This is a genomic window from Paenibacillus sp. 276b (assembly GCF_900107875.1).
GTDB classification, from domain to species: Bacteria; Bacillota; Bacilli; order Paenibacillales; family Paenibacillaceae; genus Paenibacillus; species Paenibacillus marchantiae.
Genome location: NZ_FNRR01000013.1, coordinates 1 through 57,671, shown reverse-complemented (window position 1 = coordinate 57,671; position 57,671 = coordinate 1). Strand labels below are relative to the sequence as shown.

The window sequence follows — 57,671 nt, the reverse complement described above, 5'->3', positions numbered from 1 at the left end:
CCTGCACTGTACGTACCGCCTGCTCAAAGTCCTCTTGAGGAAAGGAGGTGTGCCATCCTTCCGTTTCCCGCTCCGAATCCGCTGATTGCGCAGTGAGATGAATGTGGCTATGGCGATGCTCCAATGCCTGCTGCTGCTCTTCCGCCTGGGCAAAGCCCAGAATATGCAGCCATCGCTGCTGCATGGCTGCTGCTCGCTCTTCTGCTTCTGCGTACAGCTTGCGAAGCTGAGCTTCATCCTGATCCGGCTGTACAGTCAGATGAACCATGCAGAACAGCGCCTGCTGTTCATGATCATACGCCCATATTTCTTCAAAACGCATCCACCAATAATCCGGAAGTGCCGGGTTGTCTTCTGCCAAGGTTGGCAGCTTTTCCAGGGATCTGGCTACGTCATAGCTTAGATAGCCTGCACATCCACCACCAAAGTCTGGAGCCCCGCTCACCTTTGGTGCCTTGTATGGCGCAGCCCACCTTTTTAATACTTCAAGTGGTTTACCACCGTCCGTTCGGGTACCTCCTTGAATAAGATCATGAATAACAGCTTCGTTGCCCTTGCCGGAGATAACGGATACCGGGTTTAATCCCAGAAAGGTATACCTTCCGCCTTTACCATTCTCCAACACCATTGCATAGGGTGACGCCTGCTGCCAGGCTGCTTCCCACGTTAACGGTAAACCGCCATGATACGGTCCCTTATCCGACTTAATCATATACGGCATCATGGTCCAACCTTTTCCGGCCCACTCTGTCCAGTCGGCGTATGTTGTCATCAGGTGTGTCATTGCGGTTTGCCGCCCTCCATCTGTCACTAGTTCTATTGTCTGATAGTATACTAAAGCGCCGCTGCTTTTAAAAGCATTCAGCAAAAAATCCTCCACACCCGGCATGCGGGCAAGGAGGATTTGTTTCATCACTTGTTAGGCTTAAGCTTCGAAGTTGTAAAGTGGTGTACTGAGGTAACGTTCGCCGTTACTTGGCACGATCACGACAACGCGTTTGCCTGCACCCAACTGTTTAGCCACTTGCAGACCTGCGCGGATGGCTGCACCGGAAGAAATACCGGATAGAATACCTTCTTCCTTCGCTACCTGACGAGCCGTCTCGAACGCATCATCATTCTCGATGTGAATGATCTCGTCATAGATTTCCTGATCAAGAATCTCAGGAATAAAGTTAGCACCGATCCCTTGAATTTTGTGAGGACCCGGTTTGCCACCTGCCAAGATTGGCGAAGCTGCTGGTTCAACGGCAACGATTTTAATCCCAGGGTATGATTCCTTCAATACTTCACCTGTACCTGTAATCGTTCCGCCTGTACCGATTCCTGCAACGAAAGCATCCAACGTACCGCCTACAGATTGAATAGCTTCAACAATCTCAGGGCCAGTCGTTTCACGGTGGATCTTCACGTTAGCTTTATTTTTAAATTGCTCAGCCATGAAATAAGATGGATTTTCCTTAAGCAATTCCTCAGCTTTTTTAACTGCACCATTCATACCTTCGGCTCCCGGTGTGAGCACAAGCTCAGCTCCATAGGCGCGAAGCAGGTTACGACGCTCCATGCTCATCGTTTCCGGCATAACAATAACAGACTTATAGCCTTTGGCTGCAGCCACCATAGCCAGTCCAATTCCTGTGTTACCACTTGTTGCTTCGATAATGGTATCACCCGGTTTCAGCTTGCCTTCTTTTTCCGCTTCTTCCACGATGCTAATCGCGATACGGTCTTTGACGCTTGAACCTGGATTCTGGTATTCCAGTTTCACGAATACTTCAGCACTGCCTTCAGGTACGATACGGTTCAGACGAACAAGCGGAGTACCTCCGATAAGTTCTGTTACGTTATTAACTACTTTAGCCATATGAATGCCCTCCTTAGTGGGATGAATACTACTTAAGTCCTGTTGCCATATACATGTGTGGCCGAGCAGCCTCTAGATGTTATAGAAGAACTTCGGAAATCCGCCTGAGTTCATTCCGTCTGCAATAAATCGGACAGAACCTGGGTTTTCGAAGATTTCTTTGTTCATATAAATGGTTTTATTCCGAGTAAATGAGTAGGTTTTTGATTATTTTTATCTTATCAACGTTACACCCTATTGTCAATATGAGTACTCAAAAAAATACTCCGCCCTGGGCCCTAAGGCCGTAGACAGAGTATTTTTATCAAGATGCAGTAGGACATTCGTTTGCAGGATAATCAGGATGCCGGAATTTCAGCGATGATGACAGCTTCATACTTGCTCCGCAGCCTTTCCTCCACCTGGGGCAGGGGATCAGCCTGGCTGAGAGCAAGCTGCATCCGAATTTCTTCGCGAACCTCTTCTGCAGGTTGCACCTGACGCTGTTGTTTGTCATTCATTTTAATGATGGCGTATCCTTCTTCCACCTTCACCGGCCCTGCAATATCGCCAACGTCCAGTTGAGCTGCAAGTTTGAGGATCGCTTCGGACTGAAACGGATCGTTCTGCTCAACCCATCCCAGACGACCACCCGCATCACGGGAGTAAGTGTCCGTCGATTCATTACGCGCGGTTTCTTCAAAGTCTGCTCCCTTGTCGAGCGCATCCAGGACTGATTCAGCCTGTTCCTCTTCCTTCAATACAATGATAGACAGATCATATTTTTCTGGGGAAACATAGTCTTCATGGTGTTCGTTCCAATAATGCTCAATATCTGCATCCTTGATCTGTATACCGCTCGTCGCGATTTTCTCAAGCAGAAGTCGGTATCCTGCCTCCAACTCAAGATCTTGCCTGGATAAACCCAGTTGGGACTGCATCTCGTCAAAATATGCCTTCTCCGAATCATATCCATCCATGGCCGCGGCAAGTTCCTTCGCAATTTCTTTGGGAGTCACCGTCAGATTACGATCGAGCGCTTCTGCATATACAGCTTTACGATTGAGCATCTGGAGCAGCAATTCACTGCCATAGCGCCGTTTCAATGCCTCGGTCCATTCCTTGTCGGTGATGACCTCCCCATTGATCGTTGCTACCGCATTTCCCTCTTCTTGATTGGTATCCTGAGGCGAATCTGCTCCTTCACGTCCATTTCGTAAGCCTTGCACAACCATAACCGAACCCATCACCAGCATTCCAAGCGTCAAGACAATTACAGCCGCCCATAACCCTTTTTCCTGTCTTGTCATTCCGCGTCCCGTCCCCGCATAAAATCAGTTCTTGGCTTGCTCTAGGATGGTTTCAAGTTGTTCCTTGTTGAAATCGTAAGCCTCATTGCAGAATTGGCAGACCACTTCAGCCTGGCCTTCTTCCTCAATCAATTGTTCCATTTCGGATTGACCCAGACTGATCAACGTTTTCTCTACCCGCTCACGTGAACACTCACAGTGGAAATGAATATCCATTTCGTCCATGACCTGTACATCAGGCAGTACGCGACGAAGCAGTGCTTCCAGTTCAAGCCCCTCAGCCAACAGAGACGTCACTGGCGGCATTGTACCAATGGCATTTTCAATCACCGTAATCTCATCATCCATCAAACCTGGAAGCAACTGTACAATGAATCCACCGGCTACAATAACCGAATTATCGGTATCCACTAGTACACCAACGCCTACAGCAGAAGGCGTCTGCTCCGATTTGGCAAAATAGTACGTAAAGTCTTCGCCAAGTTCCCCTGAAATAATCGGCACACTGCCGCGATAAGGCTCTTTCAGCCCCAAATCCTTCGTTACGTTCACGAATCCCTCTGTTCCGACTGCGCCAGCAACGTCCAGTTTGCCCATACTGTTGCTCGGCAGATGTACATGCGGATTGCTTACATAGCCACGAACTTCACCCTTCGCATTAGCATCGGCAACAATCTGTCCAATGGGGCCGTCGCCTTTGACTTGAATTGTCAGCTTCTCTTCTCCCTTAAGCATAGCCCCCATAATGGATGCTGCTGTAACCGTACGCCCCATAGCTGCTGTAGCCGTGGGAAACGTATCATGTCTTCTGCGCAATTCCTCAACCAGTTCCGTCGTTTGAACAGCAAAGGCCCTAACCCGTCCGTTCATTGCTGTACCGCGAATTAACCGGTCTTGTTTGTTGTTGTTTTCCAAGTCATTCAGCCTCCTTTGGCGTAATCGCCAGTTATAGAAAAAACGGCATAACATATAAGACTGTAACCTCAGCCCGCTGTTTGCCGTCTCTGTTCTTACCTTTCCCGGTTCCGCTCATAAACGATACGCAGCCCTTCAAGCGTAAGCAGCGGATCCACTTCATCGATGCTGCGTGTTTCTTCTGCAATCAGCTTGGCAAGGCCTCCGGTTGCAATGACTCTAGGCTTGGCTCCCATTTCCTCGCGAATACGCTCCACAATGCCGTCCACCTGTCCTGCATAACCAAATATAATGCCGGCCTGCATCGCATGAATGGTGTTGCGACCAATGACTTTCTTGGGCTTCTCCAATTCAATACGAGGTAGCTTGGACGCTCGTTCATAGAGTGCTTCGGTTGCAATATGGATGCCGGGTACGATAGCCCCACCCAGATAATTTCCTTTCTCGTCAATACAGTCAAATGTAGTCGCTGTACCAAAATCGACCACAACGAGAGGGCCGCCATACTTCTCAACGGCTGCTACTGCATTAACAATGCGATCCGCGCCAACTTCACGAGGATTCTCATACCGCAGGTTCAGGCCGGTTCGAATACCAGGCCCAACGAGTAGCGGTTTTTTGCCTACGTATTTCTCACACATGGCTTCAATCACATTCACCAGTGGTGGAACCACGGATGAGATGATCACACCTTCAATGTCGCGTGTTGAAATCCCCGACATATGAAATAAATTATAAATCAATACGCCGTATTCATCCACTGTCGACTGACGGGATGTACTCAGGCGAAAATGGTGGAGCAACTCCCGGCCTTGATACACGCCGAGTACGATATTGCTGTTGCCCACGTCTACCACAAGAATCAAAGAGGTTCACCCCTCTTTCTTTTCGTTTAAATCCAGGCTGATATCCAGGCTCTCAAAAGAGTAGGTTAACCTGCCAACTGAAATTACATCCACTCCGCTCTCTGCAATACCACGAATGGTATTTAGCGAGACGTTGCCCGATGCCTCAACTTTCACATGCGGAGCCTGCTCACGAATAAGAGCGACGGCCTCACGCATCCGATCTGGGTGCATGTTATCCAGCATAATGATATCTGACCCAGCCTGCAAGGCTTCTCTGACCTGTTCCATGTTTTCGGTCTCTACTTCAATGGTCATTGTATGCGGAATGACGGCTCGCGCACGCTGTACCGCTTCAGTGATCCCGCCTGCGCCCTTGATGTGGTTATCCTTAATCATGACGGCATCATAGAGACCGAACCGATGATTTGCTCCGCCACCAACCCGCACTGCATATTTTTCAAGCAAGCGGTGTCCCGGTGTTGTTTTACGAGTATCGACCAGTCGTGTAGAAAGGCCTTCCAGCGCGTCAACATAAGTACGTGTACGGGTAGCGATACCAGACATGCGCTGAAGCAGGTTAAGAGCCAGACGCTCTCCTGTCAGCAAGCTATGTGTGCTTCCTTCTACCTCAGCCAGAATCGTACCATGTGTAACTGCATCACCGTCTTTTACCATTGGTGTGAACGCAAGACCAGGATCCACTACCTGAAACACGAGTTCTGCTACCGTAATTCCTGCAATGATTCCATTGTCTTTGGCATGTATAACGGCCTTGGACTGACTGCCAGCGGGAATCGTCACATTTGTTGTGACATCCCCTGCACCAACATCCTCACGAAGCCAGTTTTTGATTGATTCGATGAGTCCTTCATTATATCCGTTCAGTATCATGACATCAATTCCTCCACAATCGCTTGTTCTCGCTGCTGCAGACTATGCTTCTGCCATACGGCTTCGTCACGCTGCGGGAAATCCTCACGGTAGTGGGCTCCCCGACTTTCCTCGCGGTGTAATGCTCCAGTGGTAACCAACCAGGCACAGGTCAAAAGGTTGGCATATTCCATCTCTTCTTTGTGAGTAAACTTCTGATCAAAAAATTGCAGTTCTTGTTGCAGTTTCTCTATTGCTGCTTGCAGGTTAGCGCCATTCCGGCGCAGCCCCACTTGACGCACCATCATTTTTTGCAGACGCAAGCGTCTTTCGGACACCGGCTTCTGCTCTTCCTTTATGATCCTGCGAATAGTTGTTAATGTGGGAATATTTGTCTGGAGTGAAGCAAGCGGAGGAAGGGATTGAATACGATCCACGATTCTCCGGCCAAATACGATTGCTTCAGACAGAGAGTTGCTCGCCAGGCGATTGGCTCCATGTACTCCAGTAGAAGATACCTCACCGCAGGCAAATAACCGGCCAATGCTGCTCTCCCCACTGAGATCCGTCTTCACTCCGCCCATCATGTAATGTGCAGCAGGAGCAACCGGAATCCAGTCTGTGGTCATATCCAGTCCGTATCGCATACAGGTCTCATAAATAGTAGGAAACCGATGCTTAATCATCTCCGCCGGTTCATGAGTGATATCCAAATATACAAAGGTGCTGTTTGTCGATTCCATCTCACTGACAATTGCCCGCGCGACGATATCACGTGGTGCCAGTTCAAGCTGTGCATGATACCGTTCCATGAAGCGCTCGCCTTTCACATTGCGCAAATAGGCTCCTTCGCCACGTACCGCCTCGGACACCAGGAAACGTGGTGCTCCCGGATAACAAAGGGAGGTCGGGTGAAATTGAATAAACTCCATGTCCCGGACAACTGCCCCGGCACGATAGGCCATCGCCACACCATCTGCTGTAGCCACTTCCGGATTAGTCGTATATCGATACAATTGTCCAGCTCCGCCAGAGCATAGTACGGTTGCCTCTGCCTTCACAAATACTTGTGAGCCGTCAGCCTTCTGAACCAGCGCACCTACACATTCTCCCTGCTCTGTAATCAGGTCAATGACAAAATGCTCATCCCACACTTCAATCCCCGGATGTTCATTCGCCTGTGCAGCCAGTGCACGCACAATCTCATATCCCGTTGCATCCCCATTGGCATGCAAAATACGGCGGTGGCTGTGCGCACCTTCCTGCGTCAACGCCAACTCGCCGTTCTCCAGATCAAACAAAGTACCCAGTCGAATCAGTTCTTTCACTCCGTCCGGGCCCTCGTTCACCAATGCTTCGACTGCTTCGGAGCGGCATAATCCCGCTCCTGCAACAAGTGTATCCTGCAAATGGTAGGCAGGTGAATCATCCTCAGCAATAACCGCAGCGATTCCTCCCTGCGCATACCGGGTGTTACTATCCAGTAACGACTTCTTCGTGATCATCAACACACTGCGTTGTTCACTCGCCTTGATCGCAGTAAACAAACCAGCAATGCCCGAACCAATAACCAGCACATCCGTCTCCACCATCGGCAGCGCGGACAGATCAAAATCCACTAAATATTGCGGTATCATGTTATTTCACCTGTCTTGGAGCAAGAGTAGCGCATGCTACTTCACCAGTAACATGCGCTCTAGTGATTCTCTGGCTTTGTCGGCAACCGCTGGCGGTACGTAAATTTGCGGCTTCATCGTTTCCAGACATTTAACCAGCTTTTTCAAGTTGTTGACCTTCATGTTCGGGCATACGAGGAACTTGGTAGCAAAGTGGAATTGTTTATCCGGGCTATCGAGACGCAGTTGGTATCCTGTACCATCCTCGGTACCTACGATAAATTCTTTAGCGGACGAATTCTTACAATATTCCAGAATGGCGGTTGTGCTACCTACGAAGTCACCCATCTCTACAACCTCAGGACGACATTCCGGGTGAACAACGAACTCGGCATTTGGATGCTTCGCTCTCATCTCAACCACGTCTTTGACCGTCAGCATATCATGGGTATTGCAGTAACCTTCCCAGATAATCATTTTCTTGTCTGTATGTTGTTGCACATAATGTCCCAGATTTTTATCCGGTACCCAGATGATTTCATCGGAATCAACAGATTGAATGACTCTGACAGCATTGGCCGATGTACAACAGATGTCGGTCTCTGCCTTGATCTCAGCTGAAGAATTGATGTACGTTACAACTTTGGCATTCGGGTGCTGTGCTTTCAATTTACGTAAGCCTTCAACGTTCACCATGTCTGCCATTGGGCAGCCTGCACGCTCGTCGGGGATGATAACCGTTTTGTTAGGGGCAAGAATTTTAGCGCTTTCACCCATAAAATGAACCCCGCAGAAAACGATAACATCCGCATCGGTTTGTGCCGCCTTCTGGGCCAGCAAAAACGAATCTCCCCGGAAATCAGCGACCTCCTGTACCTCGTCACGTTGATAATAATGGGCAAGAATAATGGCATTACGTTCCTTCTTCAACTCCATCAGCCGCTCGCGCAGCTCCCGGTTCATCTCAGCCTTGCGCTCTAAAGCCAGAGCTTCCACCTGTGATCCTCTCCTTATCGGGACAGCCTTATACGCTGTTTCATATGGCAAATCCAAGTCGTTATTTTCGCTTGAGAAACGAATCACAAGCGGTTTAACACCTAATGTACACAACGTTCACGACTCTGTCAATAAATGAAAACGCCCCAGAACAAGGGCATAACCGCCCATTTCCTACGTGGTTCGCCCTATAGCTCCCCGTTATCATTATCTATACAATTTAAAGGAATATATAAAAAAAGAGAGCCCGAAGGCTCTCTTTGTTCATCTGCCACTATAAACAGATGGTTGTTATAAATTAAGACGTTGGCTTCGTTCCACCATCATCCGGGTCATTGCTGTTTCCTTTGTCCAGATTCGGAGCTTCGTTAGGAATATCTCCGGCTGGTGGCTCAGGCGTTTCATCTTTGCCTTGGATACGGACGCGTACATCACCGATGTTGTCGATGATCGCCTCTCCGCTTTCGCTAGGCGTGCCTTCTCCATCATTGCTGTTCTCACTTTTTGGAGTCAGGGAACCTGTCTCAATCAATTCCTTGATCTGATCCATTTCCAATGTCTCCACTTCGAGCAATGTTTGTGCGATCAGATGCATCTCTTTCGAATGTTTTACGAGCAAGTCCTTACATTTCTCGTAACAATCGTTAATGAAGCGTTGCATTTCCTGATCAATCTCATATGCGATGGAATCCGAGTAATTCTGTTCATGACCAATATCACGGCCCAGGAATACCTGTCCCTGTGAACTTCCGAATTGCATAGGACCCAATTTCTCACTCATACCGTACTCCATAACCATACTTCGAACAATACCTGTCGCTTGCTGGAAGTCACTGTATGCGCCAGTACCAATTTCACCAATGAACAATTCTTCTGCAACACGGCCCCCAAGGAGTCCCGTTATTTTGTCCAACAGCTCCTGCTTGGTTACAAGCATACGATCTTCTTTTGGCAACATGATTACATATCCACCCGCGCGTCCACGCGGAATAATGGTAACTTTATGTACCATATCGGCATGTTCCAGGAAGTAACCTACAATGGTGTGACCTGCTTCGTGGTAAGCAATGATACGTTTCTCACGATCACTGATGACACGGCTTTTCTTCTCCGTACCTACGATAACACGGTCAATCGCCTCGTCTACCTCACGCATGGAAATATCTCTGCGATTACGACGTGCCGCAAGCAATGCCGCTTCATTCAAGAGATTTTCCAAATCTGCACCGGAGAATCCGGTAGTACGCTTCGCAATAATGTCCAGCTTCACATCTTTGGTGAGTGGTTTGTTGCGTGAGTGTACTTTCAGAACCGCTTCACGACCTCTCACGTCAGGGCGATCAACCGTGATTTGACGGTCAAAACGTCCTGGACGCAGCAAGGCAGGGTCCAGAATATCAGCACGGTTCGTTGCAGCAACGATGATAATACCTTCATTGGCTCCGAATCCGTCCATTTCAACAAGCAACTGGTTGAGTGTTTGTTCACGTTCGTCGTGACCACCACCAAGACCAGCACCACGCTGACGTCCTACAGCATCGATCTCATCGATAAAGATGATACATGGGGCGTTTTTCTTCGCATTTTCAAACAAGTCACGTACACGAGATGCACCGACACCGACAAACATTTCAACGAAGTCAGAACCGGAAATACTGAAGAATGGTACACCCGCTTCACCGGCAACAGCACGAGCGAGCAAGGTTTTACCTGTACCCGGAGGACCTACAAGCAATACGCCTTTAGGAATCCGCGCACCTACTGCTGCGAATTTACGAGGGTCCTTGAGGAAGTCCACGACTTCAACCAGTTCCTGTTTCTCTTCGTCAGCACCCGCAACATCTTCAAACGTAACCCGTTTCTTCTCTTCGTTATAGAGACGAGCACGGCTTTTACCAAAGTTCATTACTTTACCGCCGCCGCCTTGAGCCTGATTAAACAGGAAGAAGAACAGCAGGAACATAATGATCAAAGGAATAAAGGAAGTCAGCAACGTCAACCAGATGCTGTCACCTTTCATAGGTTCCTGATGATATTCAAAATTGTTCGTTTCGCTTGCAGCTACAAGCTCACTAATCGCCTCATCCGTAGGAGGAATATACGTTGAGAAATTTTCTGATTTGGCCCCGTCAGGTATCTTTCTGTATTGACCGGTCACGAGGTACGTCTGACCGTTGAATTGAACCGTCAATTCAGAGACGTTGTTGGCCTTGATTGCCGTGCGCAACTGATCATATCTAGGATTATCGGTGGCTTCGCCGCCATTGCTGACGAACTGGACTATCCCCACCACAACTAAAAAAAGAATCAAATAAAAACCAGAATTCCGGATGAACCGATTCATCCCCTACCTCCTCTCGAGACACTTTAATTATTTTAACATAGCCCGACATGGCTTCTCAACAGAAGCCACCAACAGATATGGGCTTGGAACTAGCTTAAGCATTAGTTGCTGTAAACTTCCGGTTTCAGAATCCCGATGTAAGGGAGGTTCCGGTACTTCTCGGCATAATCCAAACCATAGCCAACGATGAATGCGTCAGGAATGTCAAAGCCGGTGTAATGAGCTTCAAGTTCGACTTTGCGACCTGAAGGCTTGTCAAATAGCGTAACCACACGGACGGATTCAGCACCGCGGTTCTGCAAGAGTTCGATCAGATAACTGAGCGTGAGTCCACTATCAATAATGTCCTCTACAATCAGAACCTCGCGTCCCTCGACGGATTCATCCAGATCCTTAATGATTTTAACAACGCCTGATGATTTGGTGGAAGCGCCATAACTCGATACTGCCATGAAATCCATCTCAACAGGTACCGTAATGTTCTTAACCAAATCAGCCATAAATATAAACGCACCCTTGAGCACACAAATGACCAAAGGATTGCGATTTGCATATTCGGCACTTATTGTTGCGCCTAATTCCTTGATTTTACTCTGAATTTCTTCTTCACTGATCAATACTTCCTGAATGTCGTTCTGCAACTGTGCGAACCTCCTAAGTTATACATATGAAAGCCTTACCTGAACCATAACCACTACCCCTGAATCGCTGAATCGCCTACAGTCATGTACAGGATTGCGGAAGTATCCTCCCTGACAGGAGCTACACTAGACCGGCGAACACCCGGTAACCAGATGACATTGCCTGCTCCATCACATACCACGGGAACCCGTGAACGGACAGATGGGGGAATTTTCTCATCGATGAAAATATTTTTCACCTTTTTGCTTCCGTTTAATCCCATCACTTTCATGGTATCTCCAGGTAACCTTGAACGCACAACCAGCGGCATAAGCAGTTGATCCGCATCAAATGCGGCATGATCCGCCGATTCCGGTACATGATAGTCCTCGGGACTCATCGGAACGATCCGAACATGCCGGTCGATTTCCGCGAGAGAAAGCTCATAAGTTCCGCTCCATTGAGCAAGACGATATTCGTAAGATTGATCCTGTACGTCAGTCCGTATGCCGAAAGAGATCAGATCATACTCCCGGGTGCAGGCGAGTGTCTGTCCTATATCCAGGCTCCAGGTCGTCGCGTCAGGCTGAATTACCTTGCGGCGAATGGTCTCAATACGGGTAAAGTCGACAAAATCACTGTCCAAAGGCAGATAATTCAATATTAGTTTAATCAACCTTCGTTGTAAAGCGACATGTAACTTCAAAAAGGAAGGCACCTCAAAGGTTTGCCTTCCGCCGTTCGCCTGCACTAGACACCTGTATGCGTCATATGCACCTTGTTCCATGAAATCGTCTTCATCGCCTACAATTTCGGCAAGTCGATTCAAAGACGGCGTCAACTGTCCATTATATTGCCCCAAAAAAGGAAGCACATCCAAGCGAATGGCATTACGCCGATATTTACGCAGGGAATTGCTTTCATCATTAAAATACAGAAAACCCTGGGTATTACAAGCTTCTACAAGGTCTGTCTTGTTTATACGAAGGCATGGACGAATAAGTTCCACATTTTTTTCTCGCCGTTTAAACTTCATTCCTGCGAGTCCGGAAAGACCACTTCCTCGCAGCAAATGGAGCATAACCGTCTCTGCCTGATCGTCGGCATGATGGGCCAGTGCAATGCTCGCCGCATCGTATTTGACAGCCACTTCATGCAAAAACTCATATCTTTTGTTGCGCGCAGCTTCCTGAGAGCCTTGACCGGTAAGCTTCATATAAGAAGGTACGTCGGCCTTAACCCATTCAAATGCAATGCCAAGTCGGTGCGCAAGTTCCTTCATCATCTCGGCTTCATGATCGGATTCAATCCGAAAACCATGGTGTACATGGGCGCAGATCAATTCCAGCGGGACATGCCTGGTACTGATCTCATGCATGATATGCAAAAAAGCTACCGAGTCCGGTCCGCCCGATACTGCGACGACAATCCGATCCCCGGGAACCCATAACTGATGCTCTTCCGCTGCATCCAGCACGTTATTCACCAGCTTGTTCCAGCGTAAAGCTTCCATACCTGTTCCTCATTCCTTACGTTATGTATATGCACTCTCACAGGTCAGAATCGCAGTGCATAGATGAGTACCCCAATAAGTAATATAACGGAGACGGCAAATGCATTTTTGAGCCAACGCGGAGTTGTACTCTTGGAACGGCGACGAAGAGGAGAAGGGCGTGCCATCATCTCTTTCCAGACCTTAGCCGCGTGTCCGGCATCCTGAAATTGACCTCGTAATGCCTGAATAGTCCAGTTTCGAAAAGGGCGGAGACGTTCGCTGCGCTCCACGAGAGCTGTGAGCTGATTTACACTTCGCAGTTGAGGTAATCCCTCTGCAGCTAGCGCTTTGAGTGCATCAGCTTCAAGTACATGAATCAATAATAGCGCAAAAGCAAACACATCATAGGTACCGTCTGCTGTTCGACTGCCTGCATTCCAGAATCCGCGATCATACCATTCAGTGAACTGCTTGACGCTCCGGCCGATAGAAGTCACTCCGCCATAGTCGATAAGTTCTACCTGCCCATAATCCGATACCAGTACATTTTGAGGTTTGAGATCGCCAAACACCCATCCAGCCTGATGCAATTGAGCCAGCTTTTGCAATAGTCTGAGTCCAACCAGAAGTGTCCAGTCCGTTCCCTGACGCCGAATGAAGTGGTGCAAAGACTCCCCCCGAACGTAACGCATCACATAAAAGGGAATATCACGACCACGAATAGCGTAGTCATCCACATCTTTCAGATAAGAAGGAATGCCACTCTGCCGAAGGGCCTCATGATTACGCTGTAATTGAAAAGATTTGAGCACATTAATTTCCGATTGCAGATCTACTGGGTCAAATCCCATTTTAAGCGCATAATGTTTGCCATTCTCACCCCGCTGGACAAGAAAAACGATGCCGTTGGCTCCTTTGCCCAGCAGCTTCCGAATCGTATAACGGCTGCGATTCCATTTCCCTGTGATGACTGTTCCTGGCGGGAAAGAGGCGTCAGACAACGTTGTCACCGAGCATCCCTTCTCTTTCAATGCGATAGTTCCCTTCTATTTCCTGCTGTCCCTCCAGTGTACCATAACGGTAAAAATCAATCACCCTTTGAATCGCAGGACCTGTCGGCGTCGCTCCCTTCATTTGCAAACGTCCAAATAGTGAACGAACACGGCTCGGGTCAACTGTCCAGTCGATATCCATGACAGCTTCTTCTCCGCTATGGCGCCCAGGAAAATGAAAGACGGAAAGATGGCTCTGACCCATACGTGCCTGCAAGCTAAGCATTAAATCGCGAATCCCTTCCTCCACCGCAGCAAGCTTCGGCTTCATACTGGCACTTACGTCAATGAGAAGCACGACCTGAAGTGGTGTTGTCTCGGCCATATCATCCATCACTTCAACGACCTGCGCACGTTTTGCCGGTTCAAGGTCTGTTACCGTTTTCGGCTCGTGCTCTCCCAGAATTTGTGTTAACTCTCTATTAACCGCCTGTTGAATGGTCTGAACCACCGTTTTTCTTGTCATCATCTGCATCGTATGGGCAAGCTGTCTTGTGCCTACGATCTGACTAATTCCACCTCCGGCTTTGGCAATATCCTCGATCTCCCGACTACCCAACTCACCAATGGTTCCATAATCAATAACGCCGACCACGTTGACCGTAATTCCTTCTTCTCGCGCTTCCGCCGCAGCCAGCACTGGACTTGGGCCTACATTGGAACAACCGTCGGTGATCAACAAGATTTGTTTCATCCGATATCCCTCCGTTTTGGGTTACTCTCCAACTCTATGACTAGCATTGCCAGAATGAAGAGACTTCAAACAGAGGAATATGCAATTAACTGACAGTGCGCGGACGCTCCATCCGGCTTATTCCGGGTACTCTCAATGTGGCCCACTCCGGGCGATAATGTTCTATTTTGCCTACAATTACAGTCATATCATCATAGATCTCATGTTGCTGATAACGTATAACACTTTCAAGCAGACAGTCTGCTACCTCCTGAGGATCATCACTATCAATTTCCTGAATGAGCCGCTTCATCCATAGTTCTTTATTGACGGCATACCCCGGTGCATCATAGATACCATCTGTCATCATAATTAAAACATCCCCTGGCTGAAGCTGTACGGTTACCAGATCCACCTCAATATCTTTGATAATGCCAATCGGCAGATTGCTTGCCGAAACCTGAATAACCTCCTGCCCTCGTTTAATAAAACTTGGAGTCGAGCCGATTTTCATAAACGTGGTCTCTGCCGTATATTCATCGATCAGAGCCATATCCACTGTTGCATACATTTCTTCAGGAGAACGCAGCATCAGAACGGAATTCACCGATTTGATCGCCAGTTTCTCATCCATGCCCGACTGTAACAACTGCTCCAGTATGTTTAGAGCAGCACTGCTCTCCATGCGTGCCCGTTCGCCATTGCCCATGCCATCGCTAAGCGCAACTGCAAAGGTCCCATTACCCAGTTCAACCGTGCTGAAACTGTCCCCGGACATCACATCTCCCCCTTTGGCGGCAGCAGCAACACCGGTTGTTATCTCAAACGTTTTGGCAGAGCCAAATGTGACTGTCGCCAGCCCTTGGCGAGGATCGAGCATGGTCTCATTCAAGACGGCAATATGCTCGTCCAGTACATCCGAAATCAGCGGAGCGATCATTTTCCGGCACTCGTCAAATCCGCGTGTATAGGCATGAACAATCTCTATTTCCACATTCCCCGCTTCCAGATTAATGATTTCAATAGAATGTATGGACAGACCCAACGACTCAAGCGCATCCCGAATCTGCTCCTCCTGTTGTACCATCTCCTCACTTTCCCGTTGAATTTCTTTCGCCAGGTCCTCCATCACCTGGGATACCCCTGATAATTGCTCTGCAACCAGCTGTCGACTATCTATAATCTGACGTTTCCATTGCATGTTATGTTGATGCAGACCATACTGGGCACGCATCACTTCAAGTACGTCCTCCGGTTTCGCACATACCCTGTTCCATTCCACCGGAATCTGCTTGCCTGACATCTCCGGGTTGGCTTCAATGGAACTCATCACGTCCGTCATGTATTTATAGGTTTGAATAAACTTCGCATCCCAACATTGATCCTTCTTAAAGCAACCCGAACATGTGCCTTCGGCTACGGCATTCATGAAGTGTTCCATCCCGCCTTCGTTCTGTACCGGCTCCCCCGCACCGGACATCTGATCGAAGCTGCGTGACAACTGACGGAATACCTGAGAGAAGCGGGTAACCCGTTCTGCGGTGACATCCCGAATTCTCTTCGCATATTCATGTTGCGATTTCGTGTGATCCTGAGTGCCAGGAACATATTTGGAGATGGCCGTCAGCATACTTTTTGGCGTTAACATAAACAGAACAATGGCTGCGCATGTCTCCCATAAGGAGTTCATGACATCTCCCGGTCCACCCAGGTATATGGATAGAATAGAGGAACCGAGCAGCATGCCCAGAGCAACCGCCGCACGTTTTCCTTCCCGGAGCATACCCGCCAGCATGCCAGCAAAAGCAAGCAGACTCATCTGATATACCGCCGACATATCGGCCAAACTCAGAATGAGACCAGTAATGACCCCAACCGATGCTCCGAGGGGGGCTCCGCCCACCAGCGCGAAGATTAGAATGAGATAACGAGAGAGCATATGCTCTACAGACAGGGACTGGATCGTCCAGCCCACCGCCCCCGTCATTACGGAAGCCAGCAAGATGATCAGACAGAGGATCTCCTCGTTCTTTAGGTTGAATTTTTTTTTGCGATACGTGAAAATCGGTATGGCCTGTATGAAAACTAAGGTAAGCACAAAGCTGAGTACGGAATCCATCGTGAGCATTAGCATGGCGTACCAGCTGAAAGACGGCCCAATAACGACGGCGAATAACTTGACCATAAAAGTAGTCGTAAACACCATCGTTGGCGCATAAGATAATTCAGCGCGGTCATAAGACTCCAGTCCTCTGAACAACAGATAGAAGATAGCGAGCTCCGAAGCAACAATCAGAGGTACCGGAAACGGGGCGAAGAGACTTCCTGCCAGCAACGCAGCTCCTACCGGAATAATATAATCCCTGCGCATGAAGGCGATAACCGCAAAGTAAGCAATCGCAAAGGGTGATAATTCATTCAGAATCATGGCCTTACCTAGCAAAAATCCCATAAAGGTAAGAAGCAGCACCCATTTACGTGCTGCAACGATCTGGACGGCCTTGCGGGAGCTAATCCACTGTTTGAGACGTACCGACAGCTCCTCCCGAGCTTCTGTACCTCCTTTACCAGCTTTCATTCCCGGAAATTGAATGACATTCCACTTTTCCATCATCCTCAAGGCACCCCATTCGATTAATTTAATTTTCGTGTTTCGTTCTCGATGGTTCTGATTATAGATAGAATAGAAGACGTAGTTTGTCACAATTGGTGGGTAGGGTCCAAAAACTTTACGACAAAAGAAACAGACGCGGCGCGGTGGTGCGAAACCCCCGGCCTTATTGTGGTTTCATACATTTGCCATAACCCTTGCCGACAAGGCACTTGTCTGATTTTGAACCGGACGCGCTTCGTCCTCGCCACGATTTGAGCAGGATACCTGTGGAATGCCACGGAAACCTGTCGGTAAAAAATGGTAGACGACAAATGTTCTTATGTACTTTTTTTCTTGTGCAGAAAAACTGGGGATATGGAGCTTCACTTTACAAAAACGGCTATGAATCCAGTTAATTGTCTATATCTGAACGGTTAAACTCCAAAATTAAAAACAAACGCAAAAAAACCGTCAGCCCCAAGGCTAACGGTTTTTCTTATATTTTAAATCAGGTTGAACCAGATTACACGCGTTTGGCTCCACGGCCACCACGTTTGCCTTCTGTGTTCTTCTTCAGCGAAGAGATTCGTTCTTCGCTATCTTTCAGGAAGCGTGACATTTTATCCTCAAATGAAGGTTTGCCTGCTGCGGGCTTGAAAGAACGGCCTCCGCGGTCACGGTTAAAACCACCACCACCGCCACCGCCTCCACGGCCTTGGCCACCACTTGGGCCTCCACCGCTGAATCGTTCGCGATCTCCTCCACTGCGTTCCGGTCTAGGAGCTCTTGGGGGTCTGGACTGTGTTTGTTGCTCAACCGGTTTGTCAACAGCTTGCTTAATGGAAAGCCCAATCTTGCCATCCTTGTCAACGTTGATGACCTTAACGGTAACGAGGTCATTAAGCTTCAGGTGGTCGTTGACATCTTTGACATAATTGTCGGCGATTTCCGAGATGTGAACGAGACCCGTGACACCTCCTGACAGATCCACAAATGCTCCAAAATGCGTGATGCCTGTCACCTTGCCCTCTAACTTGGTGCCCACTTCAATTGCCATAGAATAAAATGATCCTCCCTTAAAAATATACAACCCGATTTTTTTGAATGCCAAAATCAATGCTGTGCTAATTTAATTATACCTTATGCCGCAAACCAAGGTCAACTGAGCACTACCCCTTAAGGTAGCCTATTTTTTCCGGTATAACGGCTTCAGACATATAGATAACAATCCTTGCTCGATAATGAGCCAAATTACATCAGTTCCCTGACTCTTCAACCTGAATTGGTGTTTCCTCAGGCAGATAGTATCCTTTTTTCCGAGCCAGCTGTCCTATGTATTCGGGATCCTTCAACCGACTGACTTCGTACTTCAATTGATCCAGCTTCTTCAACGTCTCTTCCTTTGAAGATTGCTGGGCAGCCAGATGAGAACTCTTGTCCGAAATTTGCGCAGTCTGCACAAGGAACGTATATCCTGCCCAAATGATAAACACAACCATAAAGGTCATCCATAGCATGAGACGCCTTTTGGCACCTGCAGATTTTCCTTGGCCTGCTGGAGCTTTTGATTTGTTCATAGGTGTTTTACCCATTATCGGACCTCCTTAAAACCAGCGTTTCCACATCGCTGCGATACTTGAACCCGCACGGATCAGGAAGTGTGGCGTAACCCAATGTTTCAGGATTGGCCTAAACATCCAGCGGAACAACTTGCCGAAAGGTACCAAACATTGCAGCACCAGCTTACCCAGGAATAACAGTATGGCGAGTACGAAACCAAATAATACACGCACTAGCTTGTAAAGTCCTTTAGCGGGCATAACGATCAGGATGTTAAGGATATGTCCACACCAATGAATCAGCGTTCTTGCGAGTTTAATTAACATTACCACAAAACGCTGGGTTGTAACACTTAAAAGCCAAAAATAGAAGCAAACCCCTATAATCAGCCCCAAAAAGACATAAAACCGCAGCTGTCCGTGGTTTCCGGCGTACAGCATCCGGAAGACGAACAGCGCGGAAGCGACCCAATACAACAGATCTAGCGTATGGACGCTCCATCTCGGGAACCGTAGCTGACCGGACAGTACCCGGTAACTGTCGTAGGCCATCCCCATCACGGCTCCCGACATCAGCATCCACATCAATGTGATCCATTGAGTATCCGGACTCATCGGAACATCTTGCCGAACAGGCCTTTACCGTTTTTGGACTGAGAACCGGGGTCCAGATATTGAAGAGAACTGACAGTGCCCTCGATGGATAACAAACCGTCCTCCAGGCTCAGGTTTTTGATATGTAAATTGTGCCCCCGGATGGTCAGATGCCCAAGTTCAGTTTGCAGCAAAAATTCCTCACTGTCGAAGCTCTCCACATTGGAGACACCCGTCAGATCCAGCAGTTTCCGATTCTGCATGCTCAGATGATGCTGTTTCGTCTTACTTTGCTCAACCATGGCATGTACCCCTCCTTCTTAACCCTAGCTTATGGACCAGAAGTGCAGAATAGAACCAAGGTTGGATGAAAGCAAATGTCCGGATAACGGTTGAGCACAAAAACGCCCTTCCCTATACGGGAAAGGCGTTTCTTTTCATTTTGCAATGAATGTGTATAAAAGTATATCAGGCATCCCTGTTACCAGTTCAGACCGTTATCCTTGGCGATCGGCTCTTCCTTAACCAAGGTGTAGAGGCTGCTCGCCTCATCCTTCTTGGTACTCTCGGCAAGACGTTCCACCTTCACGGTGACCAGCTTTTGACCGAACTGAACCGTAAGCTCATCGCCCACTTTGACAGCGGCGCTTGGCTTCGCTTCACGTCCGTTCACCAGCACACGTCCCTGTTCGGAAACGTCCTTGGCTACGGTGCGGCGTTTGATCAGCCGGGAGACCTTCAGGAATTTATCAAGACGCATTATTTTACGGCTTCTTTAAGTTTGTTGCCTGCTTTAAACGCAGGAACGGTGGACTCAGGAATCACGATTTCATTCCCTGTTTGCGGGTTACGTCCGGTACGACCGGAACGTTTGCGGGTCTCAAAAGTGCCAAAGCCGATCAGTTGTACTTTGTCTCCGCTGGCAAGTGCATCTGTAATTTCTCCCAAAAAGCCGTTCAATACGGACTCAACGTCTTTTTTAGTCAAACCGCTTTTGGTGGAAATGTTGTTAATCAGATCTGTTTTGTTCATTTTTAAAAGCCTCCCAAATTGAAAAAAAAGTATCTGCGAATCCGTGACAACAGATCTGCTGCTGCTGCTGGCTCCGCGCAAGGTTACTACACATGTATTCTGGCTTGGCATCTGAAATCCTGCCTCGGTCTTCGACTTTTTTCACTTTTTGTCGGTCCTGCCCAAGAACAGTCTAAGTCCAGTACCCGAAACGCCTCTGCATTAATCACACGGTTTCTCGTGCAACCCCACCCGAGATGCTTCGACGACACGATACGTATGATGCAACTAATGATATCGGATCAGCGCCCAAAATGCCAGAACCCTTTACAATCCAGCCTTCTTCGCTGCCTGCCAGTATTGCTCCATTTCATCGACATTGCTGTCTGATGGAGTTCTTCCCTGTTCACGCAGACGCTCCTCAATATACTGGAAACGCTGAATGAATTTCCTATTGGTGGCGGCAAGCGCCTCCTCTGGATCGGTATCAATAAATCTCGCTACATTGGCAGCTGCAAACAGTAAATCGCCCAGTTCCAGCTTCCGTTCTTCCGCAGACTGGTTATGCTGCACTGCTTCTTTTAGCTCTGCCAGCTCTTCCTCAATCTTGGCAAAGACACCTTCCACGTCATCCCAATCGAAGCCAACTTTAGCCGCTTTTTTCTGTAATTTGTACCCTTTCATCAAGGCAGGCAAGTCGCGGGGAATACCGTCTAGCACAGAAGTCTGCTGTAGATCCTGTCCCTTGCGCTTTTTCTCCTCTGCCTTCATCTGTTCCCAGTTTTGCAACGCTTCATTCGCATTCTCTGCCTGTTGTTCACCGAATACGTGCGGATGACGGAAAATTAGCTTGTCGTTCAACCCTTCGATAACGTCGTACACGTTAAATGTGCCAACCTCTTCTTCCATCTGGGAGTGCAGCAAAATCTGCAACAGGAGGTCGCCCAGCTCTTCCTTCATGTGATCAGGGTCATCTTCATCAATCGTTTCAATGACTTCATAGGTTTCCTCAATCAGGTTTTTACGAATCGACTGGTGGGTCTGCTCCTGATCCCATGGACAGCCACCTGGACTGCGAAGGATATTCACGATTTCATGCAGTCGTGCGAAGGAGCGCCGACGAAGCGCGTCATCCGTATTCTTGGGCACATATATCAATGAGAGATTACCGTACCCTTCAATCCGATCCAGATCATGCAGCGGCACCTTGTGTATGATCTCCTGTCCCTGTACACCCAAGGCATGTCCGACAAATACCGGATAATCGTCAGGGTAAACGTCCATCAGGCACAGTTTTACGTCGGAAGCGGTAAACACATCATATACTTGTCCAATCAAGGTATGAAGCTGTGGCTGCACCAGTTCCGTATTCAGACTGCTGGCATCGAGAAGCTGGAAACCTTCAATCGGATCGAATCCAAGACGAATAAACGCTTCATCCAGAAAGCTTTCCCCACCCATAACGCGCAGCGAAATGCCCATTTCTGGGCAGCGCTCCTTCAACAGGCGTACACTCGCTTCAGCGACCATGGGATGCCCTGGCACGGCATAAACGATCTCGGTACCCGGCTCACCCTTGCGTGCGGCCTCAATCAGTCGATCTGAAATTTCGTCGTACACTTCCGGAAAAGAATCCTTCGCCTCATAGATGGCATCGAAGGATGTCATCTCCAACCCTTCCTGCTTGAGATCATTCAACACGGGATGATCCAGTGTGCGTACATACAGCGTCGCTGCATGTTTCATTTTTTTGATGATTCCTACCGTTAGCTGATCTGCATCTCCAGATCCAAGACCGACTACTGTCAAAGCTGCACTCATCTTTATAAGCCTCCATCCGAACTATCCCGTTCCGACTCCCCATCCTTGGTCAACCAATCTTGGATGGGTTATACATAGTACAGAACAGGGCTCTATAATTAAACGTATTATACCAGAATTAGACGTTATCCTATAATTGCATTTGCATATGACACGGTGTGACTCATTCAATCACTTTTGCTCCGCTTTAATGTGGGAGCCGGGTTGAATGGCTGACGTAGCGCTAACTGTAGCAGCGCAACGCGAGGGTTAGCGCAGCACACGCAGTCTGCGCAGCAGCTTCGCCAGCAGCGGCCCCAGCTTAGGCACGGCCGCCAGCTCTGCGGCGCTCAGCAGCCCCGTCCGGGCCGCGGCCAGCAAGAACACGGCCGAGCCTGCGGCTATGCCAAGCAGGCTCACGCCCATCGCGGCCAGCCTACGATCGGCCGCGATACCGATGCCGCCGAGCACTGCTTCGGCGGCCCAGGCCGTGCCTGCCGCCGCCAGGCTCACGGCGGCGATCACCAGCGCCGGCTTCGCCAGAACGGCGCCCGGGGCCGGGCGCATGGCGACAAGTCGCGCCAGCAGCGCCACATTCAGGCCAGCCGCCAGCATGTAGGCGACTGCGCCTGCCAGGGCCGCGCCGCTGATGCCCAGCGCCGGCACAAGCAAGACGTTCAGCAGCGCCTTGACGCCTGCGGCGGCCAGCATGCTGAACGCGGGTGCGCGCACGGCGCCGAGGCCTTGCAGCAGCGCCGCCGCGATAATGCTGACGGTGCTGCCCGCAGCCGTCAGCGCCATGTACCGCAGAGCTTCGGTGCCTGCGGCATCGCCGTACAGCATGCGGTTAATCGGCTCTGCCAGCACCGCTAAACCTGCGGATGCCGCCAGGCCGATCAACCAGAACCAGCGCAGCGCAAGGCCTGCTTGTTGCCTCACGGCTTCTGGCCCGCCTTTCAGCCGGGCTTCGGCCATCGCCGGAATAAAGAGCACAGACAGCGACGTGGCAAGCATCGTCACCAACTGAACCAGCGGCAAGCCCCGGTTGTAAATCCCGAAGGACACCATAGATTGGAGCTCATCCAACCCTTCTCGTCTTAGCAGTCGGGGTACCGTAAAGGTATCCACCAAATTCATCAATGGCACAGCCAGTGATCCGAGACAAACCGGAATGGCATAGATCAGTAGCGTCCGCATCCACTCACCGTTGGATCGCCGCTCCTCAGACAGAAGGCTGCTCCCCCCGCTTCGGTGTTCTTTGGTTTTCTCCATTTGCCCAGCTGTCTCAGTACTTTTCATAACAGCGAGCCTTTCCCCATTTTTCCGTCGATGATGGTACACATATCCAAGCATCGTAACTAACCCGGCAAACCCTCCTGCCACTGAACCAATCATGGCTCCAGCTGCAATGGTCTCCAATGAAGCGTCCTGTCCCATGAGCCACAACAACAGAACAATCATCACCGTGACCCGAACAGTTTGCTCTACCACCTGGGATACCGCCGTAGGCACCATTTGCTGCAACCCCTGAAAATATCCGCGCAAGCCTGTCATCACCGGTACAAACAACAATGCCATTGAAGCTGTGCGAATGGATGGTACGACACTTCCGTTTCCAATCAGATCTCCAATAAGCGGTGCACCTATGTACATCAACAAGGCCAGCGCTAGTCCAATTCCACCGAGCAGCATCGAGGACAAGCGTATAACCCGTCTGCCCTCCTCCGGTCGACCAAGAGCATTCTGCTCGGCTACGAATTTGGATACAGCCACAGGCAGCCCTGCAGCAGCAAGGGTAATGATGAGCATATAGAACGGGTACACCGTATTGTAGATGCCAAAAACACCGTCTCCCCCCAGATTCTGTAGCGGAATCTTCTGAAAAGCACCAATGATTTTGGATATAATGGCGGCAAGCCCAAGCACAAATGCGCCCTGAAGCAATCTTGAGCCTGTAGACAACTGTTTCATATGTCCCTCCTGCGTATGTCCGTGCATTCATTCCTTCAAAGTATACCTAGCTATTATACCTGTCCCAAGGCGCACAGACTAACCCTTCAAGACACCATGCACTTCAGGACATCATCCACACTATCTACAGCTTCCCTAAAATGCAAAAACTCCTGGTTGCCCTCTGGGCACCAGGAGTTGATCTGCTATTTATTGCTCCATCTGTTTGCCAAGGAACCCGGCAGCTGTCTCGGACATTTTAATTTCCATCTGAGACATCTTCACCGATTCATCCTTGTTGAAAAGGATAACCGTTCCGATGGGGTCACCACCTGAAATGATCGGGGCAATAACAAAAGACGATAACGTCTCGTCATGATCTTTGCTAAGCTCATAAGAACCATTGTTGGTCTCCAAAATCGTCTTCCGGTTTTCCATACAACTCTCTAGCAAAGGACCTACCTGCTTGTCCAGATACTCTTTCTTGGAGCCACCTGCCACGGTAATAATCGTATCACGATCAGAGATCATCGTTACATGGCCTGTACTTTCATACAGCGATTCTGCATATTCTTTGGCAAAATCACCAAGTTCGCCAATCGGCGAGTATTTTTTAAGAATAACCTCTCCATCGCGGTCCACAAAAATCTCAAGTGGATCGCCTTCACGGATACGTAACGTACGGCGGATTTCTTTCGGAATGACCACTCGACCGAGGTCATCTATACGGCGGACAATACCAGTAGCTTTCATTTCACATGTTGCCCCACTTTCTCGAGAAGATTTTTCAACTACTGTTCCTTAATGGGTAGAGGAAAGTCCCAGAACGTTTAGTGTGATATCTTGACCATAGTATTCATCTGTTCCCATTTCCTTATACATACTTTGGAGAATATAGTTGTGTAAACTTCCACAGAAGGCGACCATGTACCCACTTTGCTTCATAGATACAAGGAAAAGCAAGAGGGAGGCCTTAAGTCCCCCCCTTGCTTTTCTGTATGGTTGTCCATATTAGAAGCGTTCAGTGTATCATCCAGACAAACGTATGTGCTGAATGTATGCACTCGCTATCTTACTTACCGCTTGTATCTGTACCTTCACCTGTTGTTGTATCTTTGTCGGTTCCAGTTGTTCCTTGATCCGTTTTGGTATCCGTACCCGCATCGGTTTTTTCACCCTCAGTACCTTTTTCCGTTCCTGTACCGGTTGTGCCTTCAGTTGTGCCTTCTTCAGCTTTGTCTGTTTTCGGCAGTTTTACTTCTTTAACGATTTTGTCCAGTTCACTGGTCATGAATGTGTCGATCTCAGCAGCGGCCAATTGACTTTTCAGTGTTTCTTTTTGTTCAGCAGTCAATTTCGTGTAGTCCGCTTCTGTACGTTTTTCTACTTTCATGATGTGATAACCATATTCAGTCTCTACTGGATCACTGATTTTGTTCAATGGCAGTGTTTTGGCCGCTTCTTTGAACGCATCTACCCAGCTGGCTACAGGTGTATCTTCATACAAGCCGCCTTTTTCTGCAGAACCTGTATCTTCGGAGTATTTCTTCGCGATTTCAGCAAAGTCTGCTCCGCCGTCCAATTTCGCTTTCACTTCTTTCGCAAGTTTCAGAGCATCTTCCTTTTTACGCTCTTTTTGCGTTTTTGGATCAGTGAAATTGATCAGTACATGACGAACAGACGCCGTTGTGAACTGATCTTTATTTTTCTCAAATTCAGCTTTAATCGCATCTTCAGTAACGCCAGTTTCTTTATCCTTAATTACCGTCATGATGCGAGTCATGTAATCCTTAATGTTCTGGTCTGTCAGATTCTGAGCTTTCAGCATCTCAGTCCATTGGTCAGCTTGAACAGAAGCTTTCATTTTGTCGAATTGCTCTGTCGCTGTTTTGGCACCCTCGGTTTTGGCTGCATCACTTGCTTTTCCACTCAAATATTCATAAGCAACTTCCTGTTTTACCAGGTACTCCTTGAAATCATCCATATCCATCATTTGTGCATATTCCGGATAGAGGAATTTCATGACCCGTTGCTCCATGTCGAATTCATTGGCTGTAATTGTACCGCCATCATACGTAGCGACTACAGCACTTGTATCCTTCGGTTCTGTTTTCGCTTCTTCCTTCTTGCCACAAGCAGCAAGCAGTGATAAGGACAGTACTGCTACCATACTCACAGACAGTACTTTCCCTACTTTTTTATACTTTGCTAACATCCTTTAGTTCCCCCTTTGATTTAAAAGCACTTTTCATGGACTCCAGAAATTTCTCTACCAGCTCCATTAGTTGCTTGTCCCCAAGCCCTTTGCCCTTGACATGAATAAGCATATGGGGTCCTTGTTCAAATTGTACACGTCTTTCGAACTGATTTCCAATGTGTGCGATTTTTGAGAGCTCAAATGCATGTTCTCGACCTTCGTAGAACTTCACTGTAAGATCATCTCCGCGTTGGGAGATTGATTCAATACCGTAGATCTTGCCATAGACTTTCATTCTGGCTACCGCCAGCAGATTGATCACGGCTTCCGGCAGATCTCCGAATCGGTCAACCAATTCGTCTTCCAGTTCCATTGCATCGTCGAAGGAGGCAATAACCGCCACTTTTTTATAAATTTCAATCTTCTGAATACTGTCATAAATATAATCAGACGGCAAGTACGCATCGATACTGAGATCCAGTGTTGTGTTCCACTGATCGGATGGCACCGGCTCTTCGCCGAGCATCGTAACTTTGCGTTTGTTAATTTCCTCTGCCAGCATCTGAGAATATAGATCGAATCCGACAGACGCAATAAAGCCGTGCTGTTCAGCTCCGAGCAGATTACCCGCGCCGCGGATCGACAAATCACGCATCGCGATCTTGAATCCCGAACCCAGTTCGGTGAATTCCTTAATCGATTGCAGACGTTTCTCAGCAACTTCGGTCAGCACTTTGTCCCGTTGGTACGTGAAATAGGCATACGCGATCCGGTTGGAACGTCCCACCCGTCCACGAAGCTGGTACAGCTGGGAGAGCCCCATTTTGTCCGCGTCATGCACGATCAGAGTATTTACGTTAGGAATATCTACCCCAGTCTCGATGATGCTAGTGCTAACGAGTACGTCGTACTCACCATCCAGGAAGTCCAAAATAGTCTTCTCTAGCTCCGTTTCCGACATCTGGCCATGTCCCACACCAACCTTGGCCTCAGGCACCAATTCGGAAATTTCCGCAGCCATCTCCTGAATTCCCTGAACACGGTTATACAAGTAGTAGACCTGACCGCCACGAGCCAATTCACGTTCAATCGCTTCACGAACAAGTGCCTGACTGTGTTCAACGACATACGTCTGTACCGGAAAACGGTTTTCTGGCGGAGTCTCAATAACCGACAGATCCCGAACGCCCAGCATGGACATGTGAAGGGTACGCGGAATCGGCGTTGCTGTCAGTGTCAGCACGTCCACGTTTGTTTTCAGCTTTTTCAGTTTTTCCTTGTGCGTTACACCGAAGCGCTGCTCTTCATCTACAATTAACAGGCCAAGATCCTTGAAGACTAGATCCTGTGACAACAACCGATGGGTACCGATGACGATATCGACGGTGCCTGCCTTAATGCCTTTGGCCGTCTCGTTCTGTTCTTTACGTGAACGGAATCGGCTAAGTACATGAATGTTGAATGGATAACCGGAGAAACGCTCACGGAACGTTTCATAATGCTGCTGCGCCAAAATGGTTGTAGGGACTAATACAGCAACCTGTTTCCCCTCAATGGCAGCTTTAAATGCAGCACGGATAGCGACCTCGGTTTTGCCGTAACCGACATCCCCACACAATAAACGGTCCATCGGACGATTTTGTTCCATATCCTTCTTAATTTCTTCGATGGCACGCACCTGATCACGTGTCTCATCATAAGGGAACATATCCTCGAACTCCTGCTGTTCCGCAGAGTCTTTGTCGAAGCCAAAACCTTTTGACGTCTGACGTTCCGCATAAAGCTTGATTAGATCATCAGCAATATCCTGTACAGATGTGCGGACTTTATTTTTAACCCGTGTCCACTCATTGCCGCCCAGCTTATATATTTTCGGCTCTTTCTCTTCCGAACCGACATATTTCTGAATTAGATCAATCTGCTCAATCGGTACAGACAGTTTGTCTCCACCTGCATAGAGAATATGCATGTAGTCCTTGTGAATACCGCCAACCTCAAGTGTGCCGATCCCGAGATACTTACCAATCCCGTGATTCTGGTGAACGACATAATCGCCCACTTTCAGCTCACTATAGGATTTAATTCGTTCAGCATTGTCCACATTGCGAATCGGTTTGCGTACTTTGCGCTGCTTCTGTGAGAACATCTCGCCTTCGGTGACGACAGCCAGATGAATAGAAGGCATTTCAAAACCCGTTTGCAAGTTGCCAATAAGCATCTCCGGCTCAGGGATATCATAGTCCATGAGTACCCGGCGCATCCGATCAAGTCTTTCCTCACCGTTAGCCAGCATGAGCACCTGAACTCCGGCTTTCTGCCAGCGCTCCATCTCTGCTTTGAGCACGTTCATCTGACCATGGAAGTCCTGCATTCCACGGCTGATAAAGTTGAGAATATTCTGCGGCTGGGTATGAGGAACCTGACGCAAAAAGATGGACATAAACAGCGTCTGGAATGGACGTTCATATATCAGATCATCCCCATCGGCCGACAGATGCAGGTCTGGAAGGGTCTTCCCGTTTTGCATCAAATGCAGATTCCACTCCGACTCATCTCGGTCAAGCTGTTTCGACGTCTCCGCGAGCCTTGCTGGCTCGTCGAGTACAAGCAACGTATCTTCTGGCATGTAGTCGTAGATCGTCTTGTTCTCCGGATAGAGCGGTGAAATATATTTATACATTTCGGAGAAATACACATGCTCCCGCAGAAGTTCGATCTCGCGATGAATTTCTTCTCGCAGACGCAGCTTCGCCTGCCGGTCCGTCATTTTCTCCAACTGTTGGTCAAGCAAAATAACGGCCGCATCCGCAGCCTTCTCCATACGTTCACGATCTGCAATTAACTCTTTGCACGGCAGAACCGTTACTTCGTCAATTCGTTCAATGGAACGCTGATCTGCAGGATCAAATGTACGAATGGAATCGATCTCATCATCGAACAATTCCACACGATACGCAATGGACGATGTGACTGGATAGAAATCAATAATTCCTCCACGCACGCTCATCTCGCCGCGTGATTCTACACGCTCTACACGTTCATATCCGAGCTTCACCATCTCCAGCAGGAATGCATCCAACTCGAGCGTATTGCCTTGTTTAATTGTAATCTGAGCATTAGCCATCACTTCTGGGAGCGGAACATAGCGCCGTACCCCGGAAAACGGGATAACAACAACGCCCCTAAATCCCTGGGCGCAACGGACCAACACGTCAATACGCTGACCCAATGTTTCCGGACTGGAAACAGCAGCTTCAGCGGCAACAAGTTCGTTGGCAGGATAGAGCAACACCTGATCAGGTGAAAGCGCTTCCTGTAAATCTTCTGCGATTTTTTGAGCGGAAAACATATTGTGTGTCACAACGAGCAGGGGTCTGTTCATTTCCTGATGTAGAGCAGCCAGCATAATCTGACGCGCCGAACCGGATAAGCCCGAAACCAATTGCTCTTTCATGCCGGATGTAATCCCGGCCGTAATGGACCCGAAGTCCGGATCTTTGGAAAAAGCCTGTATAAGTGCTTGTAACAAAAGGGGCACCTCTCTTATAACTTACTTGAGTATCTCACGCATGCGCGCAGGTTCACCACATTAAAAATTGGATACAAATTCCTTTTTGTCCTGTTTCATCATAAAGGATTAATCGCTACTTTGCCACATCCGTTTGATGTGGCTGGGGGCTAATTTGGATATAGTCTGGTTTCATCCCAACTGAAAAGAAGCCTCAGCAGGCTGCCAAGGCTATAAAGGTGGAGCGGTATTCCGCAGCCGCCATCATCTGTCATAAGTTCTTGCTGCGGGCGAGTTAATTATTGAAGCGGACTCGCAAGCAGGCTCAGCTCAGGATTGAACTCCAGAGCTTCTTTGCAATAATCACATGTAATCCGAACGGTTATATCGCCACCGGAATTATACGCTATTATATCCCTCCGCTCGTCGGGGGTCAAGAAATGAAAGCCCAATTGCGCTTCCGTTATCCGGGCAGAATCGATTCGTCCAATAAAAGTACGGCAATGCCTACACACATAATTCACTGACATGTTTATGCCTCCTGAACATGGTTTATACGTCCAGTATGCCCATTAAGACCGAATCGAACCCGAATCTTGATCATTTTTCCAGTGTCACTTGCAGCGGTTCATCCGTTGAACTTGGCCATCGTCTGCTCAAACGTATGATCCAGACTATATTCCAACGCATCACAGGTCTGTTCGATCGTTTGATCGAGCGCTTCCTTTTCGTTCTTCATAAACTTCGACAGTACGTAGTCTACAATGGCATGTCCCGGTTCTGGTCGGGATATTCCCATCCGTACCCGGTTAAACTGCTGTGTACCGGTATGCTGGATAATGGATTTGATTCCATTGTGACCACCTGCACTGCCCTGGTAACGCAATCTGACTTTGCCTGTTTCTGTGTCCATGTCGTCGTAGACAACAATCAGGTCTTCCAGACTAACTTTATAAAAGTCCATATAAGCCCTTACCGACTCACCGGACAGGTTCATAAACGTCATTGGTTTAATCAGCACCGTTTTGACGCCACCAATTACACCTTCTCCAATCAGCGCCTTGCATTTGCTATGCGTTATGGAAATATTATGGCGCTCTGCAAGTCGATCAAGTGCCATAAAGCCAATATTATGACGGGTTTTAGCGTAGTTCGGGCCTGGATTTCCGAGGCCGACAATCCACTTCATCTTGTTCCCTCCTTCGGATCAGCCTAAGGTGAAGCATAGACTTCGAATGTTATATTTCATATAATATCAACAAAGTGAGATTCGAATTGGTTATATAATTTGAACGATAATTACACCTAATCACTCCGATAGCAGTACCATCTTTCGATCGCTCTTATCCCCAGATTTTATTTATTCTCTTGATCCAAGGGAAAAATCCGGTGATAGCCTATGCTTCCGAAGTAGCATTCTTGCAGAAAGCTTTCAGGCGCACGCTCCGCCTCTTCAGACTGGTTCTGCACTCTCCGTTTTGGTGTAAACGTCAGTTCAACTTATATTATTTTTACAGCTTTTATTCATCAACCCAGGAAGGTGAGCGGGTTTTGCGCGAAGACAACGGACAACTGACTCAACATAGCGATTTTATCTATCATCTGGAATATCATATACCTGTACAGGTATATGACCGCGACACCCATATTGAGATCGGACTAATCACACGTTTCGATAATCAATTTGTCGAAATTGCCGACACTCTTTTTCATCGGCGCCGGTTCCGTTTTATCTCCCGCCCCGGATACTAGAAATCCGGCAGGCAACTGCTTCACTTCCAATATAACGGAACGCCGACAGGGGTTACATTTTCCATTGATCCGGAAAACGTAACCCCTCTACTACATTATGCAGACATCCTTATTCAATTTCAAACAGCTTGCTGATTGACAATTCCTCATGAACCCGGATAATGGCTTCTCCGAGCAAAGGTGCTACAGACAACACTTTAAGTTTGCTTGTCGGGTTAGCATGCGTAATCGGAATGGTATCCGTTACGATAACTTCCTTCAGTGGTGCATTCTCCAAGCGTTCCATCGCAGGTCCGGACAATACTGGGTGAGTACAGCAAGCGTATACTTCCTTCACGCCGCCTTCCATCAGAGCATTCGCTCCCAATACAATCGTTCCCGCCGTATCAATGATGTCATCGATCAGAATTGCTGTTTTACCTTCGATGTTACCGATAATGTTCATCACTTCGCTGACGTTCGGCTCTGGACGACGTTTGTCGATAATTGCGAGAGGTGCATTCAGGAAGTCCGCCAGTTTCCGAGCGCGTACTACGCCGCCGTGGTCAGGCGATACAACAACCGGATTTTCGATCTGTTTCGAGCGGAAATATTGAGCCAAAATCGGCACGCCGAGCAGATGATCAACCGGAATATCGAAGAATCCTTGAATCTGCATTGCATGCAAGTCCATCGCGATTACACGGGTTGCACCCGCTTTTTCGATCAGATTGGCAACCAGTTTGGCTGTAATCGGGTCACGCGAACGGGCCTTACGGTCCTGTCTAGCATAGCCATAGTACGGAATAACGACGTTAATCGTCTTGGCAGATGCCCGTTTAAGTGCATCAATCATAACGAGCATTTCCATCAGGTTGTCATTAACCGGCAAGCAAGTAGACTGCACGATATAAACGTGACAGCCCCGAACACTCTCAGAGAGTTTCACTTGGATCTCACCATCACTAAAGCTAGTTGTGTGAGATTCACCCATAGGAATTCCGATATAATCAGCAATTTGATGGGCAAGCTTGGGGTTAGAATTGCAAGTAAATATTTTTAATTTCGAATCAAAATAAGTCATAAAATAAAAACCCTCCGTGCTGGTTCATTGGAATCTATAAGCGTCTGCGACATGTCGGCACCCCCCGATGTTCGGGAGGCAATTCTTAATATCAATACCCCTTATTCGGGTTTGGCATTTTGTTTCTTGGCTTTGGCACGACCACGGATTTTCTCCGCATATCCAGGTTTGTTCTCCTGGCGTGGGCGGGCAATCGCGAGATCATTGTCGGGAACTGAATGGGTAACGGTAGAGCCCGCAACAACATATGCGCCTTTTCCTACCGTGACAGGTGCAATCAGATTGACATTGCTGCCTACGAACGCATCGTCTTCAATCGTCGTTACAGCTTTATTATATCCATCATAATTCACCGTTATTGCCCCGCATCCAACATTTACGTTTTTCCCTACTTTAGCATCCCCAATATAACTGAGATGAGATACTTTGGAGCCTTCATCAATTGTAGCATTTTTCACTTCAACAAAGTCACCAATTTTTACTTTACGGCCCAGTTTGGTACCTGGACGCAAATAAGCAAATGGACCTACAGTTGCTTCTGATCCAACCTCGGCTTGTGACAGTACAGAATGCTTAATTGTAACCCCATCCTGAATGATACTGTCTTCCACATCTGCCTGAGGACCAATATGGCATGCTTCACCAATGGTAGTTGTACCTTTGAGTATGGTACCCGGATACAATACTGTATCTGATCCAATGGTAACATCCGCCCCGATATATGTCGATGCCGGATCGATGATTGTAACACCGTTCAACATATGTTTTACCGCCAAACGTTCACGCATGAACGCTTCTGCTTGTGAAAGAGCAAGTCGATCATTAACTCCGATGGATTCCGCGATGTCATCTGACATGTAGGCTTCCACCACTTCTCCATCATTACGGAAAATGCCAACCACGTCAGTGAGATAGTACTCTCCCTGAGCATTCTGGTTCGTCACTTTCTCCAGCGCAGCGAACAACTTAGCATTATCGAAGCAGTACGTACCTGTGTTGATCTCGTTCACAGCATCTTCCTGCTCCGTGCAATCCTTCTGTTCCACAATGCGCTGTACAGAACCATCTTCTCCGCGAATAACGCGGCCGTACCCTTTGGGATTGTCCAGTTCAGCTGTGAGTACCGTTGCTGCTGCTCCGCGGCTCTCATGGAGTTTCATCAGTCCTTCCAGCGTCTCGCTGGTCACAAGTGGTGTATCTCCACAGACAACGATGGTTGACCCTGCTTCACTGCCGAGCAGAGATTTAACCTGCTTCACCGCATGTCCTGTTCCCAATTGTTCAGCCTGAAGCACGTACTCTGCTCTGGAACCCAAAAATGACTGCACCGCTTCGGCACCGTGACCGACCACAACGACACTGCGTTCAACGCCTGCGCGAAGAGCTGCATCCAGCACGTGACCCACCATCGGTTTACCGCATACGGGATGCAGTACCTTGTACAATTTCGATTTCATTCGTTTGCCTTGCCCTGCCGCAAGAACGATTGCCATTCTTTTCAAAATTTACGACCTCCTGTTCTGAAAAACCCATCGTCTGACCTTACCTGTATATATCCGATGAGTAACGTTCAGCCGGCCCTGCGCCGGTCTTGTTCATCGCCTGCTGTCTCTGTAATCACGCGTAACAACGCGGACACCAACAAATCGTGACCTATATGTATACGCCGTGTACTTGCGAGCTTAACCGATTCCCATGATTCCTAGATGCCGCCCTGTTACCAAGCGCACGCTGCGCTTTTTGTTCTTTCAACATTTTGCAACATTTAAGCTGCAAAAATGCTCTTCTGTGAATAAACTCAATACTGAATATATCTTATTCCGGTCAAAAAGAAAAGAGAGCCATAAGACATGGCTCTCTTTTCCTTCGAACCCCAATAATGTTCTCAGGCACCTTCTTCAATGACTTCTTCCTCAGTTGCTGCGCGATCATACTCAGTCAAAACAGCTGCTTGAATCTTCTCGCGAGTACCGGAAGAGATCGGGTGGGCGATATCACGGAATTCTCCGTCAGGAGTCCGCTTGCTCGGCATAGCAACAAACATTCCGTTATTGCCATCGATGACGCGAATGTCATGAACGACGAATTCGTTATCGATGGTAATGGATGCGATAGCCTTCATTCTCCCCTCAGAGTTAACACGGCGGAGTCTGACATCCGTAATTTGCATGTGTGTGTTCACCACCTTTTTCCATCAGAACTTGGTGTATAATTCCACACAGCACATACGAACTCCTTCTTTTTATAACCACAAAAATGTCCTAATTTCAGGAATTTTTTTATTTAATACACAATTCGACAATGTTAGTGCCAGGTCGATGGAAAAGAACCTTTCCCGACATGTAATTCGTCATGATTCTACAGGTCAAAATAGTTGCCAGGCTTGACGGAAATGTGTCTGCTCTTCGCATCAACCGCCGTCAGCTTCGCCAGAGATATGTAATCCGTCAGCAGTCGTTCTTCCGAATCAACCGATCCAGATTCTACTAATACGCCTACCCCAGCTACCGTGGCATTAAACTCGGCCAATAGGTCGATCATCCCTTGGACGGTTCCCCCAGCTTTCATAAAATCATCTACAATGAGCACTCTGGAGTGCTCACGCATTGCCCTGCGAGATAGGGACATGGTATGTAGGCTTTTATGGGACCCGGATACATAATTGATACTTACGGCCGATCCTTCCGTAGCCTGATGGTCCCTGCGCACGAGCACTACAGGCAGGTTGAGCTGGGCTCCGGTCGCATAAGCAAGTGGAATCCCTTTGGTTTCGACCGTCATCACCACATCAATATTCATATTGCCAAAGGCCGTTGCAAAAATCTTGCCGGCTTCATTCATCAATGCGGGCTGTCCAAGCAGGTCGGACATGTACAGATATTCACCAGGGAGTATCCGATCCGGCTGCGCGAGCTGGGTAGAAAGTCGTTCTGCAAAAGCCAGTGCCAGTTCTCTGGACACCTTTGGAATCCACTTTACTCCCCCGGCTGCTCCAGCCAGTGTATGCAGTTCTCCCGAACCACCTTCTTCGAACACTTCCTTGATAATCGCCAAATCTTCACTGATCGACGACTTCGCAGCTCCATAGCGTTCGGCAAATGTAGTCAACGGAATAACCGTATGCGGTCTAGACAATAAGTACTGCGTCATTTCAACCAGCCTTGCGCTTCGTTTTAATTTCTTCACAGAGATCCATCCTCACGATCACGGAAAACATCCAAATCCGAATAATTATTTAAAAATATACCACCTTTATACGTGTTTGTACATTATAAAAGCGAATTTTAAGTTAGCATACGTACGGCATATACTTCTTTACAGAAGCCTCGTAGTCCATTGTATATCCGAGCAACCTTGGACTCCTTAGAGACCAGTCCAAACACAGTTGGACCGCTACCTGACATTAATACTCCGTCTGCTCCAAGCCGAATCATGGCATCCTTCAGATGCTGAACTTCCGGATACAGCTTCAACGTTACGTCCTCAAGCACATTCCCCATCTGCCCGCACACTTCGGCAAAGGATTGGTTGCGAATGGCCTGCTCCATTTTGGCAGCACTCGGATGACGAACAATCTTGTCGCTGCGGAAACGTCCATAGACATCGGCTGTAGACACATTAATCGGCGGCTTGGCCAAGATCACCCAACATTGCGGGGGATTCGGAATTGGTGTCAGCTTCTCCCCACGGCCTGTGGCGAGTGCTGTTCCGCCTGTAATGCAGAAAGGCACATCCGAGCCCAGTTCTGCTCCAAGTTCCTGCAGCTCTTGATCCGGAATGTTGAGACGCCAGAGGCGATTCAATCCACGCAGCGTTGCTGCTGCATCACTGCTGCCACCAGCAAGTCCGGCGGCCACCGGTATTTTTTTGTCCAGATGAATATGAACTCCGGTTTTCACGTCGTAACGCTCTTTGATAAGCCTGGCTGCCTGAAAAGCCAAGTTCTTCTCATCCAGGGGGATATATCCCGCCTGACTAGAGATAAAGATCGTGTCACGAGGCAGCTCAGACATTTCCAGTCGATCGGCAAGATCCACCATCGTCATGATCATCTCAACTTCGTGAAATCCATCTCTTCTTTTATGTAAAACGTCTAGCATCAAATTGATTTTAGCAGGCGCTTTTTCGTAAATTTTCAAGGCGTTCACCCGTCCTCACCTTTTCCCTAAGACAACTTAACATATTATATCAAAATGGGGCTGTCAAGTCATTTCTATTCCGCATCCATGGGGAAAAAGCGAGGTCATTCCTGCCGGATTGCCCCGCTCTCCAAACCGATTGAACCGGATTACGATTTGCGTGCCGCTTCTTCCGCAAGTTGAATGGCCCGTTTCACCATATTGCCCGCATCCTTCGCTTTGATCCCGCCCCAACCTTCCTGCTGGACGGTATCATAGAATCCTAGGTCTTTTGCCAGTTCATTCTTGAGTTCATCCGACATTACACTTCTTCTTCTCCGGCTCATGGGTCATCCTCCTCGAAATAGTTCATTCATGATAAGTCCATTTGTATCCGGGACTATTTGCCCCCAGGCCAAGAAAAATGCCTTGAACCTGTCCAAATAGTATGCCGCTTCTTCCCCAGACTCATTCCTGATCAACTATGCCTCTCCGATGAATCGAGCGGGATTATTGCAAAAATAAAAAAAGCGACCTGCCCAAGGGGGCAGAATCGCCGTAAATCGATACTTACGTCTCCATGTAGGAGCTATGCGTCTGGCTGCCTGGATCAAATACCATGACTTCCACCGATTCCGTAAGTATATCAGCATAACTGTAGGATACTCGCTTGAAAGTTTCTTGCTCCTCATCAAGCTTAACAATAAAAACAGAAGGGTACGTTTCTTCCAATACACCCGTACGCTCAATGGTCTTACGGCGGCCACCATTAGCCCGCAGCATAATTTTCTGACCGATATGTGCATCGAGATTGCGTTTGATATCCAATAGCGTATTTTTAGCCATTGTCGACGACCACCTCTTTTCTTGTCCATTATACCGGATTTTACAGTCATTGTCAAATCAAAACTAATTATTATATCAGTATCAAAAAGTTGTTGTCAATGAATTTTTTTGCAAACAAAAAAAGCCCCTAAATGGGACTTTCTTCTGCCATCATTAGACGGCTGATGGATTCACTTTTAACGTGGATAGATCGTTCAATCCGGGCAGACCTACCCGATAACTTCCCCGTGTCTCTACGCCACCCACACCCTGGCTACCACTAATCGTGTTATGCAAAATATCATTCATGTTCACCGTTTCCCGCACCGACGTGAAGGCTGCCTTAGCTGCCACATAGACCGGGTCCAGGGCATGGATGAGAATTCGTCCTGGTGAACTGGCAAAGTTCGCTCCAGCCCGCAGCAAGGCCTCAAAGTGGGACTGACACGCGCCAGCTACAATCGTGAGCGCATCGAGATGACGTTCATATTGCCTAGCCACCTGAATAGCGGATACAAAGTTCTGCGAATTCTTGTAGCTTCCCAGACTATATAAGTCATAGGGCTGACGGGTCTTGAGTACCCCGTCATGGCCAGTAATGACAACGATATCCGGACGCACTTTGGGCAGCAGACGATATAAAGTGTCCGCCATGGCAGACTCGTGTACATATTGACCCTCTGCGGGAACACGAAGCTGCTCATAAAGGTTCATGCTTTTTTTTAGATAATTAGGATCGCCATCCAAGTGCAGCACTTTGCCAGGCATCTCGAAATAAGCCGGGTCTTGTTGAACAGACCATTCCTGAACCAAACCTTCACGATTGCGCTCCGCCTGTTCCATTCGATTTTGCTGCAGGCGTGAGAGCGTCTGATGTGCCTTCACATGGGCCTGCCTCGTCTTCGCACTCTGCGGTTCATAAGGAACCTGTATCAAATCGTCCACAGGGGAATCGGCTAACAGCCGGAACTCGGTCCCTTTAATGATGGCACCGTCCGACTGGAGGCCTTCCAACCGGAAAGTCACATCTCCACCGTATGACTTTCGAACGACCAAGTCTCCGATATTCATCAACATAATCACCTCTACCCCATCGTATGGGCAGAAACCCGGATTGGTTCATCCGAATTTTACAGAGCTGATCGTACCCCAGCTTCCCACATTACGGTACTGAGTGTCGCATACTCCTGCAGGCTCAATGTTTCTCCCCGTCTTGAAGGCTGAATACCGGCCTGCTCCAACAACTGATCAGCCTGTTCTCTGTTCTCCTTCGTGAAGAAACGGGCTTTCAGATTATTGGAGATGGTTTTTCTACGCTGCGCAAAGGAAGCCTGTACGACTTCGAAGTAATGTGCCTCGTCGGGAACTTCAACCGGTGGTTGTTCACGCACCTTTAACTTAATTACAGCCGATTCCACATTAGGCTGCGGAATAAAGACCGTGGGCGGAACAATACAGACCAATTCCGGCATACTGTAGTACTGAACCGCAATGCTCAAACTGCCATAGTCCTTTGATCCTGGTGCAGCAGCCATGCGTTCAGCCACTTCCTTCTGGATCATGACCACAATGCTGTCTACAGGCAGCTTCTCTTCGAGCAGCTTCATCATGATTGGCGTCGTTACATAATAAGGCAGATTGGCTACAACACTCACTTTATCTACCGTTCCAAAATCGGTATGGAACAACTCAGCTAGATCCAGCTTCAGCACATCCCCGTGATGCACACGAACGTTTGGATAAGGCTGCATCACTTCACCCAGAATCGGGATCAATCGCTGATCAATCTCTACAGCCGTTACAGGACCGGCTACCCGAGCCAGACGTTCTGTGAGTGCGCCGATCCCTGGTCCGATCTCAAGTGCGCCCTTGGACTCGTCCAAATCAGCTGCATTTACAATTTTGTTCAATATATTTTGATCGATCAGAAAGTTCTGACCTAAGCTCTTCTTGAATGAAAATCCGTGTCTTTGAATAATTTCTTTGGTTCGTTTGGGTGTTGCAATTTCTACGGTTTCTTCCATGCCTTTCATACGCTCACAATCCTTCACGTTCAATTTGCGATAATGCTTCGGAGAACTCTTCCCGGGTAATCTGGAATACACTCAACCGCTTGTGGAACTGCTTGCCATTGCAATAACCTATGCCCAGCAGATTGCCCATCTCCATACGACGTGCAGCAGCCTGTGGGTGCACAATCAGTCCCGCCGCAATCAGATCCTCCCAATCGATCAAACTTGGTGCGCCTTCATATGACGTGTGTACACGTGCTAATGCATGACGAATCGCCTCCGGTGAAGCGTTCTCCACTCCGATGTCGCCTTTGCGCGTAGCATCTGCCTCCGGAATGAAAGCATGCTTGCAACCAGGTACTTTATTGGCGATGATTTTACGAATACGTTCACCAGCATGATCCGGGTCTGTCAGTACGATGACACCACGTCTCTCTTGAGCAAGTGCGATCCGCTTTAGAATGCGCTGGTTGATGGCGGACCCACCAGTCTCGATCGTATCTGCCTGAACCGAACGTCGAATGGCTACGGTATCGTCACGGCCTTCTACCACGATCACTTCTTTTATCATGTTCCATTTCTTCCTTTCTAACGCAAAAAGAAGAGGAATATCCCTCTTCTCTGCCAAACGGCGGGGAGACTGAATTCAGACCCCTCCGCCGCATATTCCGCATGAATCATTCATGCTTATATTTTATAGCATTCCCATTTCAAAGTAAAACGATTTTAGTTCGCTTCCGGCTTCACCGGACCAATCACATATACCGTCTTGCCTTTCTTCCGTCCGAAGTTCAGGGCATGCTTCACACTATCATAATACACATCAATTTTGTTGCCTTTAATGGCACCACCTGTGTCTTCCGCACGACGGAAGCCAAGGCCCTCGATATACACCCACCAGCCAATCGGAATGATTTTGGGATCAACCGCAATGGTACGTCCCTCAGTTACCCGAGTACCTGAAGCTGTTTTTGTGCCGATACCAGGCTCTTCAGAAGAGTATGCCGTCATGGATACATTTTTCAAGACTTTTGAATATTTAAAAGAACTGCCTGAGACGGTAATTACTTTGCTGCCCGAAGCAGCGGTTTTCTTCGAGTTCGTGGTTGTTGCTGTTTTTGTCGTGGAAGTCTGCGCCGATACCGTCTGAATCACTGGCTCTTTCACAACAGGTTTGGCTTTGGTACCAATGGCAATCACTTTATCGACGCGATTCGTTGCGACCGATTTACCCACCATTTTTTTGGAGACCAATTCTCCATCCTGAAACACTTTTTCAATATGCTGTACAAGTGTGCCTTCTTTACCGCTCACAACGACACGATTGTCGCCTTTGTACAAGCTAGGGTCAGCCGTTTTGATCACTTTATAAGCAATCGGATGTTCCACTTCCACCGTACGCTTTGTTACCCGCACTACACGGATTTTCATATCCGCTTCAATAGTGGTTCCAAGCGCCGGATATACTTTGTCTTCACTTGCAATTTGAATACCTGATTTTTTAATCGCATCTTTTACCGATGAATCGGTTGTATACAGAGTCTTGGTGTCCCCGTCTGCCGTAATATTAACTGGAACGGCCCGCTCAATAACGATGCGGTCTCCATCTGTGATCGCCCCATTCAAGGGCATGGATACCTGATCGTGAGGGCTGACTGTGATTGACTGCTCCTCCAGCATTTCCTGAAGCATTCCTGTACGAGTCTCTACCGCTTGAGCTTTGCCATCAATAACCAGTGAAATTTGTTTCCCGGCCTGACCGTAAACGACTAACAAGATCATGATTGTAAGCGCAATTGAGAAAATCGCGATCAATGCCATTTGACGCAAGTTCTCATGCTTCCACCGCAACGCGAAAGACTTACTGGATGATCGTGACTCATGGGTCTCTTCTGGTTGGAATGTGCCCACTTCTCCGTCCTCCTTCATAGCCTCGCCGTCTAAAGTAATGCATGATGTCTTTGACGCGACTATACCAAATTTTCTACAGAACACAGATCGGACCAACATAATCCGGTTCTGCACCATGAATCAATCTTCGCAACATGATGTCATCCTCCTGAATACTTACCGTATGATGACCGTATTTCTTTTATTCAAAAACAAAAAAGCCAAAGAAAGAGTTTAAGAGGAACTCTTTCGTGGCTTCCGAATGATTCTGAATATCGGAAATTCATGCACGAGGTTGCCTCTCTTTTTCCGCTTGCGAGGTTAGCTGTCGGGTTCGGGCGAAAGAGAGCCGCCCTATCTCCGGTCATCCGCTCATGGCGGACGCCCTTGAATTCACCCCGAGACCCAAAGAAGAAATCAAATACGGCTTCGCAGATTCATACGCTGCTTTTGGGTCAGCGCATGTTGCGCATCGGCTGCAATCACCGATGTTTAAGCCCTATTGGTTCCCCCGCTCTCCGTTAACGGAGACTCAGCGAGACTGATTCATGAAAGTAATGTTGTTTCATCGGAAAGTGTCCCTTTGTTCATCCCCCGAACATCTGTCCAATTTTCCGCACAACAATTCACTGAAAAGATGATATCCTGTTTCTATGCATGTTGTAAAGCGTTGTTCAAGTACGTTTTTCTAAATATTTGGTTAAAATATTGTAATATTCTTGATTTATTTGGATCAAAAAGCAAATTAACTCCGCTTAACTCACTTTTTCACCCGTTTTGCTCGATCTTTTAACGAATCCCAAATCGTTCCATGGCATTTTTGGTCGTTATTGCTGCAATTTCCTCTACCGAAATGCCTTTAATTTCCGCAGCTGCTTCTGCAACCAGACGTACATGCGCTGTCTCATTTCGTTTTCCACGATAAGGGTGCGGTGTCAAATAAGGAGCGTCCGTTTCGATGAAAAATCGGTCCATAGGAACCTTCTCAAGTACCTCTTTGGGCTGCTTTGCATTTTTGAACGTGATTGGCCCTCCGAAGGAAAGATGAAAGCCTAAATCCAGACACATTTTCGCCGTTTCCCAGCTGCCAGAGAAGGAATGCATGACACCGCCTACTTCTCCAGCTTTCTCTTCACGCAGAATCTTTACAATATCCTCATGCGCATCCCGGTTGTGAATGACAATCGGCATATTCAACTCACGGGCAAGACCAATCTGTTGTCGTAATACGCGATGTTGAACCTCTTTCGGTGAAGTGTCCCAGTAATAGTCTAGACCAATTTCACCGATGGCTACCACTTTTTCATGCTTGCATAAAGATGCAATCCATTCCAGATCACCCTCTTGCATTGTGATTGCATCCACTGGGTGCCAGCCTACGGCAGCATATATAAAATCATAGGTTTCAGCCAGCTTCATCGTGGTTGGAATGGTCCCCCGGTTAAAGCCCACATTAATCATGCGACCAACGCCTGCATCCACAGCACGCTGAATCATTTCCTCGCGGTCCTCGTCGAATTGTGGTGCATCCAGGTGTGTATGTGTGTCGAACAACATCATGCTGTATTTCTCCCTTCATGTCGAATAAACGACTATCTCTTTTTAATCCATCCTGCAGTCTTAACCAGAACATAACTATTACTAAATTGGATCATGTTTTTTTATATTTCTTTCATTGTTTGTTGAGCACAACATGTAGAACGAACAAGTTCCTTCATATCTATATGTGCTCATTTTTAGGCAATCGGGTTGTATTCTAATTACTTTGATTACAAAATTATGTCGATCTACATGTACTCTCCATTAAAGCAGATTACTGTATCATGAAAAATAGCTCTTTTCGAAAGCTTTTTTGCATCATGATTCTTGAACAGCATTGCGCATCATTTAATGGGAGAAATAGGGGCGTATATGAGACGGTAATTCATGAACAATCGCATCCACCTTATTTTGCGGATAATACAAATGATGCTTTCCACGATGAAGACCACTGATTGAACGGACAATGTCGGACACCTCTGACAACTCATGTAACTTGTCTTGCCGATCAAGCAGCAGAATCTGCTTGTCCGTGGATTCATCCGGACGAAACACATCATACGGATTATCCGTTGGAAAATCAATTTCAAGATCATACTCGGGATTGAGACCGGCTACAGTGAAGGCTTCCCGAATCTCTTCAATCATGTTTACGTCGATCTGTTCAATCTCTACATACTTATATAATTTGCGATCTATAAATCGTTCGCATAACTCACTCAGAACAGCATCGTCCTCTTTACGCCACTGCATAAATGCCGTCTGAATCAAAGCTTCGTCCAGTTGTAAATATTCATCCACCGATAGATCTCCAGCGAATAACTGGGGTAGTGGATCAATCATGAAGCGGAATTGAAAACCTTGCTGTATGAGACTTTTTGCCCGCTTAAATATTTGCCGCAATATAATTTCCGAACTTCGGGTAACTGGATGAAAGTAAATTTGCCAGTACATCTGGTACCTGGACATCAAGTAATCCTCCACGGCGTGCATGCCCGACTCCTTGACCACAATTCGTCCGTGATATGGACGCAGCATACGCAAGATACGGTCAAGGTCAATCGTCCCATAGTTTACACCTGTAAAGTAGGCATCCCGAAGCAAGTAATCCATGCGGTCCGCATCTAGCGGACTGGTAACCAAATTAACAACAATAGGTTGCTCATACGTTTTTTGAATAACAGAAGCCACTTTCTCGGGAAAATCAGGAGCATACCGTCTTAAGATCGCCCCTACTTCGGTATCACCTGTAATGATCCGACAAGTCCAATCCTCATGATTCATATCGAAAGCTTCTTCTATAGAGTGAGAGAATGGCCCATGTCCAAGATCATGGAGCAATGCTGCACAAAGGGCTACTGTTTTTTCCTCCTTTGGCCAATCTGAATAGTGACTTCTTTCGAATTGGGAAATAATCTTACGTGTAATTTCGTAGACGCCCAAGGAATGTGAGAAGCGGCTGTGCTCTGCACCATGGAAAGTAAGAAACGAAGTCCCCAATTGACGGATTCGGCGTAAACGTTGAAACTCGGGCGTGTTGATCAACTGCCATATAATTGGATCTTGCACATGGATATAATTATGTACCGGATCTTTAAACACCTTTTCTTCCGTTAAACGCTGTTCCATGTCTATTCACTCCTTTAAATATCGTTTGTATTTGTCGCTTTTCAGTATAATACCACCAAGGATTCGACAGGCTTTGACGAATCTTGTCGAATAAGGTAGTTTTGTCGTTTTCCAAATCGACAAAGATGACATTGATGTTTAAATACGAAAAATGGCTTCCAATCCCTTACCACTCGTAATCTTATCAAAAACAGCCTTTATTTTAAGCTAATTTTAAGGTTGACTGTTTTGGGAATCGTTGGTATGATGAGTATCATAAAACATAAAATAATGTCGAATAATGACAATGATCGTTAGCTGAGAGGAGCACTGATTATAATGATGAAATCAACAGGTATTGTAAGAAAAGTGGATGAACTGGGACGGGTAGTTATTCCAATCGAATTGCGCCGTACGCTCGGTATTGGTGAAAAAGATGCTCTTGAGATCTATGTTGACGGCGAGCGCATCATGTTGAAAAAATACGAACCAGCTTGTATCTTCTGTGGCAATGCAGAGAACGTTACTTATTTCAAAGGTAAAATTGTTTGTAACGAATGTATTTCCGAAATCCCTGCACCTGTGACAAAATAAGAAATATCAGGTATAATGGTCTTATTAAATTGTTATTTCTAACCTTTTTATATTCCTTGATCGCCTTCCCGGTGTGAACCCCACCGCTGGAAGGTATTTTTTTGCTTTATTATTGGTTTTCATTACCCAAAAAATCTAGCTACGAGTCTGTTCAACTCCAAAAAGAAGAGCGGTGACGTTCGTAATATATTTTTTCTCCGCTCTGCTCGTTTTCATATTCCATTAAGGTTGGATCTAAGGTCCCTTTAAGTTTATGTTCCCTATTCCAGCATAATTTTTGTTGATTCGTTATTAAATTAAAGCGTTATATACATCTCGTTTCGTCAAACCTCGATCCGTTGCCGTTTTCTTCATCGCATCTTTACGACTAAGTCCTTCATTCTCATAATGGCTCACATGATCCTCCAAGGACAGCAGTTGCCACCAGGCTTCCCGCTCCGCCTTACGCTCTTCTTCCCTGATACCTTCTACAAGCAAACAATATTCCCCAAGTGGCGGGTGTTCCTCAAGCCATTCTATGCAATCTTGGATACTGCCTCTCGCGAACTCCTCATGACGTTTCGTCAGTTCACGTGCCAGTACGATCGACCGATCACCCAGAATCTCTTCGAGATAGGCCAAAGTTTTGCGAATACGGTGAGGGGACTCATAAAATAGCAACGTACCGTTGGACTCATTAAAAGCTTCCATCACTTTTCGCATGTCTTTTTTCTCCCGCGGCAAAAAGCCGCCGAATGTGAAACGCTCCGTCGGTAAACCAGATACGATCAGAGCTGATAACGCGGCATTGGCTCCAGGGATGGGAATGACCGTAATTCCAGCTTCAAGCGCAAGTTTTACAAGATCGGAACCAGGGTCCGAAATGGCCGGCAGACCGGCATCACTGACGAGTGCCAAATTTTTTCCTTCTATTATATAGCGTATGAGTTCAGGCCCACTAGCTCCCTTATTATGCTCATGGTAACTGAACAACATCGATGGTGTAATTTCAAAATGGGTAAGCAGCTTTCGGGTCTGTCGTGTATCCTCCGCTGCAATGATGTCGCAGCTCTGCAATGTTTTAATTGCTCGAAATGTCATATCATCCAGATTACCGATTGGTGTTCCTACCAAAAATAGTTTACCGGCACCACTCGACTGCTCCGCGTAGCTCTTCTGAATATGCAATGTCATCTATAACCCTCCTTCCGTTGTTCGTTGTGCATGCTGTGCACCGTAATATATGTCCATGATTTCTTCGCAGTATTTCCCTTCTTCATTGTAAACAATCAGTGGTGGAAGCATGCGTACCTCCGGTTTCCCATCCTTAAGCGCTTCAATCAACACCATATTGGCTTCCAAATGAGCACGGGGATGTACCATCCGAATCCGCTTTGGTTCAAGTTTGTACTCACGCATCAGAGAGAGGATCTCTCCTAAACGCTGCGGACGATGAACCATGGATACTTTACCGCCATTGCGCACCAGTCGATTGCAGGCCTGAATGACTTCCTCCAGCGTGCACCCGATTTCATGACGTGCCATTGCCTGATGAGTGTTCATCTTGAGGTCACTTCCATTCAAGGGCATATACGGAGGGTTAACCGTTATAGCATCGTATACAGCATGGCCCGTTTCTTTCACGAGTTCACGCAAATCACCTTCATGGATCGTAATGAATTCTTCCAATGCATTCAGTTGAACGCTGCGACGTGCCATATCTGCCAATCGCGGCTGAATTTCAATGCCTTCCAGACTCGCCTGCGTTCGTGTGGTCAACAGAATGGGAACAACCCCATTGCCTGTACACAAATCAAGCACACGACCCCGTTTCGGTACTGAAGCAAATCGGGCCAACAATACGGCATCCATCGAAAAACTAAACACTTCATCACTTTGAATAATCTTCAAATCATGAGAGAGCAAATCGTCGATTCGCTCCGAATCTTGCAATTTTACTGATATTTCTGTCATATGATACACTCATCCTCCGGTACTCTATATCTCAGACAAGGTTCTTAACCTTGAAAAAAAACCGTAGGGGATCCCTACGGCCACTTTATTTATTCAAAAAAGACAGGCAGAACAGACAATCGCCTTCCGTCCGCAAATGTCCATAATAGACATTGCAGATATGGAATCCTTCGTGATACAACCGAGCCAGGTTATCATATCCTTCACCTACAACATCTTCACCAGTAGCTGGACCCGCAGGCCTTGCTACCGGAGCGAGCGCCGATGCGATGGGCAAATCTGCCGGGGCCTCACGCTTCAGCAGTTTGCGTAACTGCTCATTCTCGATGGTAAGCCGCTGATTATCTTCAAGCAGCTCTTTAACAATCATTTTTAACTCTCCTAAATCACTGTGCAACTGACCCAATTGGGTTTCCATTTCATGAATGTGCGTAAACAGATTTTTCTTTTCCAAGTTTCCACCCCGAAGCAACCTTTATGGTTTACTTGATAACGACGTCATCCAGCGGAAGTTCTTTGACTTTACTGATGTCGAACAGTTGAACATGGACTGTGCGATTACCGGCATTGATGCCGACAACTTTTCCTTCACCCAAAGAGGTGACGACCAACTTGCCTACAGCCGGCAATTCTTCTCTCACACTTTCATAGTTATCATGCTCAAATTTCAGACAACACATGAGTCTTCCGCACAACCCGGAAATTTTCGTCGGATTCAGTGACAGGCTCTGATCTTTAGCCATCTTGATTGATACCGGCTCAAAGTCTCCCAGCCAGGAAGAACAACATAATACTCGGCCGCAAGGTCCGATCCCTCCAAGCATCTTTGCTTCATCACGTACACCTATCTGTCTCAGTTCGATCCGTGTCCGGAAAATGCTTGCCAGATCCTTGACCAGCTCCCGGAAATCTACTCTTCCTTCAGCTGTAAAATAAAAAATAATTTTATTGCGATCAAACGTAAATTCCACATCGACCAGCTTCATTTTCAGGCCGTGGTCTTTGATTTTATTTAAACAAGTACCGAATGCTTCTTTTGCTGCACGCTTGTTCTCATCTACGACACGGGCATCTGTCTCGCCCGCCACCCGGATGACCTTTTTGAGCGGCAATACCACATCAGACTCGCCTACTTCTTTCTTGCCAACGACAACCTTACCGTACTCTACCCCCCGCGCTGTCTCCACGATAACGCAGTTTTCTTTTTCAATGGGAAGGTCCAGGGGATCGAAGTAATAAATTTTGCCCGCTTTTTTGAAACGGACACCCACTACACTATACAAAAAATTAACCCCCTCGTAAGCCAATCCCACTTCGTCTGAAGCCCTGTCTTCTTAGGGAACCCGCCGAAGTTATAACCGTTTGCATATGATTGGAACAAAATCTGTCCTCTCCCAGTCTTATGCCAAACCGATCAAAAATTGCTCCAGACAAAGCTGGCCATTGACATTGAAACGCAATTTTTTTCTGCATGCTGCGGCCATATCCATGTAGGAAACCCACTGCTCGATGCTGCGGGTATGGGCCAACTGAGACAGCATGTCCAACTGATCTATAAAAACGATATGTTCATGCCTACCATACTGGACATACAGCATATCCCTGAACCATAAATGGAACAGGCTAAGCATCGTATCCAGGTGTTCTGAGAGTCCGGTTTTAAAAAGCTTCTGCTGTGCAGAGATCAATGATGTACTTCCTCTACCCAGGGACTCCTTCCCTAATTGTAACATTACGTTTCTAATTTCTGCAAACCAATTCTGCTGGAGAATTTCTCTACATGCTTCCAGTCCTGACGCTAAATGGACGGCAGAGCGAGCCAGATTGGCAGGGTGCCCTTCCGCAATCAGCGATTGCAGCATCTCTTCCGGATTCAGAGCACCGAAAGGAACCAATTGAGAGCGTGAACGAATGGTGGGCAGCATCGCCTGTCCATTATCCGTAATCAAAATGCCTACCGCGGGCACCTGAGGTTCTTCCAGAAACTTCAGCAAACTGTTGGCCGCTTGAACAGTCATTTTCTCGGCCTGTTCAATAATATATACTTTGGGATGCCCCGCCTCTGAACGGTACGAAAAGATACGCTGCAGATCCCGAATTTGATCAATTTTAATGTTATTCCCATCCGGTGCAAGCATGGTTAGATCCGGATGATTTCCATGTTCCACCTTACGACATTCAAGACACTGTCCGCAGGCATCATCTTCAAGCTCTGTACAGAATATTGCTTTGGCAAATGTGATCGCCGTCTGCAATTGTCCACTGCCGGATGGTCCGCTAAACAAATAGGCATGACTTATGGCATGACGTCTCAAACTGCTCTGTAACATTTGCTTGGCTGCCTGCTGACCCATAATTTGTTGAAAGGACATACTTCCTCCTCAGAAGCTTAAATTAATAAGCATTCCCCGAATTTCTCCTACTTGCTGTAACAACGTAATCTTGCCTTCCTCTGTTTCCAAAAGCTCATCAGCCATAGATAATAAGGCAGAGTCAATCTCATCAATTAACTTGTAACGCTTCCCTCTTCCCCGACGATCCCATCCCCGCGTCTCTTTCATAGACACACCACGACGAACCGTTTCCTCCAGAAATCTTTTTACAAGCTGCTTGTATGCTTTCAATTCACGAATGGTCATGGAACGAGACAAACGGTCACCCTGCATCTGGATCTCACTTAATCGGCGGGTAAGTTCAGCCTGTGATGCCCGTTCACCCTGGTGATTCATCATATCAGAGAAATTTTTGGATTGAACCGGTTTGGAGCCGGAATCGGAAGAACTGAGTCCACTCTGCATCGGTCGGAATCCAGGATTGATTTTCATGGAAACGCCTGCTTTCTACCTTAAGTAGGCCAATCGCCCATCAGCACAGTGCGCGCTGCGCCTGTGCGTGGAGGAGACCTTATATATGTGCTAGATCATACTCTATATATAATAGTAGTTAAATATCACCACATGGATCTATTCGTTGTTAGTCAACCTCTGTCCGAAATAAGATCTTCCCTGATCGAAAAGTTTATCCGGACAGAGAACGCGATTCTTGATTACAAGAAGGACCCTCAATAGGATTTATGGGAATTGCATCATTAAAAGTGTTCGAATCGATCTACCGGAAGAACAAACACGGTAGCTCCACCTACTTGAACTTCGACAGGTAGCGGCAGGTAAGAGTCGGTTGTTCCGCTCATCGGAGTGACTGGAGTCACGAGCTGTTCACGAACCTTACAGCTGCTGCGAATGACGTTCATTACGGATTCGACCTGACCATCATCGACACCGATCATAAACGTCGTGTTGCCTGCCTTCAAAAATCCACCGGTACTGGCCAATTTCGTAGCCCGAAAATTTGCTTTGACCAATGCGCTGGATAATCGGTTGCTGTCTTTATCCTGTATAATCGCAACAATCAGTTTCATCCTGCATAACCTCCTTCAGATAATAAGCACCTTGTGAAATGCCCTGTCTATATATTAGACAATTACTCGTCAAAATCCTTCAAAATCCCTGTCTCAAGCGACAAAATCATTGCTGCTAAGACCTCATCTTGCTTTTGAGAAGCATCGATGACTTTGATCCTGTCAGGAAACTGTTCCTTCAGTAGAAAATAGCCTTCACGCACTTTGCGGTGGAACTCCAGACTTTCGAGATCCAGGCGGTTAACTTCACGTCCATCGTGAGCATCAATGCGGGCGAGCCCTGCTTCAGGCTCGATATCCAGATAGAGCGTAACATCTGGCATCAGTTCACCTATTGCAAACCGATTGATGGCCCAAACATTCTCTACACCAAGACCACGAGCGTATCCTTGATAGGCCAGACTGCTGTCGACAAATCGGTCACAGATAACGGTCTTCCCTGCCTTCAATGCAGGCTCCACTTTCTCTGCCAGATGCTGGCTGCGTGCAGCTGCATAGAGCAGCGCTTCGGTTCTTGCATCCATTGCCGTATGAAGAGGATTGAGAATGATGGCACGTATTTTCTCCGCAATTTCAATCCCGCCAGGTTCCCGAGTAACTACATATGGTATACCCTGTTCTTCAAAGTAAGAACCTAGCTTACTGATCATCGTTGTTTTGCCGGACCCTTCTCCCCCTTCCAACGTAATGAATTTACCTCTGCCCTGCATATGCTTCCCTGCTTTCTATATCGATAATTGCTCCTAATTGTGCTGCGATAACTACAATCTCGATCCTCTCATACTCCAGACTATGAATGAGCCCGCCCAGAGGTGTATGTTCATGATCAATCCGTAGATTGTTTCGAGTTTGGTACAAGCTTCTTATTATAATACTATACATGATCCCGCGTTAACGGTCAGCTATTCTCCAATATTTCCGATAAGGCACATAGCCTGATCAGCCGTAAATCAACCATACCCATAGAGGGAGCATGACAGAGCCGGCAATAGCACTGACAATCATGGATACGGAACTCAGCGCTACCGCATTTTCTCCATACTCAAAGGATCTTGCCATACCCAATGCGTGGGAAGCCGAGCCGAGTCCGATCCCATACGCATTTTTGCTGTTTACTCTGGCCCATTTTAAAATCATGGGTCCCAATAATATCCCCGAAAATCCGGCTATCATCACAAATAACGAAGTGAAGGATGAATTTCCTCCCACCTGATCAGCCAGTTGAATGGCAACGGGTGTCGTAATGGATTTGGGCAATAATGCGATAACGATATCTTGCGGATAACCGAGCAGCAGCGATATGGCGGCCCCTGTGGACATACCAACGATGCTTCCACCCAAGGTCCCCCCTAATATCGGGATAATATTCCGTTTCAGTACATCAAGGTGTTTCGCCAAAGGGAATGCCAGGGAAACTACAGCCGGCCCCAATAACTCCTGTATCCATTTGCCACCAAGCATGTACGTATCGAGCTTAATACCGGAAATGATCAGAATCAGTACAATTACAGTCGTTGCCGTCAAGACGGGCATAAGGATCGGCCACTTCAACCTTCTATATAAATGAGTCGCAGGAATATATATAGCCACGGTCAAGGCAATCATTCCGATTCCGAGGATGAATGCGAGCATGAGATCGCCTCCTTCTTACCTTGATGCGTCGATCTCCACGCCATGAGCCATTCACTGATTTTCGCAGACAACAGACAAGTAATTAATGTACTAACGATTAACCCCAGAACAAGCAGCAGCGTATTGGCTCTAAAAAAATCAAAATGATTGATAATGCCCACCGTGGGAGGGATAAACAATAATTGCAAATTCGATTGAAGCCAGGATGATCCTTCTTCGCCCCAACTTATTCTGATCCATCCCAGTTGAATGACGATGAATAGAAGCAGCATCCCGACAATACTTCCTGTTAACGGCAGATGCAGTACAGCCTGAATCAGGTTTCCTATCCAATAAAACCCGTACATCAGTATGACTTGCAGGACTATTCCCGTATATTTTTTTAGCGGAATATCCAAAGTTTGTTCCCTTCTTTCTTATGTCCAGACAACAATGATGTCTTAACTTGTTTGAGCATTTTGCATAAATCCAAAGAACCTGTTTCAATCAACAAAGTTATATATCCGAAATGCTTATTCGTCTATAGATTGTACCCGTAGTTGAATCGAATCAAATGAAGCAAAACGCTCGTTTTAATGCCGGCTGACTCCTCAAGTTCTTTGCCCATGCTTTAACTCCATTATTCCCGAATGATTTTCAATGATTGCAGTGAAGTATCCGATACACCGTGGAACCTTGCTCCTTCGTCTCTCAGCAGCTTAGTTCGTGCTGCCATAGCCGCGCTTATTCGCTCACCAGCGTATACAAGAGGTATGCCAGGTGGATACGGAATGACCATCTCCGCCGAGCGAAGACCAATACAGTTTTCGATGGATACTTCTGTTGTATCCTCTTCCATAATCGGCTGCAACGTAAACGGGATAGGCTCCGAAAAAGGAGTTCCTTCTTGAAAATTGTTCCACGTGGAAATATAATTTGCAGAATCTTTTGTAAAACGCTGTGATTGCTCACCAAGAGATTGGCCCTGCTCCTGCTCAAGGCCGATTTGGTGTAAAGCCTGTAACAAAAGCTCGGCATCGCGCAGCGTCGAGCCCAGGCTAAAGAGCAGGACGACGTATCGTTCGTCGCTCATTTCGGGCACACAGCCGTATGCTTCCAGCTGCTGCTGCAGCCCATAACCGCTCAGCACCCCTGTGCCGTCATAAATGACGGCCTTGAACGGGTCCTGAGCGGTGTATCCCGCGGCTGAAGGCAACGCCGCCGCGGGCAGAGCTTCAGGCCGCCCCGGTGCACCGGCGGCCTCGGACTTACCGCCAGTTGCCGGCTTCGCCCCGGCTGGCGGCTCTTGCTGCAGCAGCTGCCCCGGCTGCAGCAACTGAAAGCGCGGCAGCTCCGCAAGGCCGCGCTTAAAGGCGTCCACGGCGGCAAGCCCCGCCGTGAAGGCATTCGCGCCCTGCGTATGCAGCAGGCGGCGCGCCAGATCAAGCGAAGCCATCACCGGGTACGATGGGCTTGAGCTTTGCACCATAGCCAGACGCTGACGCAGCAGGGACCGGTTTAACCGTGGTCCCTGAACGTGCAGCATGGCTCCCATGGTGAAAGCAGACAGCATCTTGTGGGTCGACTGCACCACACCATCTGCTCCGCAGGACAGCGCAGAGGCTGGCAGCTCCGGATGCTGCCCATAATGGGCGCCATGCGCTTCATCCACGAGCAGCGGCATGCCTGCCTCATGGCACACCTCAGCAATGGGCTTCAGATCAGCGCCCATGCCGTAATAATTGGGCAAAGTCACAAGTACTCCCTTTGCCTCAGGATATGCCTGGACAGCGGCCTGCACCGTCTCAAGCGACGGCATCACCGCAAGTCCACTCGCCGGATCAACCCATGGCTCCAGGAATACAGCCCTTGCGCCTGCCAGCATCAACCCGTGAATGACTGACTTGTGCACATTGCGCTGTACCAGTACAAGACTATTAGGTTCATTACATACGGTCAGTAGCAAAGACAAATTACCAGACGTACTACCCCCAACAAGGAAGAAGCTCTCCTCTGCTCCAAAACAATCTGCTGCCAGCTGCTGAGCCTCCAAAATAACCCCTTCTGGATGATGCAAGTCGTCCGTCCCCGAGATTTCCGTTACATCCATCCGCATCATCTCCAGAAACGCACTCACCGGTCCAACATCTGCTGCAGATGCGTCAGTTTCATTCTCAGCATGAACCGTCAGCCCGTCAATTTCATTGCCATGCCTTTTTTCCTCAGCTTGTCTGAAGCACTCTTCCCCATCTGTTACTGAACAACCTAAACTTTGTTTTCCCTTTGCCTCACCCTCATTACGGTGAATTTCACTAGCTTTCCCATCTAACTGCTGCTGGTCCGCTTGCTCCAGTAACCCGCGATAGACTTGTCCGTTCTTATGCCCAGGTACATGAAAAGAACGCTGCCCTGAATCACGATACGCAAGCAACGCTTCATATAAAGGTGCGGTATTTGATTTATGCTCCATTGAATAATCATCCTGTACATTCATAAATTTTGATATTGTTCGTACCAATGCTCTCTCTATACAACAGACCTCTCCAAGCATGTTTCTATCCTACGATCTGCTGTATTCAAAACGTGTAGGTAAAGCACTTCTCCTTTCATTATATCAGGAATTGTCCAGCCCCCGTGCAAACCACCGTTTCCACCGATGCAGCAGCATCATATCCAGTTACCCCATGGGTCCTTTCCATGTCCATTTTCCCCTTCTTATTTCCCTGATAGAAACAGAAAAAGGCCCCTAGGGCCTCAATGCACATTGATACAAATCAATGTGATGTTTCACTAATATGATTTAACGCTCTTTATGCGTTCTTTTGCACCCAAATCTGCTTCATCTGATGGATAAAATAATTGTACTTGGCATCCTGTGCATCCGTATGAACCATTTCTGCTTCGCAAGCGTCACATATAAATTCAGATACAATAAAAATGCCTTCTCTTTTGGTCTGTTCGCAGATAATGCATGTGTGTTCGGCGTGTCCTTCCATCAACCATCCCACCTTGTTTAACGTATTACTATCAGTATTGCACAGTTTCTATTATTTTAAACCTTTTCATAGTGCTTTCTTTCTATAAAATATATATATTCGCCTACCCCTCTATGGGTGTCTGTACCGAAAACAAACAAAAGAAAAATGCCATTCGTTCTGTACTTCAGCCAGACAGCCTACATTTGTTGCCCATTCTCCTTACCTTATAACGTAGCTAAAACCTCGCAGACCTGCAATTTCTTCTATTATATGAAAAGCATGAATGGACAGTCATTACAAGAAACATCCCCGCACTTCATTGTATTTCTCATGTGATTACCTACTCCTCCTACAGCTTTGAAAAACTTATATACTATAATCTTAAAAAAACTTGGATTTTCAGCCGATATATAATACATCACCATCAGAACCTGACAGCCAGGTCGTTCAAAGGTATACTTGTATATGATTAATCTACTTCCATATCTTGTACATCAATCTGGAGTCCATACAAGGTTCATATATGTAACTCTGCGTCATCCATTTCCTTATTTATGAAAACGAATACCTATTACAAATGAACGTGATCCCAGAAGGAGGATTTGTAATCGTATGATCGCCGAACCGGAGAATAAAGCAACCTTTTATCAATACCGGCTTCTGAAAAAAAAGGCCATTGCCCGCAGCGTAATCTTTAGCTATCTGTCTTTGCCTGTCATTATGCTTTTGTTTAATCTGTTAGCATTCTCCTGGACCGGCCTCTTCTACTTTATCCTGGCAGGACCGATCACACTATGGATTCATTATGTCATTGCCAGAACCATATTACTGCTGGTCCGTACCTCCTATGCACGTCGTTGGCGCTGGAACCTCAAAATGCCTTGGTTCGGCTATATTCCAGACCAACATTTCAGCTACCGCATGTTCGTCCGGGTCCACCTCAATATGAGCTGGATTGGGCTATGTATCATTACCGTCTGTTTAATATGGTCACCCTTGTCCTTCACCCTATCGTTGATTTTCTGGCATCTGTGGCTTCTTGTACCACGTCTATATGTTGTACTTGTTCTTTCACGCGAACGTAAGGACGGGCTTATCAAATTAAATGAACAAGATGTCTCCTACTACCTGCAATAATTGTTCTTCTATCCTTTACCTATAACCTTGCCTAACGCAATGTATAGTTGAAACCAGTAATACATAAAACGCTAAAGCTCATCCATACCTTCTATTCAAACTGACGCAACCACTCCTATGACACTCTTTCTTGATTACTGCGTCATGCTTCCAAACCTTAAAGGTTATCCACAGTGGATAACCTTTATTTATTTCACCTCTCTTTTTCCCTTATCCACAGCATGGGTATAGTTAAAACGGTTATCCCCAACGCATTACATCCATTTCCGTTCTGCCACGTCCTAGCTTGTTGAATACCTTTTCTGATATTGAGTACGTAGTAGGCTCATATTCGACCTCCTTTCGATATCTTCCCCCTCTTCTATGTTTACTTGCTCTATAGACGACTGATACCAGCCTCTACAGGCACCTACTATCTTTGCTATCTATGCCTCATGTCTACTGTGTGAGTGCTGTAGGCCTGCCTCTCTACAGCTCCTGGTTAAGTCACCGCCAAAAGAAAACCTCCGAACGATCCATTGCTCATCTAATATGATTCATGACAGACAAAAATAAATACAAAAAGCCCCCGATCAGAGATCGGGAGCTTTACTATCATACGGACCATTACACCGTTAATTGTCGAACCATTACATCAAAACACAACTCATTCAGTCATCATCATCAAGTGATTTTACTGTCGTCTGGGCAGCTTCACTTTTCGGAACCATCACCGTGAAGAAACCATCATGTACAGCTAGATGTACAGTATGCCCTTCTTTAGCAAATACACGTAGGGAACTTGAGTCATTGGAAGTACTCTTGGCTTGCTTTTCTGTCCATCCCCAGCTCTTAATCTCGTCTAGATACACCTCAGGAATACTAGTGCTCTCACTAATACCAGATAGCGTATATCGAACATAATCCATATCCGAATTGTTTTCAGACTGGTCAGATTTATTCGCCACTTTAGGAACCGGGAAACCCTTCTCGTTTACCGCTCCTTCATAAGAAGTCCATGCAGATCCTGCTTCACCGCATCCTACAAGCACGCCTATCAGGCCGAGCAAGAGAAACGAATGAAGAACTAGTCTTCGCCAACTTATCACACACACCCTCCTTTTCACAGCTGCACATTCCAGCTCTGTGGTCAGGTACTTTTAGCATATTTAACATAGTCCTATTATACTGGTTTCGAATGCGTTTTCCGTAACAAAAATGTTACCTTCATTTCAAGACTTTTTTAAGTCATTCATTTACCCTCTTTTGAAAGTCAATCCACCCTCTATTTATATCAGCTTCCAAAGCAAGAATTAAATCCATCCACCACTAGCTATTCCTGCATTTTTGCTTATAAACAAATAAAAACCACCACCGAATAACATCGGCAGTGGTTCTT

General features: G+C 47.3%; 56 protein-coding genes and 1 riboswitch (1 of these 57 running past the window's edge). Of the genes, 3 read left to right on the top strand and 53 right to left on the bottom strand.

Annotated elements, in window-relative coordinates; genetic code table 11:
- The 27 genes from BLV50_RS31415 to pth all read right to left on the bottom strand — a co-directional run.
- Window positions 1-784, bottom strand: the 5' end (the start) of a protein-coding gene (locus BLV50_RS31415; RefSeq protein ID WP_090811979.1) for an anthranilate synthase component I family protein. It extends 788 nt beyond the left edge of the window; 784 of the gene's 1,572 nt are visible here — the first part of the coding sequence; its start codon is at window positions 782-784; its stop codon lies beyond the left edge, outside the window.
- A gap of 141 nt (window positions 785-925) precedes the next feature.
- Complete coding sequence (gene cysK, locus BLV50_RS31410) at window positions 926-1,864, bottom strand: cysteine synthase A (RefSeq protein WP_063567563.1); 939 nt, start codon at window positions 1,862-1,864, stop codon at window positions 926-928.
- A gap of 338 nt (window positions 1,865-2,202) precedes the next feature.
- Window positions 2,203-3,153 (bottom strand): peptidyl-prolyl cis-trans isomerase, encoded by a 951-nt coding sequence (locus BLV50_RS31405; RefSeq protein ID WP_090811967.1) that lies wholly within the window; start codon window positions 3,151-3,153, stop codon window positions 2,203-2,205.
- A gap of 24 nt (window positions 3,154-3,177) precedes the next feature.
- A complete protein-coding gene (hslO, locus tag BLV50_RS31400) occupies window positions 3,178-4,068 on the bottom strand; it encodes an Hsp33 family molecular chaperone HslO (RefSeq protein WP_072735832.1) in 891 nt (296 codons plus the stop codon).
- A 95-nt stretch (window positions 4,069-4,163) separates the two neighbouring features.
- Complete coding sequence (locus tag BLV50_RS31395) at window positions 4,164-4,934, bottom strand: type III pantothenate kinase (protein WP_072735831.1); 771 nt, start codon at window positions 4,932-4,934, stop codon at window positions 4,164-4,166.
- A gap of 6 nt (window positions 4,935-4,940) precedes the next feature.
- On the bottom strand, window positions 4,941-5,807 hold the full coding sequence (gene nadC / locus BLV50_RS31390; protein ID WP_072735830.1) for a carboxylating nicotinate-nucleotide diphosphorylase: 867 nt from the start codon (window positions 5,805-5,807) through the stop codon (window positions 4,941-4,943).
- A complete protein-coding gene (gene nadB / locus BLV50_RS31385) occupies window positions 5,804-7,423 on the bottom strand; it encodes an L-aspartate oxidase (RefSeq protein WP_090811965.1) in 1,620 nt (539 codons plus the stop codon). Before nadB ends, nadC begins: the two co-directional genes overlap by 4 nt.
- A 36-nt stretch (window positions 7,424-7,459) precedes the next feature.
- On the bottom strand, window positions 7,460-8,398 hold the full coding sequence (nadA, locus tag BLV50_RS31380; RefSeq protein ID WP_024633731.1) for a quinolinate synthase NadA: 939 nt from the start codon (window positions 8,396-8,398) through the stop codon (window positions 7,460-7,462).
- A gap of 298 nt (window positions 8,399-8,696) precedes the next feature.
- Entirely contained in the window at window positions 8,697-10,742 is a 2,046-nt protein-coding gene (gene ftsH / locus BLV50_RS31375; protein WP_063567558.1) for an ATP-dependent zinc metalloprotease FtsH, read from the bottom strand.
- 101 nt (window positions 10,743-10,843) lie between these two features.
- Complete coding sequence (gene hpt / locus BLV50_RS31370; RefSeq protein ID WP_024633729.1) at window positions 10,844-11,383, bottom strand: hypoxanthine phosphoribosyltransferase; 540 nt, start codon at window positions 11,381-11,383, stop codon at window positions 10,844-10,846.
- A gap of 53 nt (window positions 11,384-11,436) precedes the next feature.
- A complete protein-coding gene (tilS, locus tag BLV50_RS31365; protein ID WP_063567557.1) occupies window positions 11,437-12,876 on the bottom strand; it encodes a tRNA lysidine(34) synthetase TilS in 1,440 nt (479 codons plus the stop codon).
- Window positions 12,877-12,920: 44 nt separating this feature from the next.
- Window positions 12,921-13,868: a serine/threonine protein kinase gene (locus tag BLV50_RS31360; protein ID WP_024633727.1), complete on the bottom strand. Its 948-nt coding sequence runs from the start codon at window positions 13,866-13,868 to the stop codon at window positions 12,921-12,923.
- Entirely contained in the window at window positions 13,852-14,604 is a 753-nt protein-coding gene (locus BLV50_RS31355) for a vWA domain-containing protein (protein WP_064641402.1), read from the bottom strand. The genes BLV50_RS31360 and BLV50_RS31355 overlap by 17 nt, the downstream gene beginning before the upstream one ends.
- A gap of 85 nt (window positions 14,605-14,689) precedes the next feature.
- On the bottom strand, window positions 14,690-17,197 hold the full coding sequence (spoIIE, locus tag BLV50_RS31350; protein WP_177031309.1) for a stage II sporulation protein E: 2,508 nt from the start codon (window positions 17,195-17,197) through the stop codon (window positions 14,690-14,692).
- Window positions 17,198-17,699: 502 nt separating this feature from the next.
- Window positions 17,700-18,233, bottom strand: coding sequence for a S1 domain-containing RNA-binding protein (locus tag BLV50_RS31345; protein WP_063567555.1), 534 nt, complete (start codon window positions 18,231-18,233; stop codon window positions 17,700-17,702).
- Between the two features lie 199 nt (window positions 18,234-18,432).
- Window positions 18,433-18,768, bottom strand: a complete 336-nt coding sequence (locus BLV50_RS31340) for an FtsB family cell division protein (protein ID WP_063567554.1) — start codon at window positions 18,766-18,768, stop codon at window positions 18,433-18,435.
- A 12-nt stretch (window positions 18,769-18,780) separates the two neighbouring features.
- A complete protein-coding gene (yabQ, locus tag BLV50_RS31335) occupies window positions 18,781-19,350 on the bottom strand; it encodes a spore cortex biosynthesis protein YabQ (RefSeq protein ID WP_063567553.1) in 570 nt (189 codons plus the stop codon).
- Entirely contained in the window at window positions 19,347-19,631 is a 285-nt protein-coding gene (yabP, locus tag BLV50_RS31330) for a sporulation protein YabP (protein ID WP_053778920.1), read from the bottom strand. Before yabP ends, yabQ begins: the two co-directional genes overlap by 4 nt.
- 179 nt (window positions 19,632-19,810) lie before the next feature.
- Window positions 19,811-20,089, bottom strand: a complete 279-nt coding sequence (locus BLV50_RS31325) for an RNA-binding S4 domain-containing protein (RefSeq protein ID WP_024633720.1) — start codon at window positions 20,087-20,089, stop codon at window positions 19,811-19,813.
- A complete protein-coding gene (locus BLV50_RS31320) occupies window positions 20,089-20,361 on the bottom strand; it encodes an HU family DNA-binding protein (RefSeq protein ID WP_017691362.1) in 273 nt (90 codons plus the stop codon). Before BLV50_RS31320 ends, BLV50_RS31325 begins: the two co-directional genes overlap by 1 nt.
- A 306-nt stretch (window positions 20,362-20,667) precedes the next feature.
- Window positions 20,668-22,161: a bifunctional methyltransferase/pyrophosphohydrolase YabN gene (mazG, locus tag BLV50_RS31315; RefSeq protein ID WP_090811962.1), complete on the bottom strand. Its 1,494-nt coding sequence runs from the start codon at window positions 22,159-22,161 to the stop codon at window positions 20,668-20,670.
- 249 nt (window positions 22,162-22,410) lie between these two features.
- Window positions 22,411-24,111 carry a putative polysaccharide biosynthesis protein gene (locus BLV50_RS31310; RefSeq protein ID WP_090811960.1) on the bottom strand — a complete coding sequence of 567 codons (1,701 nt, stop codon included), beginning with the start codon at window positions 24,109-24,111 and terminating at the stop codon, window positions 22,411-22,413.
- A gap of 189 nt (window positions 24,112-24,300) precedes the next feature.
- Window positions 24,301-24,843, bottom strand: coding sequence for a stage V sporulation protein T (gene spoVT, locus BLV50_RS31305; protein WP_024633717.1), 543 nt, complete (start codon window positions 24,841-24,843; stop codon window positions 24,301-24,303).
- Window positions 24,844-25,162: 319 nt separating this feature from the next.
- Complete coding sequence (locus tag BLV50_RS31300) at window positions 25,163-26,305, bottom strand: peptidylprolyl isomerase (protein WP_063567550.1); 1,143 nt, start codon at window positions 26,303-26,305, stop codon at window positions 25,163-25,165.
- Window positions 26,289-29,816, bottom strand: coding sequence for a transcription-repair coupling factor (gene mfd, locus BLV50_RS31295; protein ID WP_063567549.1), 3,528 nt, complete (start codon window positions 29,814-29,816; stop codon window positions 26,289-26,291). Before mfd ends, BLV50_RS31300 begins: the two co-directional genes overlap by 17 nt.
- A gap of 278 nt (window positions 29,817-30,094) precedes the next feature.
- Complete coding sequence (locus tag BLV50_RS31290; RefSeq protein ID WP_024633714.1) at window positions 30,095-30,325, bottom strand: anti-sigma-F factor Fin; 231 nt, start codon at window positions 30,323-30,325, stop codon at window positions 30,095-30,097.
- Window positions 30,326-30,423: 98 nt separating this feature from the next.
- The gene (gene pth, locus BLV50_RS31285) at window positions 30,424-30,984 is read right to left on the bottom strand and encodes an aminoacyl-tRNA hydrolase (protein ID WP_090811958.1); all 561 of its coding nucleotides are present in this window, start codon (window positions 30,982-30,984) and stop codon (window positions 30,424-30,426) included.
- A 362-nt stretch (window positions 30,985-31,346) separates the two neighbouring features.
- Here pth and BLV50_RS31280 point away from each other — a divergent pair, with 362 nt between their 5' ends.
- On the top strand, window positions 31,347-31,547 hold the full coding sequence (locus BLV50_RS31280; protein WP_064641977.1) for a hypothetical protein: 201 nt from the start codon (window positions 31,347-31,349) through the stop codon (window positions 31,545-31,547).
- Between the two features lie 109 nt (window positions 31,548-31,656).
- Here BLV50_RS31280 and BLV50_RS31275 read toward each other — a convergent pair whose 3' ends face one another.
- From BLV50_RS31275 to BLV50_RS31215, 13 genes are all read right to left on the bottom strand, one after another.
- The gene (locus BLV50_RS31275) at window positions 31,657-32,610 is read right to left on the bottom strand and encodes a ribose-phosphate diphosphokinase (protein ID WP_017691370.1); all 954 of its coding nucleotides are present in this window, start codon (window positions 32,608-32,610) and stop codon (window positions 31,657-31,659) included.
- 101 nt (window positions 32,611-32,711) lie between these two features.
- Window positions 32,712-34,103 (bottom strand): bifunctional UDP-N-acetylglucosamine diphosphorylase/glucosamine-1-phosphate N-acetyltransferase GlmU, encoded by a 1,392-nt coding sequence (gene glmU / locus BLV50_RS31270; RefSeq protein WP_371121682.1) that lies wholly within the window; start codon window positions 34,101-34,103, stop codon window positions 32,712-32,714.
- Window positions 34,104-34,495: 392 nt separating this feature from the next.
- Complete coding sequence (gene spoVG, locus BLV50_RS31265) at window positions 34,496-34,780, bottom strand: septation regulator SpoVG (protein ID WP_017691372.1); 285 nt, start codon at window positions 34,778-34,780, stop codon at window positions 34,496-34,498.
- Between the two features lie 188 nt (window positions 34,781-34,968).
- On the bottom strand, window positions 34,969-35,796 hold the full coding sequence (gene purR, locus BLV50_RS31260) for a pur operon repressor (protein WP_064641410.1): 828 nt from the start codon (window positions 35,794-35,796) through the stop codon (window positions 34,969-34,971).
- Between the two features lie 98 nt (window positions 35,797-35,894).
- Window positions 35,895-36,749 (bottom strand): 4-(cytidine 5'-diphospho)-2-C-methyl-D-erythritol kinase, encoded by an 855-nt coding sequence (gene ispE, locus BLV50_RS31255; RefSeq protein WP_064641978.1) that lies wholly within the window; start codon window positions 36,747-36,749, stop codon window positions 35,895-35,897.
- A gap of 149 nt (window positions 36,750-36,898) precedes the next feature.
- A complete protein-coding gene (locus BLV50_RS31250; protein ID WP_053778930.1) occupies window positions 36,899-37,075 on the bottom strand; it encodes a small, acid-soluble spore protein, alpha/beta type in 177 nt (58 codons plus the stop codon).
- Between the two features lie 223 nt (window positions 37,076-37,298).
- A complete protein-coding gene (gene veg / locus BLV50_RS31245; protein WP_053778931.1) occupies window positions 37,299-37,574 on the bottom strand; it encodes a biofilm formation stimulator Veg in 276 nt (91 codons plus the stop codon).
- 153 nt (window positions 37,575-37,727) lie between these two features.
- A complete protein-coding gene (gene yabG / locus BLV50_RS31240) occupies window positions 37,728-38,624 on the bottom strand; it encodes a sporulation peptidase YabG (RefSeq protein ID WP_063567545.1) in 897 nt (298 codons plus the stop codon).
- Window positions 38,625-38,683: 59 nt separating this feature from the next.
- Complete coding sequence (gene rsmA, locus BLV50_RS31235) at window positions 38,684-39,586, bottom strand: 16S rRNA (adenine(1518)-N(6)/adenine(1519)-N(6))-dimethyltransferase RsmA (protein ID WP_063567544.1); 903 nt, start codon at window positions 39,584-39,586, stop codon at window positions 38,684-38,686.
- 4 nt (window positions 39,587-39,590) lie between these two features.
- Window positions 39,591-40,136: a ribonuclease M5 gene (rnmV, locus tag BLV50_RS31230; protein ID WP_090811956.1), complete on the bottom strand. Its 546-nt coding sequence runs from the start codon at window positions 40,134-40,136 to the stop codon at window positions 39,591-39,593.
- Between the two features lie 155 nt (window positions 40,137-40,291).
- Entirely contained in the window at window positions 40,292-41,476 is a 1,185-nt protein-coding gene (locus BLV50_RS31225; RefSeq protein WP_063567543.1) for a 3D domain-containing protein, read from the bottom strand.
- Between the two features lie 273 nt (window positions 41,477-41,749).
- Window positions 41,750-42,003, bottom strand: a riboswitch (cyclic di-AMP (ydaO/yuaA leader).
- A gap of 241 nt (window positions 42,004-42,244) precedes the next feature.
- Entirely contained in the window at window positions 42,245-43,015 is a 771-nt protein-coding gene (locus BLV50_RS31220) for a TatD family hydrolase (protein ID WP_177031308.1), read from the bottom strand.
- Between the two features lie 327 nt (window positions 43,016-43,342).
- Window positions 43,343-44,623, bottom strand: a complete 1,281-nt coding sequence (locus BLV50_RS31215) for an HD domain-containing protein (protein WP_072735822.1) — start codon at window positions 44,621-44,623, stop codon at window positions 43,343-43,345.
- Between the two features lie 318 nt (window positions 44,624-44,941).
- On the opposite strand from BLV50_RS31215, the gene BLV50_RS31210 reads away from it, so the two are divergent.
- Window positions 44,942-45,196: an AbrB/MazE/SpoVT family DNA-binding domain-containing protein gene (locus tag BLV50_RS31210; RefSeq protein ID WP_024633700.1), complete on the top strand. Its 255-nt coding sequence runs from the start codon at window positions 44,942-44,944 to the stop codon at window positions 45,194-45,196.
- A 291-nt stretch (window positions 45,197-45,487) separates the two neighbouring features.
- On the opposite strand, the gene rsmI is transcribed toward BLV50_RS31210, so the two are convergent.
- The 12 genes from rsmI to BLV50_RS31150 all read right to left on the bottom strand — a co-directional run bounded on the left by rsmI (window position 45,488) and on the right by BLV50_RS31150 (window position 55,174).
- Window positions 45,488-46,369 (bottom strand): 16S rRNA (cytidine(1402)-2'-O)-methyltransferase, encoded by an 882-nt coding sequence (gene rsmI / locus BLV50_RS31205; protein WP_090811954.1) that lies wholly within the window; start codon window positions 46,367-46,369, stop codon window positions 45,488-45,490.
- On the bottom strand, window positions 46,370-47,149 hold the full coding sequence (locus tag BLV50_RS31200) for a tRNA1(Val) (adenine(37)-N6)-methyltransferase (protein ID WP_090811952.1): 780 nt from the start codon (window positions 47,147-47,149) through the stop codon (window positions 46,370-46,372). It lies immediately after the preceding gene.
- 85 nt (window positions 47,150-47,234) lie between these two features.
- Complete coding sequence (yabA, locus tag BLV50_RS31195; protein ID WP_024633697.1) at window positions 47,235-47,603, bottom strand: DNA replication initiation control protein YabA; 369 nt, start codon at window positions 47,601-47,603, stop codon at window positions 47,235-47,237.
- Between the two features lie 28 nt (window positions 47,604-47,631).
- Window positions 47,632-48,432: a PSP1 domain-containing protein gene (locus BLV50_RS31190; RefSeq protein WP_024633696.1), complete on the bottom strand. Its 801-nt coding sequence runs from the start codon at window positions 48,430-48,432 to the stop codon at window positions 47,632-47,634.
- Between the two features lie 117 nt (window positions 48,433-48,549).
- Window positions 48,550-49,521 carry a DNA polymerase III subunit delta' gene (gene holB / locus BLV50_RS31185; protein ID WP_090811950.1) on the bottom strand — a complete coding sequence of 324 codons (972 nt, stop codon included), beginning with the start codon at window positions 49,519-49,521 and terminating at the stop codon, window positions 48,550-48,552.
- Between the two features lie 9 nt (window positions 49,522-49,530).
- Window positions 49,531-49,974, bottom strand: coding sequence for a YaaR family protein (locus BLV50_RS31180; protein ID WP_024633694.1), 444 nt, complete (start codon window positions 49,972-49,974; stop codon window positions 49,531-49,533).
- Window positions 49,975-50,237: 263 nt separating this feature from the next.
- A complete protein-coding gene (locus BLV50_RS31175) occupies window positions 50,238-50,567 on the bottom strand; it encodes a cyclic-di-AMP receptor (protein WP_017691391.1) in 330 nt (109 codons plus the stop codon).
- Between the two features lie 62 nt (window positions 50,568-50,629).
- Window positions 50,630-51,277 carry a dTMP kinase gene (tmk, locus tag BLV50_RS31170; RefSeq protein WP_063567538.1) on the bottom strand — a complete coding sequence of 216 codons (648 nt, stop codon included), beginning with the start codon at window positions 51,275-51,277 and terminating at the stop codon, window positions 50,630-50,632.
- A 229-nt stretch (window positions 51,278-51,506) separates the two neighbouring features.
- A complete protein-coding gene (locus BLV50_RS31165; protein ID WP_063567536.1) occupies window positions 51,507-52,199 on the bottom strand; it encodes an LrgB family protein in 693 nt (230 codons plus the stop codon).
- Complete coding sequence (locus BLV50_RS31160) at window positions 52,169-52,597, bottom strand: CidA/LrgA family protein (RefSeq protein WP_090811948.1); 429 nt, start codon at window positions 52,595-52,597, stop codon at window positions 52,169-52,171. The genes BLV50_RS31165 and BLV50_RS31160 overlap by 31 nt, the downstream gene beginning before the upstream one ends.
- Before the next feature lie 221 nt (window positions 52,598-52,818).
- Entirely contained in the window at window positions 52,819-54,648 is a 1,830-nt protein-coding gene (locus tag BLV50_RS31155; protein ID WP_090811946.1) for an aminotransferase class I/II-fold pyridoxal phosphate-dependent enzyme, read from the bottom strand.
- Window positions 54,649-54,988: 340 nt separating this feature from the next.
- On the bottom strand, window positions 54,989-55,174 hold the full coding sequence (locus BLV50_RS31150) for a sigma factor G inhibitor Gin (RefSeq protein WP_024633689.1): 186 nt from the start codon (window positions 55,172-55,174) through the stop codon (window positions 54,989-54,991).
- A 594-nt stretch (window positions 55,175-55,768) separates the two neighbouring features.
- Here BLV50_RS31150 and BLV50_RS31145 point away from each other — a divergent pair.
- The gene (locus BLV50_RS31145) at window positions 55,769-56,293 is read left to right on the top strand and encodes a hypothetical protein (protein WP_063568461.1); all 525 of its coding nucleotides are present in this window, start codon (window positions 55,769-55,771) and stop codon (window positions 56,291-56,293) included.
- Between the two features lie 650 nt (window positions 56,294-56,943).
- Here BLV50_RS31145 and BLV50_RS31140 read toward each other — a convergent pair.
- Window positions 56,944-57,381: a hypothetical protein gene (locus BLV50_RS31140; protein ID WP_079697642.1), complete on the bottom strand. Its 438-nt coding sequence runs from the start codon at window positions 57,379-57,381 to the stop codon at window positions 56,944-56,946.
- Window positions 57,382-57,671 lie beyond the last annotated feature (290 nt).

What these genes read in the sequence shown, in the direction of transcription:
- cysK (WP_063567563.1), bottom strand. Translation starts at nt 1,864, where the DNA reads ATGGCTAAAGTAGTTAATAACGTAACAGAACTTATCGGAGGTACTCCG.
- BLV50_RS31405 (WP_090811967.1), bottom strand. Translation starts at nt 3,153, where the DNA reads ATGACAAGACAGGAAAAAGGGTTATGGGCGGCTGTAATTGTCTTGACG.
- nadC (WP_072735830.1), bottom strand. Translation starts at nt 5,807, where the DNA reads ATGATACTGAACGGATATAATGAAGGACTCATCGAATCAATCAAAAAC.
- nadB (WP_090811965.1), bottom strand. Translation starts at nt 7,423, where the DNA reads ATGATACCGCAATATTTAGTGGATTTTGATCTGTCCGCGCTGCCGATG.
- ftsH (WP_063567558.1), bottom strand. Translation starts at nt 10,742, where the DNA reads ATGAATCGGTTCATCCGGAATTCTGGTTTTTATTTGATTCTTTTTTTA.
- tilS (WP_063567557.1), bottom strand. Translation starts at nt 12,876, where the DNA reads ATGGAAGCTTTACGCTGGAACAAGCTGGTGAATAACGTGCTGGATGCA.
- BLV50_RS31355 (WP_064641402.1), bottom strand. Translation starts at nt 14,604, where the DNA reads ATGAAACAAATCTTGTTGATCACCGACGGTTGTTCCAATGTAGGCCCA.
- spoIIE (WP_177031309.1), bottom strand. Translation starts at nt 17,197, where the DNA reads ATGATGGAAAAGTGGAATGTCATTCAATTTCCGGGAATGAAAGCTGGT.
- BLV50_RS31345 (WP_063567555.1), bottom strand. Translation starts at nt 18,233, where the DNA reads ATGGCAATTGAAGTGGGCACCAAGTTAGAGGGCAAGGTGACAGGCATC.
- BLV50_RS31340 (WP_063567554.1), bottom strand. Translation starts at nt 18,768, where the DNA reads ATGGGTAAAACACCTATGAACAAATCAAAAGCTCCAGCAGGCCAAGGA.
- yabQ (WP_063567553.1), bottom strand. Translation starts at nt 19,350, where the DNA reads ATGAGTCCGGATACTCAATGGATCACATTGATGTGGATGCTGATGTCG.
- yabP (WP_053778920.1), bottom strand. Translation starts at nt 19,631, where the DNA reads ATGGTTGAGCAAAGTAAGACGAAACAGCATCATCTGAGCATGCAGAAT.
- BLV50_RS31325 (WP_024633720.1), bottom strand. Translation starts at nt 20,089, where the DNA reads ATGCGTCTTGATAAATTCCTGAAGGTCTCCCGGCTGATCAAACGCCGC.
- BLV50_RS31320 (WP_017691362.1), bottom strand. Translation starts at nt 20,361, where the DNA reads ATGAACAAAACAGATCTGATTAACAACATTTCCACCAAAAGCGGTTTG.
- mazG (WP_090811962.1), bottom strand. Translation starts at nt 22,161, where the DNA reads ATGAGTGCAGCTTTGACAGTAGTCGGTCTTGGATCTGGAGATGCAGAT.
- BLV50_RS31310 (WP_090811960.1), bottom strand. Translation starts at nt 24,111, where the DNA reads ATGAAACAGTTGTCTACAGGCTCAAGATTGCTTCAGGGCGCATTTGTG.
- spoVT (WP_024633717.1), bottom strand. Translation starts at nt 24,843, where the DNA reads ATGAAAGCTACTGGTATTGTCCGCCGTATAGATGACCTCGGTCGAGTG.
- BLV50_RS31300 (WP_063567550.1), bottom strand. Translation starts at nt 26,305, where the DNA reads ATGTTAGCAAAGTATAAAAAAGTAGGGAAAGTACTGTCTGTGAGTATG.
- BLV50_RS31290 (WP_024633714.1), bottom strand. Translation starts at nt 30,325, where the DNA reads ATGTCAGTGAATTATGTGTGTAGGCATTGCCGTACTTTTATTGGACGA.
- pth (WP_090811958.1), bottom strand. Translation starts at nt 30,984, where the DNA reads ATGAAGTGGATTGTCGGCCTCGGAAATCCAGGCCCGAACTACGCTAAA.
- BLV50_RS31275 (WP_017691370.1), bottom strand. Translation starts at nt 32,610, where the DNA reads ATGACTTATTTTGATTCGAAATTAAAAATATTTACTTGCAATTCTAAC.
- glmU (WP_371121682.1), bottom strand. Translation starts at nt 34,103, where the DNA reads ATGGCAATCGTTCTTGCGGCAGGGCAAGGCAAACGAATGAAATCGAAA.
- spoVG (WP_017691372.1), bottom strand. Translation starts at nt 34,780, where the DNA reads ATGCAAATTACGGATGTCAGACTCCGCCGTGTTAACTCTGAGGGGAGA.
- BLV50_RS31250 (WP_053778930.1), bottom strand. Translation starts at nt 37,075, where the DNA reads ATGAGCCGGAGAAGAAGAAGTGTAATGTCGGATGAACTCAAGAATGAA.
- veg (WP_053778931.1), bottom strand. Translation starts at nt 37,574, where the DNA reads ATGGCTAAAAATACGCTATTGGATATCAAACGCAATCTCGATGCACAT.
- yabG (WP_063567545.1), bottom strand. Translation starts at nt 38,624, where the DNA reads ATGAATATCGGAGACTTGGTCGTTCGAAAGTCATACGGTGGAGATGTG.
- rsmA (WP_063567544.1), bottom strand. Translation starts at nt 39,586, where the DNA reads ATGAAAGGCATGGAAGAAACCGTAGAAATTGCAACACCCAAACGAACC.
- rnmV (WP_090811956.1), bottom strand. Translation starts at nt 40,136, where the DNA reads ATGATAAAAGAAGTGATCGTGGTAGAAGGCCGTGACGATACCGTAGCC.
- BLV50_RS31220 (WP_177031308.1), bottom strand. Translation starts at nt 43,015, where the DNA reads ATGATGTTGTTCGACACACATACACACCTGGATGCACCACAATTCGAC.
- BLV50_RS31215 (WP_072735822.1), bottom strand. Translation starts at nt 44,623, where the DNA reads ATGGAACAGCGTTTAACGGAAGAAAAGGTGTTTAAAGATCCGGTACAT.
- BLV50_RS31210 (WP_024633700.1), top strand. Translation starts at nt 44,942, where the DNA reads ATGATGAAATCAACAGGTATTGTAAGAAAAGTGGATGAACTGGGACGG.
- rsmI (WP_090811954.1), bottom strand. Translation starts at nt 46,369, where the DNA reads ATGACATTGCATATTCAGAAGAGCTACGCGGAGCAGTCGAGTGGTGCC.
- BLV50_RS31200 (WP_090811952.1), bottom strand. Translation starts at nt 47,149, where the DNA reads ATGACAGAAATATCAGTAAAATTGCAAGATTCGGAGCGAATCGACGAT.
- holB (WP_090811950.1), bottom strand. Translation starts at nt 49,521, where the DNA reads ATGTCCTTTCAACAAATTATGGGTCAGCAGGCAGCCAAGCAAATGTTA.
- BLV50_RS31180 (WP_024633694.1), bottom strand. Translation starts at nt 49,974, where the DNA reads ATGAAAATCAATCCTGGATTCCGACCGATGCAGAGTGGACTCAGTTCT.
- BLV50_RS31175 (WP_017691391.1), bottom strand. Translation starts at nt 50,567, where the DNA reads ATGAAACTGATTGTTGCGATTATACAGGATAAAGACAGCAACCGATTA.
- tmk (WP_063567538.1), bottom strand. Translation starts at nt 51,277, where the DNA reads ATGCAGGGCAGAGGTAAATTCATTACGTTGGAAGGGGGAGAAGGGTCC.
- BLV50_RS31165 (WP_063567536.1), bottom strand. Translation starts at nt 52,199, where the DNA reads ATGCTCGCATTCATCCTCGGAATCGGAATGATTGCCTTGACCGTGGCT.
- BLV50_RS31155 (WP_090811946.1), bottom strand. Translation starts at nt 54,648, where the DNA reads ATGGAGCATAAATCAAATACCGCACCTTTATATGAAGCGTTGCTTGCG.
- BLV50_RS31150 (WP_024633689.1), bottom strand. Translation starts at nt 55,174, where the DNA reads ATGGAAGGACACGCCGAACACACATGCATTATCTGCGAACAGACCAAA.
- BLV50_RS31145 (WP_063568461.1), top strand. Translation starts at nt 55,769, where the DNA reads ATGATCGCCGAACCGGAGAATAAAGCAACCTTTTATCAATACCGGCTT.